At 61.3% G+C, this 57,671-nt stretch carries 45 protein-coding genes (1 of these 45 running past the window's edge); 12 read left to right on the forward strand and 33 right to left on the reverse strand.

The features are described 5' to 3' along the window. Positions 1-138: 138 nt before the first annotated feature. From fusA to Q9295_RS07370, 4 genes are all read right to left on the reverse strand, one after another. Positions 139-2,262 (reverse strand): elongation factor G, encoded by a 2,124-nt coding sequence (gene fusA, locus Q9295_RS07355; RefSeq protein WP_306679886.1) that lies wholly within the window; start codon positions 2,260-2,262, stop codon positions 139-141. A gap of 9 nt (positions 2,263-2,271) precedes the next feature. Next, entirely contained in the window at positions 2,272-2,742 is a 471-nt protein-coding gene (gene rpsG / locus Q9295_RS07360) for a 30S ribosomal protein S7 (RefSeq protein WP_306679887.1), read from the reverse strand. Between the two features lie 20 nt (positions 2,743-2,762). Further along, positions 2,763-3,134 carry a 30S ribosomal protein S12 gene (gene rpsL, locus Q9295_RS07365; RefSeq protein ID WP_165014620.1) on the reverse strand — a complete coding sequence of 124 codons (372 nt, stop codon included), beginning with the start codon at positions 3,132-3,134 and terminating at the stop codon, positions 2,763-2,765. Positions 3,135-3,463: 329 nt separating this feature from the next. Next, positions 3,464-4,357: a DMT family transporter gene (locus Q9295_RS07370; RefSeq protein WP_306679889.1), complete on the reverse strand. Its 894-nt coding sequence runs from the start codon at positions 4,355-4,357 to the stop codon at positions 3,464-3,466. A 152-nt stretch (positions 4,358-4,509) separates the two neighbouring features. Between Q9295_RS07370 and Q9295_RS07375 the strand changes: the two genes are divergently transcribed. Continuing rightward, positions 4,510-5,733 (forward strand): flavin-containing monooxygenase, encoded by a 1,224-nt coding sequence (locus tag Q9295_RS07375; RefSeq protein ID WP_306679890.1) that lies wholly within the window; start codon positions 4,510-4,512, stop codon positions 5,731-5,733. A gap of 169 nt (positions 5,734-5,902) precedes the next feature. Then, positions 5,903-7,288 (forward strand): Mur ligase family protein, encoded by a 1,386-nt coding sequence (locus Q9295_RS07380; protein ID WP_306679891.1) that lies wholly within the window; start codon positions 5,903-5,905, stop codon positions 7,286-7,288. A 119-nt stretch (positions 7,289-7,407) separates the two neighbouring features. Here Q9295_RS07380 and rpoC read toward each other — a convergent pair whose 3' ends face one another. From rpoC to Q9295_RS07470, 18 genes are all read right to left on the reverse strand, one after another. Continuing rightward, entirely contained in the window at positions 7,408-11,652 is a 4,245-nt protein-coding gene (gene rpoC / locus Q9295_RS07385; RefSeq protein WP_306679892.1) for a DNA-directed RNA polymerase subunit beta', read from the reverse strand. Positions 11,653-11,737: 85 nt separating this feature from the next. Then, positions 11,738-15,871 carry a DNA-directed RNA polymerase subunit beta gene (rpoB, locus tag Q9295_RS07390; RefSeq protein WP_306679893.1) on the reverse strand — a complete coding sequence of 1,378 codons (4,134 nt, stop codon included), beginning with the start codon at positions 15,869-15,871 and terminating at the stop codon, positions 11,738-11,740. A gap of 243 nt (positions 15,872-16,114) precedes the next feature. Beyond that, positions 16,115-16,489: a 50S ribosomal protein L7/L12 gene (gene rplL / locus Q9295_RS07395; protein ID WP_306679894.1), complete on the reverse strand. Its 375-nt coding sequence runs from the start codon at positions 16,487-16,489 to the stop codon at positions 16,115-16,117. A gap of 69 nt (positions 16,490-16,558) precedes the next feature. After that, positions 16,559-17,074 (reverse strand): 50S ribosomal protein L10, encoded by a 516-nt coding sequence (gene rplJ, locus Q9295_RS07400; RefSeq protein WP_306679895.1) that lies wholly within the window; start codon positions 17,072-17,074, stop codon positions 16,559-16,561. 267 nt (positions 17,075-17,341) lie between these two features. Next, a complete protein-coding gene (rplA, locus tag Q9295_RS07405) occupies positions 17,342-18,040 on the reverse strand; it encodes a 50S ribosomal protein L1 (RefSeq protein ID WP_306679896.1) in 699 nt (232 codons plus the stop codon). A 5-nt stretch (positions 18,041-18,045) separates the two neighbouring features. Then, a complete protein-coding gene (rplK, locus tag Q9295_RS07410) occupies positions 18,046-18,498 on the reverse strand; it encodes a 50S ribosomal protein L11 (protein ID WP_306679897.1) in 453 nt (150 codons plus the stop codon). Positions 18,499-18,603: 105 nt separating this feature from the next. Continuing rightward, positions 18,604-19,137 carry a transcription termination/antitermination protein NusG gene (gene nusG, locus Q9295_RS07415; RefSeq protein WP_306679898.1) on the reverse strand — a complete coding sequence of 178 codons (534 nt, stop codon included), beginning with the start codon at positions 19,135-19,137 and terminating at the stop codon, positions 18,604-18,606. A gap of 179 nt (positions 19,138-19,316) precedes the next feature. Next, entirely contained in the window at positions 19,317-19,508 is a 192-nt protein-coding gene (secE, locus tag Q9295_RS07420; RefSeq protein ID WP_306679899.1) for a preprotein translocase subunit SecE, read from the reverse strand. Between the two features lie 126 nt (positions 19,509-19,634). Then, positions 19,635-22,010 (reverse strand): trimethylamine N-oxide demethylase, encoded by a 2,376-nt coding sequence (locus Q9295_RS07425; RefSeq protein WP_306679900.1) that lies wholly within the window; start codon positions 22,008-22,010, stop codon positions 19,635-19,637. A gap of 155 nt (positions 22,011-22,165) precedes the next feature. Further along, positions 22,166-23,143, reverse strand: a complete 978-nt coding sequence (locus tag Q9295_RS07430) for a GlxA family transcriptional regulator (protein ID WP_306679901.1) — start codon at positions 23,141-23,143, stop codon at positions 22,166-22,168. A gap of 52 nt (positions 23,144-23,195) precedes the next feature. Next, positions 23,196-24,269, reverse strand: coding sequence for a heme-dependent oxidative N-demethylase family protein (locus Q9295_RS07435; protein ID WP_306679902.1), 1,074 nt, complete (start codon positions 24,267-24,269; stop codon positions 23,196-23,198). A 9-nt stretch (positions 24,270-24,278) separates the two neighbouring features. Further along, a complete protein-coding gene (locus Q9295_RS07440; protein ID WP_306679903.1) occupies positions 24,279-25,238 on the reverse strand; it encodes a PDR/VanB family oxidoreductase in 960 nt (319 codons plus the stop codon). Continuing rightward, positions 25,235-25,852, reverse strand: a complete 618-nt coding sequence (locus Q9295_RS07445) for a dimethylamine monooxygenase subunit DmmA family protein (protein ID WP_306679904.1) — start codon at positions 25,850-25,852, stop codon at positions 25,235-25,237. Before Q9295_RS07445 ends, Q9295_RS07440 begins: the two co-directional genes overlap by 4 nt. Before the next feature lie 70 nt (positions 25,853-25,922). Next, positions 25,923-27,062: an aminomethyl transferase family protein gene (locus tag Q9295_RS07450; protein ID WP_306679905.1), complete on the reverse strand. Its 1,140-nt coding sequence runs from the start codon at positions 27,060-27,062 to the stop codon at positions 25,923-25,925. 169 nt (positions 27,063-27,231) lie between these two features. Further along, the gene (locus tag Q9295_RS07455) at positions 27,232-28,995 is read right to left on the reverse strand and encodes a trimethylamine N-oxide permease (RefSeq protein WP_306679906.1); all 1,764 of its coding nucleotides are present in this window, start codon (positions 28,993-28,995) and stop codon (positions 27,232-27,234) included. A 205-nt stretch (positions 28,996-29,200) separates the two neighbouring features. Next, on the reverse strand, positions 29,201-30,523 hold the full coding sequence (locus Q9295_RS07460) for an ammonium transporter (protein ID WP_306679907.1): 1,323 nt from the start codon (positions 30,521-30,523) through the stop codon (positions 29,201-29,203). Positions 30,524-30,889: 366 nt separating this feature from the next. Then, a complete protein-coding gene (locus Q9295_RS07465; RefSeq protein ID WP_306679908.1) occupies positions 30,890-32,233 on the reverse strand; it encodes a trimethylamine monooxygenase in 1,344 nt (447 codons plus the stop codon). A gap of 261 nt (positions 32,234-32,494) precedes the next feature. Next, on the reverse strand, positions 32,495-32,695 hold the full coding sequence (locus Q9295_RS07470; RefSeq protein ID WP_306679909.1) for a SlyX family protein: 201 nt from the start codon (positions 32,693-32,695) through the stop codon (positions 32,495-32,497). 74 nt (positions 32,696-32,769) lie between these two features. Here Q9295_RS07470 and hisS point away from each other — a divergent pair, with 74 nt between their 5' ends. The 3 genes from hisS to hisG are packed head-to-tail and all read left to right on the forward strand — an operon-like array spanning position 32,770 to position 36,034. Next, complete coding sequence (gene hisS, locus Q9295_RS07475) at positions 32,770-34,239, forward strand: histidine--tRNA ligase (protein WP_306679910.1); 1,470 nt, start codon at positions 32,770-32,772, stop codon at positions 34,237-34,239. Further along, on the forward strand, positions 34,236-35,330 hold the full coding sequence (locus tag Q9295_RS07480; protein ID WP_306679911.1) for an ATP phosphoribosyltransferase regulatory subunit: 1,095 nt from the start codon (positions 34,236-34,238) through the stop codon (positions 35,328-35,330). The genes hisS and Q9295_RS07480 overlap by 4 nt, the downstream gene beginning before the upstream one ends. Continuing rightward, on the forward strand, positions 35,327-36,034 hold the full coding sequence (hisG, locus tag Q9295_RS07485) for an ATP phosphoribosyltransferase (RefSeq protein ID WP_306679912.1): 708 nt from the start codon (positions 35,327-35,329) through the stop codon (positions 36,032-36,034). Before Q9295_RS07480 ends, hisG begins: the two co-directional genes overlap by 4 nt. Before the next feature lie 46 nt (positions 36,035-36,080). Here hisG and Q9295_RS07490 read toward each other — a convergent pair whose 3' ends face one another. From Q9295_RS07490 to Q9295_RS07520, 7 genes are all read right to left on the reverse strand, one after another. Continuing rightward, positions 36,081-36,521 carry a molybdenum cofactor biosynthesis protein MoaE gene (locus Q9295_RS07490; protein WP_306679913.1) on the reverse strand — a complete coding sequence of 147 codons (441 nt, stop codon included), beginning with the start codon at positions 36,519-36,521 and terminating at the stop codon, positions 36,081-36,083. 1 nt (position 36,522) lies between these two features. Beyond that, on the reverse strand, positions 36,523-36,768 hold the full coding sequence (gene moaD / locus Q9295_RS07495) for a molybdopterin converting factor subunit 1 (RefSeq protein WP_306680091.1): 246 nt from the start codon (positions 36,766-36,768) through the stop codon (positions 36,523-36,525). Next, a complete protein-coding gene (gene pgsA, locus Q9295_RS07500; RefSeq protein WP_306679914.1) occupies positions 36,768-37,436 on the reverse strand; it encodes a CDP-diacylglycerol--glycerol-3-phosphate 3-phosphatidyltransferase in 669 nt (222 codons plus the stop codon). Before pgsA ends, moaD begins: the two co-directional genes overlap by 1 nt. A gap of 120 nt (positions 37,437-37,556) precedes the next feature. Then, complete coding sequence (locus tag Q9295_RS07505; protein WP_306679915.1) at positions 37,557-38,810, reverse strand: PAS domain-containing protein; 1,254 nt, start codon at positions 38,808-38,810, stop codon at positions 37,557-37,559. 113 nt (positions 38,811-38,923) lie between these two features. Then, positions 38,924-40,777: an excinuclease ABC subunit UvrC gene (gene uvrC, locus Q9295_RS07510; protein WP_306679916.1), complete on the reverse strand. Its 1,854-nt coding sequence runs from the start codon at positions 40,775-40,777 to the stop codon at positions 38,924-38,926. A 375-nt stretch (positions 40,778-41,152) separates the two neighbouring features. Then, entirely contained in the window at positions 41,153-41,926 is a 774-nt protein-coding gene (locus tag Q9295_RS07515; RefSeq protein WP_306679917.1) for an SDR family oxidoreductase, read from the reverse strand. Positions 41,927-42,097: 171 nt separating this feature from the next. Then, complete coding sequence (locus tag Q9295_RS07520) at positions 42,098-42,889, reverse strand: S49 family peptidase (protein ID WP_306679918.1); 792 nt, start codon at positions 42,887-42,889, stop codon at positions 42,098-42,100. Positions 42,890-43,056: 167 nt separating this feature from the next. Here Q9295_RS07520 and Q9295_RS07525 point away from each other — a divergent pair, with 167 nt between their 5' ends. From Q9295_RS07525 to Q9295_RS07555, 7 genes are all read left to right on the forward strand, one after another. Next, positions 43,057-43,947 carry a LysR family transcriptional regulator gene (locus tag Q9295_RS07525; RefSeq protein ID WP_306679919.1) on the forward strand — a complete coding sequence of 297 codons (891 nt, stop codon included), beginning with the start codon at positions 43,057-43,059 and terminating at the stop codon, positions 43,945-43,947. Between the two features lie 101 nt (positions 43,948-44,048). Continuing rightward, positions 44,049-44,510 (forward strand): formate dehydrogenase subunit gamma, encoded by a 462-nt coding sequence (locus Q9295_RS07530; protein ID WP_306679920.1) that lies wholly within the window; start codon positions 44,049-44,051, stop codon positions 44,508-44,510. Further along, a complete protein-coding gene (locus Q9295_RS07535; RefSeq protein ID WP_306679921.1) occupies positions 44,507-46,012 on the forward strand; it encodes a formate dehydrogenase beta subunit in 1,506 nt (501 codons plus the stop codon). The genes Q9295_RS07530 and Q9295_RS07535 overlap by 4 nt, the downstream gene beginning before the upstream one ends. Then, positions 46,009-46,143, forward strand: coding sequence for a hypothetical protein (locus Q9295_RS07540; RefSeq protein WP_306679922.1), 135 nt, complete (start codon positions 46,009-46,011; stop codon positions 46,141-46,143). The genes Q9295_RS07535 and Q9295_RS07540 overlap by 4 nt, the downstream gene beginning before the upstream one ends. Further along, positions 46,140-49,031 carry a formate dehydrogenase subunit alpha gene (fdhF, locus tag Q9295_RS07545; RefSeq protein WP_306679923.1) on the forward strand — a complete coding sequence of 964 codons (2,892 nt, stop codon included), beginning with the start codon at positions 46,140-46,142 and terminating at the stop codon, positions 49,029-49,031. The genes Q9295_RS07540 and fdhF overlap by 4 nt, the downstream gene beginning before the upstream one ends. 3 nt (positions 49,032-49,034) lie before the next feature. Beyond that, a complete protein-coding gene (gene fdhD / locus Q9295_RS07550) occupies positions 49,035-49,850 on the forward strand; it encodes a formate dehydrogenase accessory sulfurtransferase FdhD (RefSeq protein WP_306679924.1) in 816 nt (271 codons plus the stop codon). Beyond that, complete coding sequence (locus tag Q9295_RS07555) at positions 49,831-50,061, forward strand: formate dehydrogenase subunit delta (RefSeq protein ID WP_306679925.1); 231 nt, start codon at positions 49,831-49,833, stop codon at positions 50,059-50,061. The genes fdhD and Q9295_RS07555 overlap by 20 nt, the downstream gene beginning before the upstream one ends. Here the strand turns inward: Q9295_RS07555 and Q9295_RS07560 are convergent, their stop codons facing one another. The 4 genes in view from Q9295_RS07560 to Q9295_RS07575 are tightly spaced (at most 1 nt apart) and all read right to left on the reverse strand, a layout consistent with a single transcriptional unit that may run on beyond the window. Then, a complete protein-coding gene (locus Q9295_RS07560; RefSeq protein WP_306679926.1) occupies positions 50,062-50,700 on the reverse strand; it encodes a 4'-phosphopantetheinyl transferase family protein in 639 nt (212 codons plus the stop codon). Then, a complete protein-coding gene (locus Q9295_RS07565; RefSeq protein ID WP_306679927.1) occupies positions 50,693-55,204 on the reverse strand; it encodes a MupA/Atu3671 family FMN-dependent luciferase-like monooxygenase in 4,512 nt (1,503 codons plus the stop codon). The genes Q9295_RS07560 and Q9295_RS07565 overlap by 8 nt, the downstream gene beginning before the upstream one ends. A 1-nt stretch (position 55,205) precedes the next feature. Further along, on the reverse strand, positions 55,206-56,204 hold the full coding sequence (locus Q9295_RS07570) for a glycosyltransferase family 2 protein (RefSeq protein ID WP_306679928.1): 999 nt from the start codon (positions 56,202-56,204) through the stop codon (positions 55,206-55,208). Continuing rightward, positions 56,205-57,671: the 3' end of a type I polyketide synthase gene (locus tag Q9295_RS07575; RefSeq protein ID WP_306679929.1), read on the reverse strand. 4,869 nt of this gene lie beyond the right edge of the window; 1,467 of the gene's 6,336 nt are visible here — the last part of the coding sequence; its start codon lies beyond the right edge, outside the window — the gene reads right to left on this strand; it ends in the stop codon at positions 56,205-56,207.

Here is a 57,671-nt window from a genome sequence, read left to right on the forward strand (position 1 = left end):
GTGGCCAATCGTGCCGATGTTGACGTGCGGTTTGTTCCGTTCAAACTTTGCCTTTGCCATAGTGGCAACTCCTTAATTCATACGCCGCGACGCGCGCGGCAGCGGTGGGATGGGTGGGCGTCACCGCCCACCGCTCTATCAGGCGTACTTCTTCTGAATCTCTTGCGAGATATTCTCGGGCACAGCGTCGTAATGGTCGAATTCCATCGAGAACACAGCGCGACCCGAAGACATGGAGCGCAGGTTGTTGATGTAGCCGAACATATTTGCGAGCGGCACCATAGCGGCGATGACGTTCGCGTTGCCGCGGCTGTCTTGGCCGGTGACCATACCGCGACGCGAGGTCAAGTCGCCGATCACGTTACCGGTATACTCGTCCGGGGTCACAACTTCGACCTTCATGATCGGCTCGAGCAGTTTTGCGCCAGCCTTTCTCATGCCTTCGCGCATTGCTGCACGGGTCGCGATCTCAAAGGCGAGAACCGAGGAGTCGACGTCGTGGAAGGCGCCGTCGATCAGAGCCACTTTGAAGTCGATCACCGGGAAGCCAGCGAGCGGGCCCGAGTCCATAACGGACTTGATGCCTTTTTCAACGCCGGGGATGTATTCCTTCGGAACCGCACCACCGATGATCTTGCTCTCGAAGGAGTAACCTTCGCCAGGCTCGGTCGGCGAGATAACCAGTTTAACGCGCGCGAATTGGCCCGTACCACCGGTTTGCTTCTTGTGGGTGTAGTCGATCTCGTACTCGGAGCTGATCGTTTCACGATAAGCCACTTGCGGAGCGCCGATATTCGCCTCGACCTTGAACTCGCGACGCATACGGTCGACGAGGATGTCGAGGTGAAGTTCGCCCATGCCCTTCATGATGGTCTGACCGGACTCGAAGTTGGTCTCGACGCGGAAGGACGGGTCCTCGGCAGCCAAGCGCGCCAGGGCCATGCCCATCTTCTCTTGGTCAGCTTTGGTTTTCGGCTCGACGGCGATCTCGATCACCGGCTGCGGGAAGGTCATGGTTTCGAGAACCACCGGCTTCGCCACATCACAGAGCGTGTCACCGGTGGTGGTCTCTTTCAGACCGGCCAGCGCGATGATGTCGCCTGCAAAGGCTTCTTCGATCTCTTCACGCTGGATAGCGTGCATCACCATCATACGGCCCACGCGCTCTTTTTTGCCTTTGGTGGCATTGAGCATCGTGTCGCCTTTTTTCAGCACGCCCGAGTAGATGCGCGTGAAGGTCAGCGAGCCGACGAAGGGGTCGTTCATGATCTTGAAGGCCAGCGCCGAGAAGGGATCCTCGTCGCGAGCGCTCCGCTCGATGTTGCGGGTCTCGGTCTCATCGCCCGGGGCGAAGCCGACATAGGCCGGAACGTCGGTCGGAGCCGGCAGGTAATCCACAACAGCGTTGAGGACCATCTGCACGCCCTTGTTCTTGAAGGCCGAGCCAGCAAGAACCGGGAAGAAGGCCATCGACAAGGTGCCTTTACGGATCAGGCGACGCAGCTCGTCTTGCGACGGCTCATTGCCTTCCAGATAGGCTTCCATAGCTGCATCGTCTTGCTCAACGGCAAGCTCGATCATCTTGCCGCGCCATTCGTCGGCCAGATCTTGCAGCTCTTCACGGATCGGCTGACGCTCCCAGGAAGCGCCGACGTCGTCGCCCTTCCAGACCCACTCTTCCATCGTGACCAGGTCGATCGCGCCTTCAAGCTTGTCCTCGGCACCGATCGGCAGAGCGACCGGGCAGGGGATGCCGCCGGTGCGGTCTTTGATCATGCGCACGCAGTTGAAGAAGTCAGCGCCGATCTTGTCCATTTTGTTGACGAAGACGATCCGCGGAACTTTGTAGCGGTCCGCCTGACGCCAAACGGTCTCGGTCTGCGGTTCAACGCCGGCGTTGCCGTCGAGAAGGCAGATCGCACCATCGAGAACAGCCAGCGAACGCTCAACTTCAATGGTGAAGTCAACGTGGCCGGGGGTGTCGATGATGTTGAAGCGGTGCTTCTTCGAGGGGTCTGCGGTGTAGTTGGTGTCTACATGGCGCTCCCAAGTGGTCGAAGTCGCTGCGGACGAGATGGTGATCCCGCGCTCAGCTTCTTGTTCCATGAAGTCCATGGTGGACGCACCGTCGTGCGTCTCACCCATTTTGTGGTTCTTGCCGGTGTAGAACAAGATGCGCTCAGTCGTCGTGGTTTTACCCGCGTCGATGTGCGCCATAATGCCGAAGTTGCGGTACAGGTTAAGCGGAAACTCGCGTGCCATTTGGCCCCCTTACCAGCGGTAGTGGCTGAACGCTTTGTTCGCGTCGGCCATTTTGTGGGTGTCTTCGCGCTTCTTGACCGCGGTGCCGCGGTTGTTGACAGCGTCGGAGAGTTCGGCAGCCAGACGCTCTTCCATGGTGTTCTCGTTGCGCTTGCGCGCAGCGGTGATCAACCAACGGATCGCAAGCGCTTCGCGGCGCTCGGTGCGGACTTCAACCGGTACTTGGTAGGTTGCACCACCGACGCGGCGCGAACGCACTTCGACGGAGGGCTTCACGTTGTCGAGGGCTTCATGGAAAGCCTCGATCGGAGCGCGCTTCAGCTTGCTCTCAACGCGGGTCAGAGCGCCATAAACGATGCCTTCAGCGATGGACTTTTTGCCATCGAGCATGAGGTTGTTCATGAATTTGGTCAGAACGCGGTCGCCATACTTGGCGTCCGGGAGAATTTCGCGCTTCTCTGCGGCGTGACGACGGGACATGTCTCTCTACCTCTCCAGGATCACTTCGGACGCTTAGCGCCGTATTTCGAACGACGCTGACGACGGTCTTTGACGCCTTGGGTATCCAGCACACCGCGGAGGATGTGGTAACGGACACCCGGCAAGTCTTTGACGCGGCCACCGCGGATCAGAACAACCGAGTGCTCTTGCAGGTTGTGCTTTTCGCCGGGGATGTAGGAGATCACTTCGAAGCCGTTGGTCAGGCGAACCTTCGCAACTTTACGCATAGCCGAGTTCGGCTTCTTCGGAGTGGTGGTGTAAACGCGGGTGCAAACCCCACGTTTTTGCGGGCAGGATTCCAAGTGTTGCGACTTGGATTTCCGCACGTTCGCTTCCCGGGGTTTCCGGATCAGCTGCTGAATCGTTGGCATTAACGTTCCTCGTTTCGATACTCGTCCCGCTGCCTATCGGGACGCTGCTTCTCGACGTGCAATGCGCGAATCGCAAAACACGCAACCACGCCTCATCCCCTTGGCAGGAAATGACGCGGGTTTATTCAGAGGATCGGGGCGGAAAACCCGGATCGTGACCACTTCAAGCGCTCTGACCCTAAAAAGAGAGAGAATCCTCCCGTCATAAGGTAGGCGGGCTATAGGGGGAGTCGGCCATGATGTCAACGGCGCGGGCCGGAGCCGGCGCTTGACCAGCGGGGGATGGCGGAGGGTCTCAAAGACCCGTCCCCAACCCATCGAAGCTGCGGTCACACCCTTTTGGACGCCATCGCCGCCGCGCGCAAGCGCCGCTCGCGCAGCAAGGTGAAAAGCCCCGCTGCAACGACGATTGTAGCGCCAATCAGGGTCCAGCCATCCGGCAAGCTGCCAAAGATCAAATAGCCAAGCACGATCGCCCAAAGCAGCGCCGTATAGCGGAAGGGCGAGACGATCCCGATGTCGCCATGCCGCATTGCGGTGACCGAGCAGATCGTGCCCACAATCAAGAAGGCACTGGCACCAAGGACATGCGCCATTCCAGAGCCGGTGACCGGCACCCAGCCCTGCCCCAAAGTGACCACGCCGCCCATCACCGTCACCGCGACCGCCGCCGCCAGCGCCACCAAGGATGACGACACCTCGGCCGAGATCCTCCGCGCCGCAAGGTCCCGGACCACCACGCTGGCAACCGAGGCGAGGCCGAAAAGGGCATAGCGATCAAAGTTATCTGTGCCGGGCCGGATAATGATCAACACCCCGACCAAACCCACCAAGATCGCCAGCATACGCCGCCAGCCGATCCTGTCACCGAAGACCACGGCCGCCCCCAGTGTCACCGCCAAAGGCAGCACCTGCATGATCGCCGAGAGATTGGCCAAGGGCATATGCATCAGGGCCGTGAGGAAGAAGTACGTCGCAAAGACCTCGGCCAACGAGCGTAGGCCAGTCAGGACGGTATCTTTTCGCGATAGGCTTTGGCGAAAGGCGCCGTTGGCCCGGGCAATCACGATCAAGCCAAGGATCGCAAATCCGCCTCGCAAAGCAATGGCCTGGAAGAGCGGCATTGCACTGGTGACCGACTTCATCAAGGTGTCGTTGATGGTAAAGGCGGCCATCGACAGGCTCATCGCCAGAATGCCACGCAGATTTTCTGAGAGCGCCACGCCGTCTTCCTTCTTTCGCCACAGGCTATCAGGGCAAATGCAGCGGGGGAAGCCGCATCAACTTAGGCAAACCCTAATCCGCAACTAGAGAGATGTTGGTTTTGCCTATCCAGCGCCCGCCTTAATCCTTTTGCAGCCAAAAGGAGCGCGTTATGAGCTTTGAGACCACCCATACGCTGGTGATCGGCGGCGGTCAGGCCGGGATCGCGATGAGCGAACACCTTTCAGATCAAGGCATTGCGCATATCGTGCTGGAGCGCGACCGGCTGGCCGAGAAATGGCGCACCGGGCGGTGGGACAGTCTGGTGGCCAATGGTCCGGCTTGGCATGACCGGTTCCCGAACCAGACCTTTGAGGGGGTGGACCCTTTTGCTTTCGCCCCTAAGGACCGAATTGTCCAATATTTTGAGGACTATGCGCGGCGAATCAAGATGCCCGTGCGCTGCGGAGTGACGGTGGAAAAGGTCACTTTGCTGGCGGATGGGCAGTTCCGGGCGGAAACCTCGGCTGGGGTGATCGAGGCCCAGAATTTGGTCTGCGCGACGGGGCCGTTTCAGAAGCCGATCATCCCGGCGTTGGTGCCAAATACTGCGGGAATTTATCAAATCCATTCGGCGGATTACAAGAACCCGGCGCAGTTGCCAGAGGGGGCTGTGCTCGTGGTGGGGGCGGGCTCTTCCGGGGTTCAGATCGCGGATGAGCTTTTGCGGTCGGGCCGCAAGGTCTTCCTTGCCGTGGGGCCCCATGACCGCCCGCCAATCCGCTACCGAGGACGCGATTTTGTCTGGTGGCTCAGTGTCTTAGGCAAGTGGGACATGCCGGTGAAAGAGCCGGGCACCGAGCATGTGACCATCGCGGTCTCAGGCGCGCGGGGGGGGCGGACGGTGGACTTCCGGGAATTGGCTGCAAGGGGCATGGGGTTGGTCGGCCGCGCCAATGGGTTTTCCGATGGAAAGATCAAATTTGCCAATGACTTGACGAAGAATGTTCGGGATGGGGATGCCAATTACCTCTCTGTGCTGGATCAGGCAGACGCCTATCTGGCGGCCAATGGCATCGAGCTGCCAGAGGACCCGCAAGCGCGGGTGATCCCGCCGCTGCCGGAGGCGATCTTGCACCCGCCGGTGGAGCTCGATCTGGCACAGGAAGGCATCCGCTCGATCATCTGGGCGACGGGATATGGGTTGGATTACAACTGGTTAGACTTGCCCGCCTTCGACGAAAAAGGCCGACCCGAGCATGACAAGGGCGTCGGCAATGTGCCGGGGCTCTACTTCGTGGGCCTCAGCTGGCTCAGTTGCCGCGCCTCGGCCTTTATCTGGGGCGCATGGCGCGACGCGCAAAGACTGGCCGGAGAGATCGCCAAGCGGGGATAATTGTCCGTAAACAACGTCTGCTTTACGTATGGAAAACGTATGGCTGACGTATGTTTAACGTGAGACATATGGCCAAGGTTGTCACCGCCGCCCGTGCCTGCAATTTGCCGCATCTGGGAGGATGGTCTTCAGCCTGCCCAGATCCGGGTGAACTTGCACAGAGGGCTTGATGGCGCGTTTTTCGATCTCTGATATTGTAGAACTCTTGCCGGATGGTCGTTGGATTGTGCCGCCGAGCGAGCCTCTCCTCTTCACCGGTGTTTCGACCTATCTGCCGTCATGGCGTCCCGACGACATCACCTTTCTGCGCCGAGACCGCGAGACCTTCGGTATATCGGCCCGCGCCCTACGCGAGAGCGGCACGGTGCCGAGGCTGCTCATCACCTCGGGGCCAGAATTGGGTCTGCCGGAGACGGCGGTGCTGCAGGTGCCAGACCGGCAACGCGCACTGATGAAGTTGGCCCGGGCGGCGCGTGCGCGGCTTCCGGCGCCGCTGATCGGTGTCACGGGCAGCGCGGGCAAGACCTCGACCACGGCTTTGATCGCCCATGCCTTGGGCCAGCTCGGCCCGGTCTATGCCAGCCGCGTCGGCGCCAATACCGCGCGCGGGGTGGCGTGGAATCTCGCCTCGGCCCGCGAGGAGGACCGGCATATTGTGTTGGAGATGGCGATTGCTGGAATGCGCGACAGCACGGCAGCGGCCCGCCCCGATGTTGCGGTTTTCACCAATATTCACGCCGCCCATCTGGTCCATCACGGCGATCTGCGCACGATTGCGGCGCGCAAATCGCGGATGTTCGAAGGGATGCGGCCCGGCGGTAAAGTCATTCTCAACAGCTCGATGAGCGAGCGCGATTATGTGGCCGAGCTGGCGCACGCCAAAGGGCTGGAGGTGATCTTTTACGGCCGCCGCCCGGAGGATCATGTCCGCCCGACGGGTTATGATCCAGAGCGCGATCTGGTGCGGATCGCGATTGGCGAGGCGTTGATCGATCTGCCCAAGTGCAATCGGCATGGCGTGCATATGCTGCATAATTTTCTGGCCGCTTGCGGGGTGCATCTGGCGCTTGGGTTGTCGCTGGACCATCTGGCGGCGGCTTTCGCGAGCTTTGCCCCCCTGCCCGGCCGTGGCGCGCGCTATGCCGTGCCGCATCCAGGCGGGTTATTTACGCTTTTGGACCATTCCTACAACGCCAACCCCGCGTCGATGCGGGTGGCTTTGGCCGAGCTTTTGGCGGTACCGGTCGAGGGGCGTCGGATCGCGGTGCTGGGCGAGATGGCCGAGTTGGGTGAGACAGCAGCGGCCGAGCACCATCGCTTGATGCAAGACATTGCCAAGGTTGGTCTGGACCGGATCTATACGATTGGGGCGGCCTATCAGAGGCAAGGATCTGTGCCGGGCCATCAAGAGCTACGCGGCCCCGAAGATTTGGCGCAGATCTTCGAGAACGAAATCGCGGCGGGCGATGTGGTGATGGTCAAAGGCTCGAACAGCACTGGGCTGAATGCTTGGGTGTCGAAATACATCAAAGATCGGTCAGCTTCGTTGAACTGACGCCGCGCAGAATGTGGCAGGCAAAAGAAAACCCCCGCCGGTTTGCACCGGCGGGGGTTTTCTTATTCAGCTGACCGAGGGGTCAGGCTGGCCCCGGGACGAAGCCCGAGGCCAATTCCTCATTCCCGGCTTTCCAGCGGATCGGTCACGATCGAGGCATTGTCGAAAATGCTTTCGGCAGTCTCGGTCGGGGCTGCCAGAGCGACGGCCTGATCGGCTTCGCTGCGGCGGGCTTCGATCACCGTGTTGTCACGCTCGGAGGCGATCCCTTTGACCCGACGGGTTGCCCCGCCGGTGCCTGCCGGGATCAGACGGCCCACGATGACGTTCTCTTTGAGACCCACCAGCTTGTCGCGCTTGCCTTGAACCGAAGCCTCGGTCAGCACGCGGGTGGTCTCTTGGAAGGACGCCGCCGAGATGAACGAGCGGGTTTGCAAGGAGGCTTTGGTCAGACCCAAGAGCACCGGCTCGGCTTTCGCCTCACGCAGGCCACGGTTCCGAGCTTTGGCGTTCTCTTCGTCCAGCTCTTGTTTCTCGACCTGCTCACCTTTCAGCAGCGTGGTCTCGCCCGAGTCGATGATCTCGAACTTTTGCAGCATCTGGCGCACGATGACTTCGATGTGCTTGTCGTTGATCTTCACGCCTTGCAGACGGTAAACGTCTTGCACTTCGTCGATCATATAGTTGGCAAGCGCCTCGATCCCCATGATCCGCAGGATGTCATGCGGAGCCGGGTTGCCGTCCATGATGTAATCGCCCTTCTGGACGAAATCACCTTCTTGCACCGGAATATGCTTCCCTTTCGGGATCATATATTCCTGAGCCTGCAGCGTCTCATCCACCGGTTCCACGGTGATGCGGCGCTTGTTCTTATAGTCCTTGCCGAAGCGGACGTAGCCATCGGCTTCCGCGATGATCGCGTGATCCTTCGGACGACGGGCTTCGAACAATTCCGCCACGCGGGGAAGACCCCCGGTGATGTCCTTGGTCTTGGCGCCTTCGCGCGGGATACGGGCCACCACGTCGCCCGGACGCAGTTCTTGTTGGTCTTCGACCGACAGAATGGCGTCCACCGACATCGGGTAGGAGATCGGGTTGCCAGCGTCGTTGCGCACGGGATCGCCGGTGGTCGGATCCATCAGGATGATCTCGGGCTTGAGATCATTGCCTTTCGGAGCCGAACGCCAGTCGTTGACGATCTTCTGCGTCATGCCGGTGGCTTCGTCGGTATCCTCGCGGACCGAGATGCCCGAGATGAGGTCCTTGAACCGTGCCACACCGCCTTTTTCGGCGATGATCGGCAAGGTGAAGGGGTCCCATTCGAAGAGCTTGACGCCGCGCTTGACCTCTTGGCCGTCCTTGACGTGCAGTTTCGCACCATAAGACAGCTTGTGGACAGCACGTTCGCCGCCGGCATCGTCGACGATCGCGATCGACATGTTACGGCCCATCACGATCAGCTCGCCCGCGACGTTCGTCAGAACGGTCGGGTTGCGGAACTCGATCTTACCCTCTTGGCTTGCTTCCAAGAAGGACTGCTGGCCACCCTGTGCCACGCCGCCGATGTGGAAGGTCCGCATCGTCAGCTGGGTACCGGGCTCACCGATCGACTGTGCGGCGATGATGCCGACAGCTTCGCCGATGTTGACCTGAGTACCGCGGGCAAGGTCACGACCATAGCACTGGACGCAAACGCCGCCTTCGGCCTCACAGGTCAGCGGGCTGCGGATGCGCAGCGTCGCGATGCCCGAGGTGTTGATGATGTCGGCGCGACGCTCATCGATCATCTCGCCTTTGGCGACGAGAACTTCGTCGCTGCCCGGCAGGATGATGTCATCTGCAGCCACACGGCCCAGCACGCGCTCGCCCAAGGGCGAGATCACTTCACCGTCGTTGACAGCCGCCATCGCGGTGATCGCGCTGTCGGTGCCGCAGTCATGGATGCGCACGATGCAGTCTTGTGCCACGTCCACCAGACGACGGGTCAGGTAACCCGAGTTCGCGGTCTTCAACGCGGTATCCGACAGACCCTTACGGGCACCGTGGGTCGAGTTGAAGTACTCAAGAACGGTCAGACCTTCTTTAAAGTTCGAGATGATCGGCGTCTCGATGATCTCGCCCGAAGGCTTCGACATCAGGCCGCGCATCCCGCCCAGCTGTTTCATCTGGGTGACCGAACCACGCGCCCCGGAGTGCGCCATCATATAGACCGAGTTCGGCTCTTTCTCAGCGCCGTTCTCTTCGTATTTGGTCGCCGAGATGGTCGACATCATCGACTCGGTGACCTTGTCGTTGCACTTGGACCAAGCATCGACGACTTTGTTGTACTTCTCGCCCTGAGTGATCAGACCGTCGAGATACTGCTGTTCAAAGTCGGCAACCAAGGCTTTCGTCGTGTTGACGATGTCCCATTTGTTGTCGGCGATGACCATGTCGTCTTTGCCGAAGGAGATCCCGGCTTTGAAGGCTTCGCGGAAGCCAAGGCCCATGATCTGGTCACAGAAGATCACCGACTCTTTCTGACCGCAGTAGCGATAGACGGTGTCGATGACGGTCTGCACGTCTTTCTTACGCAGAAGACGGTTCACCAGCTCGAAGGGAGCTTTGGCGTTTTGCGGCAAGAGGTTGCCCAGACGCAGACGGCCGGGGGTGGTCTCGAACCGCTTCCAGACGAGGTTGCCCTCTTCGTCAACTTGCTGCAGGCGCGCCGTGATTTTGGCGTGCAGATGCAGCTCACCCGCGGTCAGCGCATGTTCGACTTCGTCGATATTGGTGAAGGACATGCCCTCACCTTTCATGCCTTTGCGCTCCATGGTCACGTAGTAGAGACCAAGCACCATATCCTGCGACGGAACGATGATAGGCGCGCCGTTGGCGGGCGACAGAACGTTGTTCGTCGACATCATCAGAACGCGCGCTTCCAGCTGGGCCTCAAGGCTCAGCGGAACGTGCACGGCCATTTGGTCGCCGTCGAAGTCAGCGTTAAAGGCCGAGCAAACCAGCGGGTGCAGCTGGATGGCTTTGCCTTCGATCAGCATCGGCTCAAACGCTTGGATGCCCAGACGGTGCAACGTCGGCGCGCGGTTCAGAAGAACCGGGTGCTCGCGGATGACCTCATCCAGGATGTCCCAAACCTCGGGACGCTCTTTTTCAACCAGCTTCTTCGCCTGCTTCACGGTCGAGGAAAGGCCTTTGGCTTCCAGACGCGAGTAGATGAAGGGCTTGAAGAGCTCCAAAGCCATCTTCTTCGGCAGACCGCATTGGTGCAGCTTCAACTCAGGCCCGGTCACGATGACCGAACGACCCGAGAAGTCGACGCGTTTACCCAAAAGGTTCTGACGGAAGCGACCTTGCTTACCCTTCAGCATGTCCGACAGCGACTTCAGCGGGCGCTTGTTGGTGCCCGTGATGACGCGGCCGCGACGGCCGTTGTCGAAGAGTGCATCAACCGCTTCTTGCAGCATCCGCTTTTCGTTGCGCACGATGATATCGGGCGCACGCAGCTCGATCAGGCGCTTCAGGCGGTTGTTGCGGTTGATCACACGACGATAGAGGTCGTTGAGGTCCGAGGTCGCGAAACGGCCACCATCCAGCGGCACCAGCGGACGCAGTTCCGGCGGGATCACCGGAAGAACGGTCAAGACCATCCACTCGGGACGGTTGCCCGACTCGAGGAAGGACTCAACGATCTTCAGACGCTTGATGATCTTCTTCGGCTTCAGCTCGCCCGTGGCTTCTTTCAGCTCTTCGCGCAACTGATCAGCGGTCGACTCGAGGTCGATCGCGGCCAGCATTTCGCGGATGGCTTCAGCACCGATATTGGCGGTGAAAGCGTCGGCGCCATATTGGTCTTGGGCGTCGAGGAATTCCTCTTCGCTCATCAGCTGACCATAGGTCAGGTCGGTCAGACCCGGCTCAATGACGACGTAGTTTTCGAAGTAGAGGATGCGTTCCAGATCCCGCAGGGTCATGTCCAGCATCAGGCCGATCCGGGACGGGAGCGACTTCAAGAACCAGATGTGGGCGACCGGAGCGGCCAGCTCGATATGGCCCATCCGCTCGCGGCGCACCTTTTGCAAGGTGACTTCCACGCCGCATTTCTCGCAGACAACGCCGCGATATTTCATGCGTTTGTATTTGCCGCAGAGGCATTCATAGTCCTTGATCGGCCCGAAGATACGGGCGCAGAACAGGCCATCACGCTCGGGCTTGAAGGTCCGGTAGTTGATGGTTTCCGGCTTTTTGATCTCACCAAAGGACCAAGACAGGATCCGCTCGGGCGATGCGAGCGAGATCTTGATCTCGTCAAAGGTTTTGACCGGAGCAACCGGGCTGAAAGGGTTGTTCGTCAGTTCCTGGTTCATTTGGGCTTCCTAATCAGGAGGTTGCGGTCAGAGGGGTGCGCCGGTTTCTTTGAAGAAACCGGCACGGAATTTTGGAAAATTCCGTTCACTCCTCCTCCGCATCCAGGAGTTCCATGTTCAGGCCGAGGCCGCGGACTTCTTTCACGAGAACGTTGAAGCTCTCAGGCACACCGGCCTCGAAGTTGTCCTCGCCCTTGACGATCGATTCATAGACCTTGGTCCGGCCAGCAACGTCATCCGACTTCACGGTGAGCATCTCTTGCAGGGTATAGGCGGCGCCGTAAGCTTCGAGAGCCCAGACCTCCATCTCCCCAAGACGCTGACCACCGAACTGCGCCTTACCGCCCAACGGCTGTTGGGTGACAAGCGAGTACGGGCCGGTCGAACGGGCGTGCAGTTTGTCGTCAACAAGGTGGTGCAGCTTGAGCATGTATTTCACGCCCACGGTGACCTTACGCTGGAACTTCTCGCCGGTGCGGCCGTCGAAGACATCCGATTGACCGGATTCATCGAAGCCCGCGCGACGCAAAGCATCATTGACGTCAGCCTCTTTCGCCCCGTCGAAGACCGGGGTTGCGATCGGCACACCACGGGTGACGGTCTTGGCCATCTCGATGAATTCTTCCTCGTCGCGACCCGAGAGGGCCTCTTCGTAGGTTTCATCACCGTAAGCCAGACGCATCGCCTCACGCACCGGGGTCAGGTCGCCCGAGCGGCGGTAGTCGCGCAGAGCCTCGTCGATTTTCAGACCCAGACCGCGTGCGGCCCAACCCATGTGGGTTTCAAGGATCTGACCGACGTTCATCCGCGACGGCACGCCCAGCGGGTTCAGAACCATATCGACCGGGGTACCGTCGGCGAGGAAAGGCATATCCTCGACCGGCACCACTTTCGAGATGACGCCTTTGTTGCCGTGACGGCCGGCCATCTTATCGCCCGGCTGCAGCTTGCGCTTCACCGCGACGAAGACTTTGACCATCTTCATCACACCCGGAGGCAGATCGTCGCCGCGGCGGACTTTTTCGACCTTGTCGTCGAACCGCAGGTCCAGAGCGCGCTTTTGCACTTCGTATTGGTCGTGCAGAGCTTCGACTTCTTTGGCTTGGGCTTCTTCAGCGACGGCCAGCTGCCACCATTGGCCACGGCTCAGCGTGCCCAGCAGTTCTTCGTCGATCTTCGAGCCAGCCTTGATGCCTTTGGGACCCTTCACGGCTTCGCGGCCGAGGATCAGGGACTTCAGACGCGCGTAGATGTTGCGGTCAAGGATCGCCTGTTCGTCGTCGCGGTCGCGGGCGAGACGTTCGACTTCTTCACGCTCGATCTGCAGCGCACGTTCGTCTTTGTCGACGCCGTGACGGTTGAAGACCCGCACTTCCACCACGGTGCCATAGGCGCCGGGCGGCAGACGGAGCGAGGTGTCGCGGACGTCGGAAGCTTTCTCACCGAAGATGGCGCGGAGGAGTTTCTCTTCCGGCGTCATCGGGCTTTCGCCCTTCGGCGTGATCTTACCGACGAGGATGTCACCCGGCTGAACTTCAGCGCCGATGTAGACGATGCCCGCTTCGTCGAGGTTGCGCAGGGCTTCCTCACCGACGTTGGGGATGTCGCGGGTGATCTCTTCCGGCCCAAGCTTGGTGTCACGGGCAGCGACTTCATATTCCTCGATGTGGATCGAGGTGAAGACGTCATCCTTGAGGATACGCTCGGAGATCAGGATCGAGTCTTCGTAGTTATACCCGTTCCACGGCATGAAGCCGACGATGATGTTCCGGCCAAGCGCCAGTTCACCCATATCGGTGCAGGGGCCGTCGGCGATCACTTCGTTGCGGGTCACGCGGTCGCCCACTTTCACCAGCGGACGCTGGTTGATGCAGGACGATTGGTTCGAACGCTTGAACTTGCGCAGACGGTAGATGTCGACGCCCGGCTCACCCGGCTCCAGCAGTTCGGTAGCGCGCACAACGATACGGGTTGCGTCGACTTGGTCGATGATACCCGAACGACGTGCCATGATCGCAGCGCCGGAGTCACGCGCCACAACGGCCTCGATCCCGGTGCCGACGAAAGGTGCGTCCGATTGCAAGAGCGGCACGGCCTGACGTTGCATGTTCGAGCCCATGAGAGCGCGGTTGGCGTCGTCATTCTCAAGGAAGGGAATGAGCGAGGCCGCAACGGAGACCAGCTGCTTGGGCGACACGTCGATCAGGTCGACGGCTTCCGGCGGGTTCAGCATGAACTCGCCCGCTTTCCGGCTGGAGATCAGGTCGTCGGTGAAACGGCCTTCTTCGCTTTGGGCAGCGTTTGCCTGAGCGACAGTGTGGCGCATCTCTTCGGTCGCCGACATGTAGATCACCTCATCGGTGACTTTGCCGTCGATGACCTTGCGGTACGGGGTTTCGATGAAGCCGTATTTGTTCACGCGGGCAAAGGTGGCCAGCGAGTTGATCAGACCAATGTTCTGACCTTCCGGCGTTTCAATCGGGCACATCCGGCCATAGTGAGTCGGGTGAACGTCGCGAACCTCGAAGCCTGCACGCTCACGGGTCAGACCGCCCGGCCCGAGAGCCGAGAGACGACGCTTGTGGGTGACTTCCGACAGCGGGTTGGTTTGGTCCATGAACTGCGACAGCTGCGAGGAGCCGAAGAATTCACGCACCGCAGCCGCGGCCGGTTTGGCGTTGATCAGGTCTTGCGGCATGATCGTGTCGATCTCGACCGAGGACATACGTTCCTTGATCGCGCGCTCCATGCGCAACAGGCCGACGCGATACTGATTTTCCATCAGCTCGCCAACCGAGCGCACCCGGCGGTTGCCGAGGTGGTCGATGTCGTCGATCTCGCCTTTACCGTCACGCAGTTCCACCAGTGCTTTGATGCAAGCGGTGATGTCGCTGCGGTCCAGCGTGCGCTGGGTGTCGGGCTTATCAAGGTCAAGGCGCATGTTCATCTTGACCCGGCCAACGGCCGAGAGGTCATAGCGCTCTTTATCGAAGAACAGCGTGTCGAAGAGCGCCGAAGCGGCTTCAACGGTCGGCGGCTCACCCGGACGCATGACGCGATAGATGTCCATGAGCGCGGTGTCGCGACCCATGTTCTTATCGACCGCCATCGTGTTGCGGATGTAGGGGCCAACGGTGACGTTGTCGATGTCGAGAACCGGGATCTCGGTGATGCCTTGGTCCAGAAGGACTTTGAGCGAGCCACCTTTGACATCGCCGTCGCGGTCGTATTCCAGCGTCAGCTCGTCACCGGCTTCTGCCCAGATCTCACCGGTTTCTTCGTTGATGATGTCCTTGGCGACATAGCGGCCGAGGATTTGGTCATAGGGAACCAAAAGCTCGGTGACTTGGCCTTCGTCGATCCAGTTTTTCACCATCCGCGGCGTGGCTTTGTCGCCAGCCTTCAAGATGATTTCGCCGGTGGCAGCATCGACCAGATCGAAGGTCGGACGGGTGCCGCGCACACGCTCGGGGAAGAACTTGGAGACCCAGCCTTTGTTCTTCACATGGGTGTAGTTCACCGTGTCGTAATAGGTCGACATGATGGTCTCTTGATCCATGCCCAAGGCATAGAGCAGCGTCGTCACCGGCAGTTTGCGGCGACGGTCGATACGGGCGAAGACCACATCTTTGGCGTCAAACTCGAAATCGAGCCAGGAGCCACGGTAGGGAATGATCCGGCATGCAAAGAGCAGCTTGCCCGAAGAATGGGTCTTGCCCTTGTCATGGTCGAAGAAGACGCCGGGGCTGCGGTGCATCTGGGAGACGATGACCCGCTCGGTGCCGTTGACGATGAAGGTGCCATTCGGCGTCATCAAGGGCATGTCGCCCATGTAGACGTCTTGTTCTTTGATGTCTTTGACCGAGCGCGCGCCGGTGGTCTCATCAACATCAAAGACGATCAGACGCAGCGTCACCTTCAAAGGTGCCGCATAGGTCAGATCGCGCTGCATGCATTCATCAACGTCGTACTTGGGCTTTTCCAGTTCGTAACGCACGAACTCGAGCACCGAAGTCTCGTTGAAATCTTTGATCGGGAAGACCGATTGGAAGGTGCCTTGGATCCCCTCGTCGTCGAGCGGTTTGTCGGCATCGCCCGACCGCAAGAACAGATCGTAGGAAGATTTCTGAACCTCGATGAGGTTCGGCATCTCGAGGACTTCGCGGATCTTGCCGAAATAGCGGCGGATACGTTTCTGGCCAACGTAAGCTTGCGCCATGTTGTTCGTAACCTTTCATTTTCCCGCGGCGGGCTTCCGTCGGGCCACGGAAGCGCGCCACTTGGGCGGAGAGGGGATTTGGTTCAATACCTGCCACCTGTCCCGTCAGGCAGCTCCCGAACCGATCATCACACCTGGAAAGTCGCTTTCATCTGAAAGCCCCTATCAAGACGCGATTAAGCTGGAGAGGGATGACCCCTCTCCAGCCAGAAATCAACGCTGCGGAAAAACCCGCAACGGCAATTACTTCAGCTCAACCTTGGCACCAGCCGCTTCGAGCTTTTTCTTCATTTCTTCAGCGTCAGCTTTCGAAACGCCTTCTTTCACCTTGCCGCCAGCTTCGACGAGGTTTTTGGCTTCAACGAGGCCCAGGCCGGTGATGCCGCGGACTTCTTTGATGACGTTGATTTTGTTCGCGCCAGCGTCGGTCAGGACGACGTCGAACTCGGTTTTCTCTTCAGCGGCTTCAGCAGCAGCTGCCGGGCCTGCAGCCATCATGACGGCGCCACCGGCTGCCGGCTCGATGCCATAGGTGTCTTTCAGGATGGTCTTCAGCTCTTGCGCTTGCAGGAGGGTCAGGCCAACGATTTCTTCGGCGAGTTTGTTCAGATCAGCCATTTTATGCTTTCCGTTCTTTTAGATGGGGTTCCAACGACACGGGGGCAAGCCCCGCGCGAGACGCGAAGATTAGGCCGCAGCCTTTTCTTCGATGGTCGACAGGATGCTTGCGATGTTCGAAGCAGGCGCGCCAATGGCACCAGCGATGTTCGAGGCGGGCGCACCGATGCACGAAACGATCTGAGCGAGAAGCTCTTCACGCGACGGCATAGCGGCCACGGCTTTAACACCGGCCAGGTCCAGAACCGTTTCGCCCATGGCACCGCCAAGGATCACGAACTTGTCGTTCCCTTTGGCATATGCCTCGCAGACCCGGGCAGCTGCCACGGGATCTTCGGTGTAGGACATCACGGTCATGCCCGTCAGGAGATCAGCCATCTTAGCGGCCGATTTGCCTTCCAGAGCAATCTTGGCGAGCGTGTTCTTGGCAACGCGAACGGACCCACCCACTTCGCGAAGCTTCGCGCGCAGGTCCTGCATCTGTGCAACCGTCATTCCCTCGTAGCGGGCAACCACTACGACGCCAGAGCTTGCGAAGATTTGGCCGAGTTCCTCGACCAATTGTTCTTTCTGGGCTCTATCCACAGTTTCACTCCAAGTTTGGGGTTTCCCCCGGCTCACTTCTGCCCCTGCGAGAGCAAGGGCGTTTCGGTCCGTTAGGGTCGAAAGCCAAGATCGCCCGAAAGCGAAATTCGTCTCGTTCCCCATCTCAGGCAGGAAATTAAGACACTTGCGCGTCACCCACCGTCTCGGACAGGACGAAGGTTTGTGGCCTCCGTCACTCCCGCCCCCCGAATGGGGATTGGGAATAGCGGGCGGGACAGGCTTAAGCGCCCATCCCGCCGGTGTTCATTAGGCCGAAGCCGTCGATGCGAGGTCGAGCGAAACGCCCGGGCCCATCGTCGAGGAGATCGACACTTTCTTGACGTAAGCGCCTTTGGCACCCGACGGCTTAGCTTTGGTCACGGCGTCCACGAAGGCGCGCACGTTCTCAGCCAGCTTGTCAGCATCGAAGGAGACTTTGCCGATACCAGCGTGGATAACGCCGGCTTTTTCGACTTTGAACTGCACTTCGCCGCCTTTGGCCGCTTCGACAGCGCCTTTGACGTCCATGGTCACGGTACCGACTTTGGGGTTCGGCATCAGGTTGCGCGGGCCGAGGATCTTACCCAGACGGCCGACGAGCGGCATCAGGTCCGGGGTGGCGATGCAGCGATCGAAGTCGATCTTGCCCGACTGGATGGTCTCCAGCAGGTCTTCTGCACCGACGATATCCGCGCCAGCAGCCTTGGCTTCATCAGCCTTCGGACCACGAGCGAACACAGCGACGCGCACGGTTTTACCGGTGCCGTTCGGCAGCAGGCAAACGCCGCGAACCATTTGGTCAGCGTGACGCGGGTCAACGCCAAGGTTCATCGCGATTTCAAGGGTTTCGTCGAATTTTGCCGAAGCAGCCGACTTCACCAGATTGACAGCTTCTTCAACCGAGAGGTTGGCCTTGCCGACAAAAGCTTCTTGCGCCTTTGCGACGCGTTTTGCGATCTTTGCCATGGTGCTCAGCCCTTCACTTCGATGCCGCAGGATTTAGCAGCACCAAGAATGGTGTTCATCGCCGCTTCGATCGTGTTGGCGTTGAGATCCTTCATCTTGGTCTCGGCGATCTTGCGGACTTGTGCCACGGTGATCGTGCCAGCAACTTCGCGGCCCGGCTTGACCGAACCTTTGGCGCGGTTGCGCTTGCCTTGCGGCTTCAGACCAGCGGCCTCTTTCACCAGGTACGATGCCGGCGGAGTTTTCAACTCCATCGTGAACGACTTGTCGACGTAGTAGGTGATCAGCGTCGGAGTCGGCGTACCGGGCGGAAGCTCTGCGGTGCGCGCGTTGAACTCTTTCACGAAAGCCATGATGTTCAGGCCGCGTTGACCCAGTGCAGGGCCGACCGGCGGGGACGGGTTGGCTTGACCCGCTTTAATTTGCAGCTTGAGGCTGCCAGCTACTTTCTTGGCCATCTGGGCCGCTCCTTCTCACTGCGCCGATCCGTGATTGGATCAGGGGCGCGGTTTAGTGGTCGGGTCCACCAGCCCTAGGGCCAGCTCGCCTCCCACGGCATCACCTTAGAGTTCTTTCGAAACCTGGGTGAATTCCAACTCGACCGGGGTGGCCCGGCCAAAGATCGAGACCGAGACTTTGAGACGGCTGTGCTGCTCATCCACTTCCTCGACCATACCATCGAAGCCCTCGAAGGGGCCGTCGGTGACTTTGACTTTCTCGCCGATCTCGAAGCGGATCAGGTTGCGCGGCTGCGCCTCACCCTCCTCGACGCGGTTCAAGATCGCATTCACTTCAGCGTCGCGCATCGGCATCGGCTTGCCCTGCGGACCAAGGAAACCGGTGACGCGGTTGATCGAGGAGATCAGATGATAGCCACGGCTGGTCATTTCCATGTGAACGAGCACATAGCCCGGCATGAAGCGACGCTCAGAGGTGACTTTCTTACCGCGACGAACCTCGATCACCTCTTCGGTGGGCACGAGCACTTCGTCGATTTCATCCTGCAGACTGGCGTCTTCCACGGCAGTCTTGATCTGTTCGGCGATCTTTTTCTCGAAATTCGAGAGAACGCTCACCGAATACCAGCGCTTTGCCATGGGTCTACTACACCTTCTGCCTTAGCGAGGCCGTTGCGCCCCGTCGTCTTTCTCCGGAACAAAAAACAGCGCGCACCCCGAATCGATGCGCGCCGGTTGTCCTCTGGTTGCTCGGGAATTATCCGTTGGCGACCAATTGATCAAGAGGCAAGCAAAGAGATGCGGTGTTTTTAAGCGATTTACGCGCCGAAAATCAGCCGAAGCCCTGTGCGGATGCCCAGATCGACCAGACTAAAGAAGGTCGCGGCCAGGGCAGCCATGATGAAGACCATGATCGTGGTCAGAACAACTTCACGCCGGGCCGGCCAGTGGATCTTGCCCACCTCGGACCGGACCTGTTGCATGAACTGAAGAGGAGTGGTGCGGGCCATGACAGGGGCTTTCAGAAATCCGGATCGCTGCGGACATACGGAATGCTGGCGCAGAATTCAAGCGCTCTGCGCAAGCAAGGGGATCGGGCGGGCGTTGTGCCAGCCCGATCGGTGAGCTGAGGCGGTTTAGCTTTGCGGCCGGGTCTTCTTCGGATCATAGGCCGAAAGCGTGGTGATCACCGCCGGCAGGCGCTTTTGCTGGCCGTCGAGCTTGCCCACTTCCACCGCGGTGCCGGGCTCGGCATGGGCAAGGTCCACACGCGCCAAGGCGATCTGTTTGCCAAGGAGCGGTGAGCGCATGGCGGAGGTCACCACCCCCACCTGCGCGCGGCCGATGCGGATGCAATCGCCGTGACCGACATCGACATTGGCATCGATCTCAAGCCCAACGAACTTGCGGCTAGGGTGCTCTTTGCGGCGGATGAGCGCGTCGCGGCCGATGAAGTCATCGGGCTTCGACTTCAAGGGCACGGTGAAGCCGATGCCAGCCTCGAAGGGGTCGGTCTCATCGCTGAAGTCATAGCCGGCGAAGATCAGCCCGGCCTCGATGCGCACCATATCCAAGGCGGCAAGGCCCATCGGCTTCAGCCCCAGATCGCCGCCATTGGCCCAGACCGCGTCATAGACCGCCGCGCCGTCTTTGGGGTGACAGAAGATCTCATAGCCCAACTCGCCGGTATAGCCGGTGCGCGAGACCACCACCGGCGCGCCGGTGGGTCCGCCAAGCCGCCCCACGGTCAGACGGAACCAGCCCAGCTCTTCGATGGTCGGTTGATGCGGCGCGGTCCAGATCATCCGGCGCATGATCTCGCGGCTGTTCGGGCCTTGCACGGCAAGGTTATGCAACTGGTCGGTGGAGGACCGCACCATCGCGTTCAAGCCCAGCTTCTGGCCCTGCTCGCGCAGCCATTCGCCGGAATAGTCATCGCCGCCGATCCAGCGGAATTGGTCGCGGCCGAGCCGGAAGACGGTGCCATCGTCGATCATGCCGCCGTGCTCATAGCACATGGCGGTATAGACCACTTGGCCCTGCGAGAGCTTTTTCATGTCGCGGGTGACGCACCATTGCATCAAAGCCTCGGCATCGGGGCCGGTGACTTCGAACTTGCGCAGGGGCGACAGGTCCATCACCACCGCCGCCTCACGGCAGGCCCAATATTCGTCGATCGGGCCGACGTTATAGGCCTGCGGCAGCCAATACCCTTTGTATTCCACGACATTCCGCGTGCGTTCCGAGATGGGGGAATGGAACGCGGTTTCCTTGGTCATCTTCGGCTCCGACTCTGGGGTGGTGCGATGGGCGATGGCGCGCGAGAATTTCTCTTGGCCGGAATAGGTGCGGACATGGATGTCCGACAGATACCAGCCATTGGCGGGTGAGGTGTCATCGGGGCAGGCCGAGTTCACGCAGACGATATCGGTTAGCGCGCGGAAGAGCACGTAATCGCCGGGGCGGCTCCACGGCTCATCCGCGATCAAGACGCCATGCGCGTCGATCTGGGTGTTGAAGAAGAGGTTAACGGCCATCCAGCCCGGCCGCGCGGTGACGCCGTAGGGCGAGAGGGCGGCGTTGAAATTGTCCGAGCAGTTGACATGGCCGGGGTAGCCGATCTCGTCATAATATTTCGAGGCACAAGCCATGGCGAAGGCGTCATGGCGGCCAACGGTGTCTTGTACCACCTCGACCAAAGGCACCCAGTCTTGGTCGAAATATTTCGAATGCAGGCCCGGCATCGAATAGGCATGGCCCATCAGCGTGCGGCTGGTGGTGACGTCCAGCGCGTGCTGCAGGCCCTTTTCCAACTTGCGGGCGTCAAAGCATTGGAAATCGGTGCATTGGCGACCATCGACATCGAGGATCTGAATGTAGTCACCGGCTTTGACGAAATAGCTTTCTGCCGTTGCCGATTTCACCCGCAAATCAAGGATCGGATCGGCAAGCGGATCGGGCAGATCGAAATGCCCGACCATCCGCGGCGTGGCGCGCTGGATGTGCAGGGTGATCGGCGTGGCCGTGTCTTGGTTTTCGGGCACCATCGGCAGGCCGGGAGCGGCGAGGATCAGCCAGCCCGCCTCAAGCACAGTGAGTTCAGCCCGCGCCCCGGCGGCAGTGTCGGGGGCGAAAAGCCGCAAGGCACCGGCGCGGGCAAGGTCGATCTGCCGCGCCTCAAGCCCGCGACGCAGGCGCGAGAGCCCCTGCCCTGCCGCATCGCCCAAAGCCAGCATCGCTTTCAGCCCATCGGCTTGCGAATTGGACGCCTGCCCAAGCAAAGCGGCATCGATCCGGCCGTCGGGGCGGGTGGCGATCAACTCGGCCGGTTGGCCGCCCTCGTCATTGATCACCGTCAGCCGGTCGCCGGCGGCGATTTGCACCATAAGCGCGCCGCCTCCGGGGATCACATGCCGCTCAAACCCGTGATGCGGCGAGACCGTCTGCGGGGTCAGGATGCGGCTCGGGCGCGGCGGGCCGGGGGGAACTTGGCGGTAAGGCAGATCAAGCATGCGGTGCCTTTGAGGTTTGGGGCGCGACGTCTTTGGATCTGACCGGCGCGGGATTTAGTGCAGGTAAACTTTGTTCATTAAAGAGAATATCAACTCTCTTTGACGATACAAGCTCTGTTGCGGCCGCTCCGCGCGCAATCCCGCGTGAGCAAGCTTCACTCTGCCGCCTCAACCCGGGGCGGCGACATGCGAGCCTGCCGCATTGATAGGGTCAGGCGACGTTCGTCCTTGGGCGATACGCCGAAAAGCTCGGTGTAATGCCGGATCATCGGGCTGGAGGTGAGATAGCCGACCGAGGCCGCGATGTCGCGCAAAGAATCATTGGTATAAAGCACCCTTTGCCGCGCCTTGGAGAGCCGCAGGTGATGGTAATAGCGCAAAGGGCTTTGGCCGGTTTCACGCTTGAAAAGCCGCTCAAAATGCCGCCCGGAGAGGCCGACCGCCGCCGCGACATCGGGAATGCGCAGCGGGTCTTCGACATGGGTCTCAAAAAGGCGAATCGCGTCGCGGATCTGCGGCGGCAGGTTGTCGGCGGTATTGGCCGCCCGCGCGACCGGCACCTTTTGCGAGGCATCGGCGTCGCGCAGGAAGGGGTGTTGGAACCAACAGGCCACTTCCGTCATGCAATCGCGGCCCAAACGCTCTTCCACCAGTCGCAGCATCAGATCAAAAACCGCGCCGGAGCCTGCCACGGTGTTGCGCCGCCGCTCGGTATGGATGGCGGTTTCAAGCGCGGTCACATCGGGGAATTCGGCTTTGAAAGCGGCCTCATAGCACCAATGGACGGCGCAGCCCCGGCCTTCCATCAACCCGGCACGGGCCAGCGGGAAGATGCCACCCGAAAAGGCGCCCAAGGTCACGCCGGTGCGGTCGAGCCACCGCAACCGCGCCGGACTGCGGCGCGGATCGGCAAATTCGGCATCGGGTGGGGCCAGAAGGTAAAGTTGGTCCAAGCCCGCCACATCTTGCAGCGTCACGTCGGGGTCAAAGCCGATCTCAGCCGATGAGCGCACCGGCTGCGCCGTCTCGGCCACGAGTTGCCAGACAAACTCACGCCGGCCGACGATTTCATTCGCGGCGCGCAAAGGCTCAATCGCTTGGGTGAGGCAAGCCATTGGAAAGCCGGGGAACATCAAGAACCCCAAACGCAGAGGCGTCGGGGTTCCCGATTGTCCGCTGGCGCCCTCAGGCCTCTTCAGGCCACCAGCCGGGGGATGTTGGTTTGCCGTCGTCATACTTGGAAAGCCACTCCACCATCGCGGGCTGGTTGCGGATAAAGCCCTTATAGGTTGCCAAGTCCGGATGGATATCGCGGACCACGCGGTGCAGGCGACGGGCCCATTTCGGCACCGTCATCAGCTCATCGAAAGAGGCCAAATAGCAGCGGATGTCAAAGGCGATCGCGTTGGAGCGCGGCAGGCGGTAAAGCGTCTGCAGCTCGACCCGCAGATGCTGTTTCTGGCCAAGGTTCTCTTGCGTGAGGCTGGTCTTGGTCGGGCCCCATTTCGGATAGGTCTCGGGCGCGGTATCGAGGAGCGGGTTGACCGTCATCGTCCAGTTGAACCGCCGCACCGGGGCCCCGTGTTGCAGCTTCAACAGAAACTTCAACGCACGGTCGAAGATGCCCATCTCATGCGCCAAAGGCACCGGGGCGTGCCACTCATGCCAGCTCATCCCAATGTCGAAATCAACCGACCAATCGGCCTGAGAGGTGGCGATCCCGGCATCCATCCAAAGCGTGCCCTCCCGCTCATCTTGCAAGGTGAAATCGCCTTGGGTCTGACGGGTGATATATTCCATCGGGCCGTAAGGCAGGGTCGCTTCATCAAGGAAGGTAAAGCTGTGATCGATGCCGAGCGGGCGGTTGATCCAGCGCCAGCGGTTGCCGTTCTTCTCAAGGCTGAACCATTCGGGGTAGTCGCGGGCCTTGGACTCCATGATGAGTTCCAAAAGATCCCAGCCCGCCAGCGTCATATGCGGCAAGGATTGGCAGCGCAAAGGATCATCGGCCAGCACTTTGGCGCGGTCGATCATCTCGGCGACGTAATGCTCATCCACATCGAAGGTCTTCTCAAAGACCGAGCCGATCCGCCCCGGCACATGCGGCTCCATATTGACCGCATACATGTAATCGTCGCGGTCAAAGGGGAAGGGGAAGCGGCGGATGTTATGCGGCGAGTTTCGATAGGTGAAATCGCCGCGGAAGGTTTCCTCCCGGAAGAAGTCATTGAAAGCGCCGGGTTTAAAATCAAGGCTCATTCGTGGCTCCTAGCGGTCAAGGACAAGGGTTTTGCCCGCAAAGCGGCTGACGCAGGGCATGATCTTGCAGTTGGAGGCTTTCTCTTCATCGGTGAGCCAATGGTCGGCATGTAGGATCTCGCCCTCATGGCGCAGGACATTGGTCTCACATTGGCCGCAAGCACCACCCCGGCAAAGGTAGGGAGCATCGACGCCCGCCGCCTCGATCGCCTCCAAGAGCGATTGCGCGGGGCCGACGGTGATGGTCTTGCCCGAGGCGGCAAGCTGCACCTCGAAGGGCGCGCCGGTGGGGGGCGCGATGAACTCTTCGGAATGCAGCGCTTGCGGCGGCCAGCCCATAGCGGCGGCGGTCTTCAGCACCCAAGCGATCATGCCCTTGGGGCCGCATACATAAAGATGCGTGCCGATCGGCTGGGTGGCCAAAAGGCGCGCAAGATCGATCTTGTCGCCCTCTTCGTCAAAGTAGCAATGCACCCTGTCGCCGTAAGCCCCGGTCAGCCGGTCCATATAGGCGCCCAAGGCGCGGTTGCGGGCGGCGTAATGCATCTCCCACTGGCCGCCTTGGCGGGCAAGCTGGGCTGTTTGCGACAGGAAGGGCGTGATGCCGATGCCGCCGACGATCATCAGGTGCTTCTTGGCGCGGGTATCAAGGCCGAAGAGGTTGACCGGGTTCGAGATCACCATCTCCATCCCCGGCCTCACATGCCGGTGCATGAAGAGCGAGCCGCCCCGGCCCTGATCATCGCGGCGGACCGAGATTTCATAGCCGCGGGTGTCGGAAGGGTCCGACATCAGCGAATAGGGGTTCATCCGGCGGGTGCCGTGATCCTCCATCTCGACCACGGTATGCGCCCCGCCCGAGAAGGCGGGCAAAGGCGCGCCGTTGCGGCTGACGAAACGGAAGCGGGTGATCAGCTCATTGACGGGGACGACCTCTTCGACCCGGACCTGGAGTTTGGCGACGCTCATTTGAACCTCACCACGCTGGGCGGCACATCGCCGGGGTCTTCTGCATCGATATTCACCCCTTGGAAGGCGGCAAGGCGGCGCGAGTAATGATCGCGCACGAAAAGGCTGAGGCCGCAATGGCTGCATTGGAAGGGATCGGTGGCGACATTCTCGGTGATGCCCTTGCAATGCACGCATTGCACGCGGCGCACGGTGGAGCCGCGATGTTCTTTCTGGATGGCAGAAGCCGGGAAGCCGGTCTGCATGATCGCGGTTTCCGCTTGGCCGCAAAGCCCTTCGGTCCCGGCAAGGTAGAATTGCGAGCCCATATGGGCATCGACCAGCACCCGCTTCAGACGCGGCAAAAGCGCTGGGATCGTGGGGGCGCGGAAGAATTGCAAAGCGCCCAGCGCGCGGAGCCTCTCGGTCAGATCGGTGCCATTCGGGCCGGGGCAATACATCAGATGGGCGCTGGCAAGCAGCTGCCCGGCATCAGAGGTTTTGGCCAGCATATCGGTCACGGCATCAGCACCCTCACCATCGGCGATGATGAGATGCAGATGGCCGGGACGCGGCTCAAGCGGCGCATAGACCGGCCGGCTTTTGATGGTCGGCTCAACAGGAGTTAGGGTCATAGGGGCTTCCGGTGGGCTGAGGCGTGAACCGCGGGGCCCGGTCAGAAGCCCCGCGGCTTGATCGGTCAGATCAGTCCTTGGCGGTGCGGCGCTTTTTCTCGATGTCGTAGAAGGGCATCGAATGGCTGGTGGCCGCGATCGGGCCATGGGTGCCGCAACGCACCTCAAGCTTGGTGCCGTTATTGGCGCAATCGACCGGCAGGCGGGCAATGGCGACGGTCCAATCGTTCAGCGGCGAATACATCGCTTGCGTCACAACGCCGACCTGCTTGCCGTCTTTGAAGACCGGCGCGCCATTGCCGGGGGCATTCTTGCCCTCAAGCTTCAGACCCCAGATCTTGAAGCGCTCTTTGCCCTTGCGGCGGTAATGCTCTTCCGCGCCGCGGAAGCCGACCTTGTCCTTCGAGACGGTGAAATCGAGGCCCAGCTCCCAAAGCGTATCGCCGGGGCCTTCGTTGTCGTAGGGGTACATCTCGGAGTTGTCGTAGGGGAAGAAGAGCAAGTAGCTCTCGGCCCGCAGCATATCGAGCGTGGTGAAGCGGCAGGGGATGATGCCCATGTCTTTGCCGTCTTCCAAGATACGGTCCCAAACCTCGCCCGCATCTTGGCCGCGCACGAAAATCTCATAGCCGCGCTCGCCGGTATAGCCGGTGCGCGAGATCATCACCGGCTTGCCAAAGAGGCTGGTTTGCATATGGGCAAAATAGGGCAGCTGGCGGATGCCGGGGACGTGTTTTTCAAGGAAGTCGACCGAGGCCGGGCCTTGCAGCGACAGATCATGGGTGTTGTCGTCAAAGCGGATCGAGACATCGCGGCCTTCGGCGGCCATGGTCAGCGATTCATAGCCCGAACCTGCGCCATGCACCAACATGAAGCTGTTGGGCGCCAAGCGGTAGATCACGCAGTCATCGATGAATTTGCCCTGCTCGTTCAACATGGTGGCATAGACCGAGCGACCCGGCATCAGCTTTTCCATGTTGCGGGTGGTGGCGCGCTCGATCACATGGCTGGCCCCTGCCCCGGTGATATGCACCTTCTTCAGGCCCGAGACATCCATCAGCCCGGCTTTGGTGCGGATCGCCATATATTCGGCATCGGGATCGCCGGAGGTATAGGACCAGGCCGTGCCCATGCCGCTCCAGTCTTCCAGATCAGAGCCAAGCGCGCGGTGGCGGTCACCAAGGGCGGAAAAACGCCAGGAGTTGGTCATGATAGTCTCCCTGTAGACTTATTGTTTGGCAGGAAGTCTGGGTCGATTCCGATGCGAAATCAACATTTATAAGCAACTTTTTTTCTTCGCAGGGAAATAGCCAGCGGATGCGGGCCGAAATGCGAAAGGGCCGCGAAAGCGGCCCTTTGCAGGTTGATTTGGGGATTTTTTACGAGGGCAGGACGAAGAACCAATTCGCCCAAAGCACCACGCAGACCCCCAAAACCAGCACCAGATAGGGCTTGATGCCCGCCTTGCGCGGCCCCAGCTCACCATAAGGCATGCCAAGGTCGTCATAGGCCTGTTTGGGGAATTTGCCGCCATCGGTGATGTAATGGCGATACCAGAACACCGGGAAGATCATCGCGGCGAAGATCGAGCCGTGCCAGAGCGCGTTCTCATAGCCCCAGACCTTGGCCCCGGCGCCAAGGAACATCGCGTTCACGAAGGCAAGGCAGGTGTTGAAGCCGATGAGCCAAGTGGGGGCGCGGAATGGGCGCTCCATATGGGCGGAATCGACGCGGTGGATCCAACCGGCGTTGAGGTTGAGGAAGTTGAAGATGATGTAGCCAACGTTCGAGATCGCCAGCACGTAGAAATAGCCCGTCGCATCCGAGGCCAAGGCCAGCAAGAAGATGTTGAAGACTACATCGGTCCACATCGCCTTGGACGGCGCGCCGTTCTTGTTCACATCGCCCAAGAACTTCGGCAGCCAGCCATCCCGCGAGCCTTGGTAGAGCGTGCGCGAAGAGCCGGCCATTGCGGTCATGATGGCAAGGAAAAGCGCCATGATCATCAAGATCACGAAGATCTGGGTGATCACCGGGCCACCGCCGATCATCGCGCCCAAAGCCTCGCCAATGCCGGTGCCATCAACGATGCCCGGCTCAAGCATACCATGGGCGCCGTAGACGCCTTGGAAGGCGAAGGGGATCAGGAAGTAAAAGACCGCGCAGAGAAGGCCCGTGTAGAAGATGGCGCGGAAGGTGTCGGTCTTGGGGTCTTTCAGCTCGCGGGTGTAGCAAACCGCAGTCTCAAAGGCATAGGTCGACCAAGCGGCGATATAGAGACCGCCCAAGAAGAGCGTCCAGCCGCCGATGTTCCATTCGCCATCGACGCCGGAATAGGCGGCGGTGGGTGGCAAGAGGTTGGTGACGTTCATCCAATTGATCGAACCGGTCAGAAGCGGCACGAGGCCGACCAGCAACAGCGGGATCAGCACGATGATCGCCAGCCATTTCTGCGCGGCGGCGGTTTGCGCCACGCCACGCTCTTGGATCAGCAGAATGGCGAGCATGAGCGCCACGCCGATCAGGAAGGTCGAGTTGAAATGCAAGGTGCCGAGGCCGGGAATAACGATGGTAAAGGCCTCAAAGGTGCGGAACCACGGGGTCAGCGCCGAGATCGCATCGGCCGAAGCCACGGCTTGGATCGCCTGATCGGCGGTCGAACCGGCATTGGCGGCAAGGTATTCGACCACCGCAGGGGTCTCGGCCGTGTAGCTGGCTAGGTTGGCCGCGATCCAATCAAGCACCGGCTGGCTTTCCGCCATCGGGATCGGGAAGAGCGCGTTGAGGATATAGCCCGCCGCAATCGCACAGCCCAAAGACAGCACCGGCGACCAAGCGAACCAGTTGCACCAGACCGAGAGGGGCGCGATCATCTTGCCATAGCGCAGCCAAGCCGTGGCGCCGTAAACCGAGGTGCCGCCCGACTTGTTGCCGAACATCCCCGCCATCTCGGCATAGGTGAAGCTTTGGATAAAGCCCATGCACATCGAGATGATCCAGACCAAGAAGGCCAATTTGCCCGTGGTCCCGGCGATGCCGCCGATCGAGAACAGCACCAGAGGCGGCACACCGGCCGCAACCCAAAAGGCGCCCTTCCAACTTAACGCGCGGACCATCTGGCCCGAACTGGTTTCCGTCGTCATTCCCTCACTCCTGTCGAGAGCGCTGCAGGTTCGGGGCGACCTTTGGGGTCATTGCGCCGTCCGGCAGCATCGTTGATCTGTCGCATGACTGCGCATTTCCTCCGGCGGGGCGACCCGCTGGCCACTCGTCAATGGTGGTGAACCCTTCTTTTGAAGGCGGCCCGCCGGATGTCTCCGACGGGCCTATTCAAACGTTGCTAAGAGATCATGCCCGGCGCTCGGGGTAGTCATCCTCAAGGCCCCAAAGCGCTTTGTCGAAGCCCTCGACCAGCTCTTCTTCGCTGACCCGCAGGCCGATGACGGCATTCAGGATCAAAGCGGTGACTTTGCCGACCACGAAGCCTGCACCAATACAGGTGACGACCCCGGCGATTTGCATCAGCAAGCTGATCTCACCATGCTGGAAGGCATATTGGCCTTCGGTGATGCCGACATAGCCGCCGCGCGGCGTACCCGCTTTGAAGATGCCCAAGAGCAGCATCCCATAGACCCCGGCACCGACGAAAAGCGGCGTCAGCTTATGCTCGTCAAACTTCCGCTTCAGGGTTAATTCATAGACGAGGTAGCTGACGACCGGAGCGGACAAGGCCAAGAGGAACATCTGCCACGGCAGATAGACATCGAAGCCCGAAGCCCCGGCGACATAACCCGCCAGCGGACCGAGCAGGAGATAGGCGTATTTCTTGGTGGTATAAGAGATGATCCCGCCGCCAATCGCGCCCCCGGCCCAAGCCAAAGCGTAGTTGTTCAGCGTGATGCCGACCGAAGTGTCCGCCATCGTCACCGACACGGCCATCGCCTCGGGGTCGATGAAGAACAGACAAGACATGATAACCATCGGCAGGCCTGCGAAGATGGTCAGCAGCCCCCCCGCCGCAAGGCCGATGCTGGGCGCATAATAGCCCGGCACTTTGGGATGCGGCTCAAACATGCCCGGACGCCGTGCCAGCATCGGCGTCACCGCCAAGGCCATGCCCGCCGGGAACATATAAACAAAGCCCACGCCGAAGAAGTCGTGGAAGCCCGCATTGGTGAGCGGCCCAACCGAGCCCCAAGTCACAAGGCTTAGCGCCGAAGAGGCCACCGTGGCGACCACGGCGAAGATGTAATAGGCCGAGGCCTTCATCCGCTCGGCCACCGCGAAGTGGAAGAGGATGTTCAAGATCCCGGCAAAGCAGGCCAAGAAGAAGACGAAGATCTGGAAGGTGTTAAGGCCCGGGAAGATCGCGGGATCAACCTGATGCGCCTTGGCATTGACCAGATTGCCGCCAATCCACCAATCCTTGATGCTGTCCATCAAAGTTGCGTCGGCGATGAAGTAATATTGCGCGGCCCAGAAGCCAAAGCCGATGCAATAATAGGTGGTGAAGCCGATGAAGAAGCCCAAGGTCTTCTCGATCGTCGAATTATAGTGATTTTTGCGCCGCGTGGTGGCGGCGTCAATCAGCAGCAGGCCAACCGCAACCATGATCGCCCCGACCGTGCCTGAGGCATAGACGAGGTTTTGGACCAGTTGGTTGAGTGTCACCTGTTCTGCAAAAAAAGGTGCGGCAGTTTCCAAAGTACTCTCCCTGTTCGGTATCGCCGCCCGGTCAGTGCCGACGGCTGATTTGGAGGAGCGCCCGGAATAAGAAAGAGAGTGTGGTCGCCCATCATGCGACAGACTGACGCAGTTCAGACCCGCTACAAAGGAGAAATTCACCCCAGAAGAAAGAAAATTTCCCCTTAGTCGTCAGAATCCGCCATCAATGTGCTGAAATGCGCCTTCCGGCAGCTGCGGGCGCATGCAGCACAAGATCACCTGCGCGCATGCAAAAGGCCCCGGTTTACACCGGGGCCCCTTTGATATCTGGCGCTGGGTGCCGCCCGAAGCCTAGGCCTCGGGTCGCGGCGATTAATTCTTCAGATAGCTTTCCATCGTATCTTCCAGCGCATCCTTCCACGGCGTGTGATGCACTGGCGCCATCGTCCCGGTGATGACCGAGCGGTAAGCATTGTCGCGGAAGGTCATGATATTGGCCTTCTTATGGTCCTTCCATTCGAAGAAGGCCTCGCAAGCGCCATCGACGTCGAAGGACGGGTAGTCGGTCTCGGCGATCAGCTCTTTGACGTATTCGCCTTGGTAGTGGATCGCATCATGGGCATCGGCCCCGGCATCCTCGGCGGCGACGCGGTCGACCACGTCTTTCTCAAGCACCGCCTTATCGGCGGGAATGCTCAGCCGGCCCATGATCGCATCGCGCACCCACCACGCTTGGGCGTCGAACATGTTGAAGGTGAACCACTGGTCTTGCATGCCAAGGAAGAAGATCTTGGGGTTATGCACATAGGCGACACCCTTATAGAGGTCTGCCGTCGCCAGCCGGTTCTTGGTCTTCAGCCGCAAGTCATCGGGCAGGAAGGGGAAGTGGTGCTTGTAGCCGGTGCACAGAATGATCGCATCGACCTTCTTAGAAGAGCCATCCGCAAAATAGGCGGTGTTCTCATCCACCCGCACAAGCTGTTGAACCTCTTGCCAATTGTCCGGCCATTTGAAGCCCATCGGCGCCGAGCGGTAGCAAGTGGTGATCGATTTGGCGCCGTATTTCCAGCATTGCGAGCCGATATCCTCGGCCGAGTAGGACGCGCCCAGGAGCAAGAGATCCTTGCCGGCAAATTCGCGCGCATCGCGGAAGTCATGCGCATGCAGCACGCGGCCGTTGAAGCGGTCAAAACCCGGATATTCCGGCACATTCGGCACCGAGAAATGGCCCGAGGCGACGATGACATTGTCGAAATCCTCGGAATACATCCGGTCATTCTTCAGATCATGCGCCGTGATGGTGAAATTGCCGCGATCTTCGTTATAGGTGACCATGCGGATCGTGGTCGAAAAACGGATCAGATCGCGCACCCCGGCCTTTTTCACCCGGCCTTCGATATAATCAAAAAGCACAGCGCGCGGCGGGTAGCTGGCGATTTGCTTGCCGAAATGCTCTTCAAAGGAATAGTCGGCGAATTCCAAACCCTCTTTCGGGCCGTTCGACCACAGATAGCGATACATCGAGCAATGCACCGGCTCACCATGCTCATCCAAGCCGGTGCGCCATGTGTAGTTCCAAAGCCCGCCCCAGTTCGACTGCTTCTCGAAACAAACGATCTCGGGGATGTCGGCTCCTTTGGCCTTGGCCGATTGGAACGCGCGCAATTGCGCAAGGCCCGAGGGTCCGGCCCCGATGATCGCCACTCGCTTGGTCATAAATTCCTCCGCATCCTGTCGTACTGACTGGCAATCCATAACTGTTGCCTTGGGCGAGAGCGTAAGAGACGGCTTGCGCCTCTGTCAAATATTCTTCCTGTAAGGAAACGTCATTCCCCAGACATTCCGCAGCCGCCCCGCAGATGCAGGTGTGGTTGGGCAAAGATCCGCTGAATAGGAAAAAGCTGCGGCCCCGGTTTCAGGGGGCTTTGCTGGAAAAGAACGCGTGGAGCGCTGGCGTGGTGGGTCCAGTTGCGACGTTTACCAATGTGGCGGGCGAACATTGGCGGCAGGAGCTTCGGCGGCGATCGCCTCTTCCTCGGCCGCGCGCTCCATCAAGAGCCGAACCCGGCGCTCCAGCACCTCAATCTCGCGCGCTTGGCGGGCTGCAACGTCAGAAAGATCCTCGACCGCCCGCATCAAATGCGCCATCCGCTCTTCCAGCGCCTCGATCCGTTCCATAGTTTTCGCCTCTGACTTGCCCGCAGGTGGCCCATCCGCTACAGGAAAGGCCGTTCGATGCAAGGCTTCTCCCCATGTCTGATGGTAAAATCCGCCGCCCGCGCGCTGAAACCCCCAAAGGGTTCCGCGACTATTTTGGCCCCGAGGTGACCGAGCGCAAGGCGATGCTCGATCGCATTGCCGAGGTTTACCATCGTTATGGCTTCGATCCGCTGGAGACGAGCGCGGTGGAAACGGTTGAAGCTTTGGGCAAATTCTTGCCCGATGTGGACCGCCCCAACGAAGGCGTTTTCGCTTGGCAAGATGAAGATCAGGATTGGATGGCTTTGCGCTATGACCTGACCGCGCCCTTGGCGCGGGTCGCGGCACAATATCGCAACGACTTGCCCTCGCCCTATCGCCGCTATGCAATGGGCCCCGTGTGGCGCAATGAAAAGCCCGGCCCCGGTCGCTTCCGTCAGTTCTATCAATGCGACGCGGATACGGTCGGTTCGGCTTCGGTTGCGGCAGATGCCGAGATCTGCGCGATGCTGTCGGATGTGTTCGAGACTTTGGGCCTTGGCGGCGACTATGTCGTGAAGATCAACAACCGCAAAGTGCTGAACGGGGTGATGGAAGTCGCCGGTTTGGCGGGTGACGACAAAGCCGAAGAGCGCGGCATCGTTTTGCGGGCGATCGACAAGATTGACCGGCTGGGAGAGACCGGCGTGCGGGCTTTGCTTGGCGCGGGCCGCAAGGACGAGTCGGGCGATTTCACCAAAGGCGCTGGTCTGACCGATGAGCAGGCCGAGGTGGTGATGGGCTTCACCTCCGCCCGCCGCGACACCGGGGCCGAGACCTGCGCACGGTTGCGCGAGTTGGTCGGGTCTTCCGCCGTCGGTGCCGAGGGTGTGGCCGAGTTGGAGACGATGGCGCGGCTTTTGGAAGCGCAGGGCTATGGCTCGGACCGGATCATCTTGGATCCGGGTGTCGTGCGCGGTCTTGGCTATTACACCGGCCCCGTGTTTGAAGCCGAGCTGACCTTTGAAATCTTGGACGAAAAAGGCCGCAAGCGGCAGTTTGGCTCCGTCGCGGGCGGCGGGCGTTATGACGGTTTGGTCAAGCGCTTCACCGGCCAAGACGTGCCAGCGACCGGCGTTTCCATTGGTGTGGACCGGCTCCTGGCGGCTTTGCGCGCCAAGGGCCGCGTCGATGCCGACACCACCGGCCCGGTGGTCGTGACCGTGATGGACCGCGACCGGATGGCCGATTACATGGCGATGGTGGGCGAGCTGCGTCAGGCTGGCATCCGCGCCGAGGCCTATCTTGGCAATCCGAAGAACTTCGGCAACCAATTGAAATACGCCGATAAACGCAACTCTCCCGTGGCGGTGATCCAAGGTGGCAATGAAGCGGAAGCTGGCAAGGTGATCCTCAAAGATCTCATCCTTGGCGCGAAAATCGCCGAGAATGCCACGCTTGAGGAATGGAAAGATCGCCCGGCCCAGATCGAGGTGCCGCGGGCGGATTTGGTTGCGGCTGTACGCAAGATGTTGGGGCAATGACCGCGAAATCCATCATCCGGGCCGAGGCCGAGCAGCTGCATGCCGCCCTTCTGGCCGCTGGCGCCTCGGCGATTGAGGCCGATATCCTGCTGCCTGCCGGCACTTTGCTGGACCTTTACGGCGAGGATATCCGCGCCCGCGCCTATGTCACTGCCGACCCGTTGAACGGCGAGATGATGCTGCGCCCGGATTTCACCGTACCGGTGGTGCAAGCGCATATGTCGGGCGGCGCCGACCCCGCGCGCTATGCCTATATGGGCGAGGTTTTCCGTCGCCAAGAGCATCTCGACGGTCGCGCCCGCGAATATATGCAGGTCGGCTATGAGGTCTTTGACCGCGATGCCTCCAAGGCGGATGCCGAGGTTTTTGCCTTGTTTGACAAGCTCTTGGCCGGGTTGAACCTGCGCCCTGAGACCGGCGATATCGGCATTTTGATGGCCGCTGTGCGCGGCCTTAGCACCACCGAGCGGCGCAAAGCCGCCTTGCTGCGCCACATCTGGCGGCCGCAACGCTTCCGCGCCTTGCTTGACCGTTTTGCCGGGCGCGCCCCGATTTCGGCCACCCACTCGGGCCTTTTGCAGCGCCTTGCGGCGGGTGATCCTTTGGATCTGGTGCAAGCCGCTGGCCCGCTGGTCGGTCTGCGCAGTGCCGAGGATATCGCCGCCCGCGCCGAGGCGCTCTTGGAGGATGCCAAAACCCCAGCGATCGCCGCGCCCGAAGCGGCTCTGCTCTACGATCTTCTAAGCTTGGAAGCCCCGGCCCGCGCTGCTTTAGAGCATCTGCGTGGCATCGCCCCAATGCTGCCCGCCATTCTACCCGCGGTCGAGGCCTTCGCGGCCCGGCTCGATGCTTTGGCCAGCCGCGGCATCGACGTGACCCGCCTGCCCTTCGCGGCCAGTCACGGGCGCAGCACCTTGGAATACTACGACGGCTTTGTCTTTACATTCCAAGGCCCTGCAGGGCTGCCCGCCATTGCCAGCGGCGGCCGCTACGACGCGCTGACGGCGGTCTTGGGCGCCGGCAAGTCGATCCCGGCTGTGGGCGGCATCATCCGCCCCGGCCTTGTCGCGCGGTTGCGGGGGGCTTTGTGATGCTGAAGATCGGTGTGCCCTCTAAGGGCCGGTTGATGGAAAAGACCTTCGACTGGTTTGGCCAGCGCGGCGTGACGATGTCGCGCACTGGCAACGAGCGCGAGTATTCCGGTGCCGTCGACGGCGTCGAAGGCGTTGAATTGGTTCTGCTTTCTGCGGGAGAGATCCCGCGAGAGCTGGCCGCAGGGCGGATCCATCTGGGCGTCACCGGCTCGGACCTGGTGCGCGACAAGCTGGCCGATTGGTCGGCGCAGGTCGTCGATTGGGCGGCGATGGGCTTTGGCCATGCCGATCTGATCATCGCGGTGCCCTCGGCTTGGATCGATGTCGAAACCTTGGACGATCTTGACGCAGCCGCGGCGGCTTTCCGGGCACGCCACGGCCACCGGCTGCGGATTGCCACCAAATATCACCGGCTGGTGCGCGAGTTTCTAACCGCGAATGGCGTTGCCGATTACGCGCTGGTCGACAGTCAGGGCGCGACCGAGGGCACGGTGAAGAACCTAACGGCTGAGGCGATCGCCGATATCACCTCGACCGGCGAGACGCTGCGGGCGAACCACCTGAAGATCCTGTCGGACGGGTTGGTGCACCAAAGCCAAGCGACGTTGTTCTTGTCGCAGACAGCTGTTTGGTCGGCAGCCGAGCAGGCGGTCTTGGCGCGTTTGGCGGGACTTATGGGGCTGACGGCGCCCGCGCTTTAAGCGCTGACTTTGCACTTATGCCCGTAAAATCAATACTTTGCAGCGCCTACCAGCGCTGCAAGGCTGCCTCATCACTGTCTTTTGCAGCCACCCATTCCGCGCCGTCCGCGCCGATTTCTTTCTTCCAGAACGGCGCGCGGGATTTCAGGTAATCCATCAAATATTCGGCCGCGGCAAAGGCATCGGCCCGATGCGGCGCGGCGGTGGCGACCATCATGATCATCTCGCCGGGGACAAGCCGGCCATGGCGGTGGATCACCAGCACATCGCTGAGCGACCAGCGCGCCTGCGCCTCGGTGGCGATGGAGGTCAGCGCCTTTTCGGTCATCCCGGGGTAATGTTCGATGTCCATCGCGGCGAGGCGTTGATTGGTGTCGCGCACAATGCCGGTGAAGGTGACGATGGCCCCGGCCCCAGATGCGGCGGATGCGAAGGCTTCGGTCTCGGCGCCCAGTTCGAAGGGCTGAGACTGTACCGCGATGCGCATCTTAGCCGCCGGTCATCGGCGGGAAGAAGGCCACTTCCCGCACCCCGGCCAAAGGTGCATCGAAGCTGGAAAGCTCTTGATCCAGCGCCACGCGCAAGGCCGCAAGGTCCGCAAAGGCCAAAGCGTAACGCTCTTCCCGTGCAACCAGCTCTGCCACAAGCTCGGCCACAGTGGTGGCAGAGCTTTGCAATGTTTCGCGCGGCAATCCGATCCGCTCACGCACCCAAGCGAAGTAAAGCACCGTAATCACTTGGCTTCATCCCGCAGGAAGGGGAGTGATTTGCGGAAGTAATCCCAGCCGGTGATGGCCGTCAGCAAGGCCGCAATCCAAAGAAGCGCGATCCCGCCCAAAGTTGCGAAAGAGGCGCAATCGCGGCTGCCGCAGCCCAAGATCGGACGAGCCGTGCCGGCGGCGACCGCTTCGGCATATTGATCGGGCGTCATATTGTTCATCGCCGCGACGTTCATCACCTCAAGCCCCGTGCCGAGGAAAAGTACCGCGATTGCAACCATTTGCGCGGTGGTTTTCCATTTTGCCAGCTTGGTCACTTTCAGCAAGCTGGCTTTAGCGCCGAGAAACTCTCTGAGGCCCGAAACGAAGACTTCGCGGAAAAAGATCACCGTGGCGGGCAGGATGAGCCAAGGATTCATCCCGCTGTAGCCGGTGATCACCATGATCGCGATCAGCACCATTGCCTTATCGGCAATCGGGTCGAGCATGGCGCCGAACTTGGATTCTTGCTTCCACAAACGGGCGAGGTAGCCGTCAAACCAATCGGTGATTGCCGCACCGACAAAAAGCGCCAAGGCGAACCAATCAGCCATCGGCCGGTGGAAATAGAGGAACATGATGGCGACGCCCGGGGCGGCCAACAATCGCAAAATCGTCAGTGTATTCGGGATCGTCCACTTCATAGGGCATTGGTAGCCCAGCCCCCCGAGCTTTGGAAGGGCCAAAGCTGAACAGGCGAAGGCGCGACGACAGCGCTGATGCTGCGGGCCTCAAAGCTATGTGAGCACAGCCTAAACCCCGCATTATTCAGCAGCGACTGCGACCAAAGGGCGCTGCAACATCGACAGTTGAGCGTGGATCGCCGAGGTGAGGTCATTCAGCTCTTTCAGACTGACCGAGATCTGGCCCTGGACCTTATCGATCTGGTCGATCGTCGCCGACATCGAGGATTCAGACATAAGGTCGCGTCGGCTTTCGACGCGGCCCAGAATGCGAATCGTATCGAGGCCCAGCACCATGCGGCGCACATCATTGGCGGCATCGGTGAGATCAAGCGCGATCCGGCCCGCTTGTATCAAAGCGTCCTGCGCCTGCCGCCCACAGCTTTGCGCCACATCATGCAAGATCCGCGATTCGTTGCGGCGCTCGGCCTCATTCAGCGCTTCATCCTCATTATTGCCGCGGGCAACAACCTCGGCCTGCAAGCGGGCGCAATGGGTGAGCACCAGGCTGCGACGCACCCCCGCCGCCATCCGCAACGAGAGATTCGCCTCACCCGAGACGAAGCTGGAAAGCCGGCCTGCAATTTCATCCGATGCGGTTTTGTAATTCATCGAAATCTGGCTGATCGGACCGCCTTGCGGTTCAAGCCGGGCGGCGATGAGCCGCATGTTCACCGGCAAAAGCATCAACGCTTGGAACTGTGCGACCAGCCGCGTTTGCACTTTTTGCGCGTCGACCAAAAGCGAGACCAACTTGGAAAGATAATCCCCATCTGCATCGTCCAGCCGTCCAAGCGCTTGATTGCGCGCGCGAATCTCGTCGGCAATCGCTTGCGCCATGAAGCTGTGGTAGCTGTCGAAGCCCAATTCGGCCAAGCGGGCCAGAAGGATTTCGGCCGATTGGGCAGGCGTCAACTCTTCCGCAAGCTCGCGCCGGCGCAGGGCGGCGTATTCGTCGCGCACGGCCGAGAACAAAGGCGAAGAGGCGCGGATGCGGATTGAGAAATAGCCGCCATCACAGACAATCGCGCAGGCCAAAATCCAATAGTAACTGCCGTCTTTGCTACGGTTTTTCACATAGCCCACCGCAGGTTCGCCGGATTTCAACAGCGACCAGAACTGGTGGAAGAAGCCCCGCGGCATATCAGGGTGGCGGATGATATTATGCGGCGCGCCGCGCAGTTCGGGCAGGTCATAGCCCGCCAACTGGCGAAACAAGGTATTGGCCGAGAGCATCAGGCTGCTCGGGTCCGTGCGGGAGTAAATCAGCCCATCCGCAGGCACGGTCAATTCGCGCCCCGAACCGGGGCTGATCTCTGTGGCGGCTCTTTGCATGGTTCCCCTCTGGCCAAACTGCCACCAGTAAGAACCCCAGAAGTTCACAAAGCGTTAGCGCCGCCCGGTTCTGCGCAAAATTTTGCACCTCCTCGCGCGCGCGGGCGGGTGCCTTAATCGCGGTGGAAGAAATTATAGACGGTCTCGGCCATCGCCGCCGAAATCCCGTCCACCGCCAACAGATCCGGCAAAGCCGCGCGGCTGACCGCCTTGGCCGAGCCGAAATGCGCCAAAAGCGCGCGTTTGCGGGTGGCGCCGACGCCGGGGATCTCATCCAGCGGGGTCACGCCCACGGCTTTGGCGCGTTTGGCGCGGTGGGCGCCGTTGGCCCAGCGGTGCGCCTCATCGCGCAGGCGCTGGATGAAATAGAGAACGGGATCATTGCGTTGCAAGGCGAAGGGCCGCATGCCGGGACGGTGGAATTCCTCCTTGCCGGCATCGCGATCGATACCCTTGGCCACACCGATCACCGGGATATCCTCAAGCCCCGCCTCGGCCATGATGCTGGCCACAGCCGAGACCTGCCCGGCGCCACCGTCGATCAACAGAAGGTCCGGCCAGCTGTCAGTTTTGCGGTCCGGATCTTCCTTTTGCAGCCGATCAAAGCGACGGCCCAGCACCTCTTTCATCATGCCGAAATCGTCGGAATTGGCCCCCGCAGCCGAGCGGATGTTAAACTTGCGGTATTGCGATTTGATGAAGCCTTCAGGGCCCGCAACCACCATACCACCCACGGCATCCGCGCCTTGGATATGGGCGTTATCATAGATTTCAATGCGTTGCGGCGGGCCGTCGAGGTCGAAAGCCTCGGCCAATCCGTTCAGAAGTTTGTTCTGCGTGGCACTTTCCGCCATGCGACGGGCAAGGCTTTCGCGGGCGTTGCGGGCGGCGTTCTCCACCAGTTCAGCCTTTTCACCGCGTTGCGGCACGTTCAGTTCGACCTTACGACCCGCCCGATCTGACAGCGCCTGCGCCACCAGATCGGGGTTCTCGACCGCATGTGACAGCAGGATCAGCTTCGGCGGATCCTTATCGTCGTAGAACTGCGTCAGGAAAGCTTCAAGGATTTCAGGCTCTTCCGCGCCCGAGCCCGTGCGGGGGTAGAAATCCCGATTGCCCCAAGATTGGTTGGCACGGATGAAGAAAACCTGAACGCAGGCCTGACCATGCTCAAGATGCAAGGCGACAACATCCGCCTCGGCCACGCCGCGTGGGTTGATGCCTTGCGCGGTCTGCACCGCCGTCAGCGCCTTGATCCGGTCGCGCAAAGCGGCGGCGCGCTCGAATTCCATCGCTTCCGAGGCTTCGGCCATAGATTTCGCCAAATCGGCCTGCACAGAAGTGGTTTTGCCCGACAAGAACCGCTCGGCATCGGCCACCAGCTCGGCATAGCCAACTTCCGAGATCTTGCCGACGCAAGGGGCCGCACAGCGCTTGATTTGATATTGCAGGCAGGGGCGCGTCCGCCCCTCAAACATGGAATCGCTGCAATTGCGCAGCAAGAATACCTTTTGCAACTGGTTGAGCGTGCGGTTCACCGCGCCTGCGCTGGCGAAGGGACCGAAATAACTGCCCTTTTCGGTCTTGGCACCACGGTGCTTTTTCAGCTGCGGGAAGCTGTGGCTTTTGCCGATCAGGATGTTCGGAAAGGACTTATCGTCCCGCATCAAGACGTTATAGCGCGGCTTCAGCTGCTTGATCAGGTTCTGCTCCAAGAGCAGCGCCTCGACCTCGGTCCGGGTGGTCAGGAACATCATGCTGGCCGTCTCGGAGATCATCCGGGCGATCCGCGCCGAATGCCCCATCGGGCGAGCGTAATTCGACACACGCGCGCGTAGGTTGCGCGCCTTGCCGACATAGAGCACCTCGGAGGCGGCGTTCAGCATCCGGTAAACGCCGGGCGAGGCGTCCAACGTACGCAGGTGATCCTGGATCACCTCATATCCGGTGCGAGGCTTGTCGGTCATGGTCAATTATCTATTTCACATACCGCGATTCTGCCGGGGTGCCTGCAATGAACCACGCGTTAGGGCAAGAGGAAAGCTTTCCACCGTTTCTGTGGATAAGCTTGCGGAGAAGTTTTGCCAGATGCCGAAATCTCGTTGTTTTCAGCGGCGTTCACCCACCTGCTTAATTTTTAGGCAGATGTATAAACTGCTGAAAACGAACATAAGATTCTTTCGGGCCGCGCAAAGCTCTGAGAAATCAGGCCTTTTGTAACGAAAGGGTGAAGCGAAGGTTAAAAGTGGACAAGTCAGCGGCGAGACAGCGCGAAGGGCCGTGTTTGCGCGCCAAAACCGGCCCTTCGCGCGGGTTTCGGCGCGCTTTCACGCAGCAGCGTCTTATTCAACCCCCAGCACGTCCGGCGTCTTCCAACCCAAGTGCTGACCGCCATCCACAGCCACCATCTGGCCAGTGACCGAGGGGCTGTCGAGGAAAAAGCCAAGCGCCGCAACGATCTCATCGGGGTTGGCGCCGCGTTGCAGCACCGTATGCGCGCGCTGGCGGGTGAAATGGCTGTCGCTTTGCCGCGCGCCTTGCAGCGTGGGGCCGGGGCCGATGCCGTTAACCCTGATATCGGGGGCGAGCCCTTGCGCTGCGGTTTGGGTCAGCGCCCAAAGCCCCATCTTTGCAATGCTATAGGTGGAAAACTCGGGCGTGAGCTTCCAGACCCTTTGGTCGAGCATATTCACCACAAGCCCCGAGGCGACCGGCTGGCCGTCAGCCCCGGTCTTCGCCTTAGGACATTGTTTAGCAAATTGTTGGATCAACACATAAGGCGCGCGGAGGTTGGATTCGATATGCCGGTCCCAATTGCGCCGGGTCGAGGTGTCGATCCGGTCATATTCGAAGATCGAGGCGTTGTTGATCAGCACGGTCAGCGGGCCAAGCGCCTCATGCGCGCGCGGGATCAGGGTCTCGACCTGCGCCTCATCCAGAAGGTCGGCTTGCAGGGTGACGGCGCGGCGGCCAAGGGCGCGGATTTCCTCGGCCAAGCTTTCCGCCTCATCGGCAGAACTGGCATAATGGATCGCGACATCATGGCCGCGCTGCGCGAGATAAAAGGCCATGGCCCGGCCAAGGCGGCGACCAGCGCCGGTGACAAGCGCGCTCATGCTTTCCCCTTGCAATTACAGGTTTTTCCGATCTGCGGACGCCCGCAATCCGGGCAATATTTGCCCCTGCGCCGGGTCAGTTTGGCGGCGGCATTTGGGAACAACAGCTTGCCCACCATGCCCAGCAAGACCATGGCGAGCAGGAAGAGAAGGATGACTTTGACCAGCATCTTAAAGCCCGTATTGCGCCCAAAGCGCGCGATCCTCGACCGCGCCAAGGGTGCTGTCCATCAGCGAGACGCCAAAGCGTTGCAGGAATCCGCGTTTGGGACCAAAGGTTTGCAGACGAATTTTCGCGCCGTAAAGCTCGGTCAGTTTTGGCTTCAGATGGCCGATGCCATCGGTCACGCCCAAGAAGGCCGCCTCATCCCCCAGCCAGATATCGGCGTTGTAGAAGTCATGCCCCGGAGCAAGCTTACTGGCGCGGCGGGACTGCACATGATCGATGAAAATCTGGTGCATCGGCGTCAAAAGCGCATGGATCCGGGCGCGGTCTTCCTCGGTTTGCGGGCGGAAGGGATCTGCGAAACTCTTTGATCTTCCAGCCGTTTCCACCCGCCGCTCGATGCCGTGGCGGGCAAGGAAATCGGGGAAACCAAAGCCTGCGTGGATGACACCGATGGAGCCGAGGATCGAGGCGCGGTCGGACCAGATGTCGTCGGCGGCGGTGGCGAGCCAATAGCCCCCGGAGGCGGCGATGTCTTCGACGAAGGCGTGGACGGGGATCTTGGTCTCATCGGCCAAACGCCGGATGCGGCTGGCGATCAGGCTGGATTGCACCGGCGAGCCGCCGGGCGAGTTGATCGCAAGCGCCACTGCTACAGGCTTAGAACGAAAGGCTTTTTCGATCTGCGGTGCCAAAGCTGCATCGTTAAGACTGCGGGCAGAAGTGCCGATCGTGCCAGACAACCGGATCACGGCGATGCGGGGCGGGCGTTTGAGAAAGCGGCGGAGTGTTTTCATGCCTCCAGAGGTAGGCGCTGCGCCCCCAAAGGACAAGCGAAACGGCGGCAAAAGCGGGTCTGTTTCACATATGGCTTAGGTATGGCCGACGTATGGTTTGCGTCTGGCACCCCGTCAGCCCCTACGGCCCCTTGCTCCCCCTGCCCGCTCAGGGCAGTTTGGGCCCTATGATCGACAAATTGGAAATGTTCATCGCCCTCGCCCGCGAGCGCCATTTTGGCCGGGCTGCGGAAAGCTGCGGCGTCACGCAACCCTCGCTCTCCAGCGCCATCCGGCAGCTGGAGGATCAGCTGGGCGTGCAGCTGGTGTTCCGTGGCAGCCGCTTTCAAGGCCTGACGCCGGAGGGCCAGCGGGTGCTGGACCGCAGCCAGAAGATCGTCGCCGACACACGGGCCTTGCGCGATGAGATGCGCTCGGTTCGGGCCGGACTTTCGGGCAATCTGCGGTTGGGCGTGATCCCGACCGCGCTGCCGATGGTGGCCGAACTGACCGCGCCTTTCACCGCGCGGCATCCGAATGTGAAGGTCACGGTGCTCTCGCGCACCAGTGCCGAGATCTTGGCACAGATTGAATCGCTCGAGCTCGACGCCGGGATCACCTATCTCGACAATGAACCCTTGGGCCGGGTGTTTCAGGTGCCGCTTTACCCCGAATTCTATCGCTACCTTTGCGCCCCCGGCACCGCCTTGGCCGACCGCGCCCATGTGACTTGGGCCGAGGCGGCCGAGCAGCCCTTGTGCCTTTTGACCGCCGATATGCAAAACCGGCGGATCATGAACCAGCATCTGGGCGAGGCGGGCGCGCAGGCGGCTCCGCAGATTGAATCAAATTCATCAATCGCGCTGATTTCGCATGTGATGACCGGGCATTGGGCCTCGATCGTGCCGATGCGTCTGGCGCGGCTTTTTGCCGAAACCGGCCGCTTGGTGGCGGTGCCGATTGTCGATCCTGAGGCGGAGCATGTCGTGGGGCTGATTGCAGCACGGCGCGAGCCGCAAACCCCCGTTCTTGCAGCCCTAATCGAGCAAGCACAGCGCGGGGCGAGAAACTTCACCTGAACAGGGTTGATAGCCAACGCCTATCGTTTAACGGCATATTGGAATTGAATTGGCTATCAAAGGCGCGCATGCTTCGCACCAGCTAGCTGAAGGCCGCCCGCATGCTCGATTCCATCGACCTAGAGACCCGTATTCGTGAGATCCTTGACGCCCATCGCGGGCAAGAAGGCTCACTCCTGCCCATTTTGCATGATGTCCAAGAGGCTTACGGCTATGTGCCGGAAGCGGCCTTGCCGATCATCGCTGCCGATTTGCAGATCACCAAGGCCGAAGCGCATGGTGTGATGACCTTCTACCACGATTTCCGTGAGAAGCCGGCGGGCCGTAAGGTCTTGAAATTGTGCCGTGCTGAATCCTGCAAATCGATGGGCGCCGATGCTTTGGCGGCCGAGGTTCAGGCCAAGCTGGGTCTGGATTGGCATGAGACCTCTGCCGATGGCGCGGTCACTTTGGAGCCGATTTTCTGCCTTGGCCTTTGCGCCTGCGGTCCTGCGGCCATGGTCGATGGCAAGCTGGTCGGTCGGGCGACGGCTGAAGCTCTGGTTGCGAAGGTGAAGGCATGAAGATCTGGCTCCCTCTTGATTCCGCCGCTGTTGCGCTGGGTGCTGACGAGATTGCGACCGCGCTGGTGGCTGAAGCTGCGCGCCGTGGTGTGACGCTGGATCTGGTGCGCAATGGCAGCCGGGGCATGATCTGGCTGGAACCTTTGGCCGAGGTTGAAGTGAATGGCGTGCGCCATGGCTTTGGCGCGATGACTTTGGACGATGTGGCGGGGCTGTTCGGCGATCTGGCCGCGCATCCCAAAGCGCTGGGTCCGGTGGATGAGCTGCCTTGGATGAAGGCGCAGACCCGTCTGACCTTTGCGCGTTGCGGCGTGATCGATCCCTTGTCGATTGCCGATTACCGCGCACATGGCGGTTTTGAAGGGCTTGAGCGCGCCAAGACCATGTCGAAGCCCGAGTTGGTGGCGGAAGTCACCGACTCCGGTCTGCGCGGTCGTGGTGGTGCGGGCTTCCCGACCGGGATCAAATGGAAGACCGTCTCGGAAGCGCCGGGCGAGAAGAAATACATCGTCTGCAATGCGGACGAGGGCGACTCGGCGACTTTTGCTGACCGGATGATCATGGAAGGCGACCCCTTCGTGCTGATCGAAGGCATGGCGATTGCAGGCCTCGCCTGTGGTGCGACCCAAGGCTACGTCTATATCCGCAGCGAATATCCCATTGCGATCAAGGTGATGCGCAAGGCGGTTGAGATTGCGCGCTCGGTCGGCGTTTTGGGTTCGCAGTTCGACATGGAGATCCGGGTCGGTGCCGGGGCCTATGTTTGCGGCGAGGAAACCTCGCTTCTGAACTCGCTTGAGGGCAAGCGCGGCGTGGTGCGGGCGAAACCGCCTTTGCCCGCGTTGCAGGGCTTCATGGGCCGCCCGACCGTGGTCAATAACGTGATCTCGCTGGCCTCGGTGCCGGTGATTTTGGCCAAGGGTGCGGCCTTCTACAAAGGCTTTGGCCTTGGCCGGTCGCGCGGCACGATCCCGTTGCAGATTGCGGGCAACGTGAAGCATGGCGGTTTGTATGAGATCGCTTTCGGTCTGACCCTGGGCGAGATCGTTGACGGGATCGCGGGTGGCACGGCCTCGGGGCGGCCCGTCAAAGCGGTGCAGGTGGGCGGGCCTTTGGGCGCTTACTTCCCGCGCGCGCTGTTCGACACGCCCTTTGGCTATGAAGAATTCGCGGGCAAGGATGGTCTGATCGGCCACGCCGGTCTGACGATCTTTGACGACACCGCCGACATGCTGGGCATGGCGCGCTTCGCGATGGAATTCTGCGCCATCGAATCCTGCGGCAAATGCACGCCTTGCCGGATCGGCTCGACCCGTGGGGTGGAGACTTTGGACCGGCTGGCGCAGGGCGATGCCTCGGCGATGCCGGTGCTGACCGATCTGTGCAACACGATGAAACTGGGCTCGCTTTGCGCTTTGGGTGGCTTCACGCCCTATCCGGTGATGTCGGCCGTGACGCATTTCCCCGATGATTTCGCCCGGGCCAAGGAGGCGGCGGAATGATCTTGTCGCTGCATTTGAGCAAGACCGCGACTATGCGTGAGGCCCTGCGGGGCCTGCGCTTGACTGATGAAGCCAAGGGGCAAGCCGTGCTTGCCCACCAGCCCGCCGCGCAGAAAGGTGCCCAGAGATGAAAGATTTTATCATCCCCGACCGCGATTTCGGCACCCCTGCCGCGAAATCGAAGGCCATGGTCACCCTGACCATCGACGGCTTTGACGTGACGGTGCCGGAAGGCACCTCGATCATGCGGGCAGCGGCAGAGCTGGGGATCTCGGTCCCGAAGCTTTGCGCAACGGATTCGGTTGATGCTTTCGGCTCTTGCCGGTTGTGCTTGGTCGAGATTGAGGGCCGCAATGGCACTCCGGCCTCCTGCACCACGCCGGTGGCACCGGGGATCAAGGTCCAGACCCAGACCGGCAAGCTGAAGACGCTCCGTAAGGGCGTGATGGAGCTTTACATCTCGGACCACCCGCTGGACTGCCTGACCTGCGGCGCCAATGGCGATTGCGAGTTGCAGGATATGGCCGGGGCCGTGGGCCTGCGCGATGTGCGGTATGAAGCGCCGAAGGGTGGCGAGTTGGCCAACCACTTCCTCGCCCGCAACACCAGCGGCGAGAAGAACCCCGAATGGCTGCCGAAAGACCTGTCGAACCCCTATTTCGCCTATGAGCCGTCGAAATGCATCGTCTGTTCGCGCTGCGTGCGGGCCTGTGAGGAGGTGCAGGGCACTTTCGCGCTGACGATCTCGGGCCGTGGCTTTGAGAGCCGGGTCCATGCCGGCGGCAAGAACGACAGCTTCCTGACCTCGGATTGTGTGTCTTGTGGCGCTTGCGTGCAGGCCTGCCCGACCGGCACTTTGACCGAGAAATCGGTGCTGGATATCGGCACGCCGGACCGCGCTGTGGTCACCACCTGCGCCTATTGCGGCGTGGGTTGCCAGTTCAAGGCCGAGATGCGCGGTGATGAGCTGGTGCGGATGGTGCCTTACAAGCACGGCAAGGCCAACCGGGGTCACTCCTGCGTTAAGGGCCGCTTCGCTTACGGCTATACCACGCACAAAGACCGTATCCTGAAGCCGATGATCCGCGAGTCGATCAACGACCCGTGGCAAGAGGTGGAATGGGCGGAGGCGATGGAATTCGCCGCCAACCGGATGAAGGGCATCCAAGAGAAATACGGCCGTCAGTCGGTTGGGGTGATCACCTCCTCGCGTTGCACCAACGAGGAAACCTACCTCGTGCAAAAGCTGACGCGCGGTGTGTTCATGAACAACAACACCGACACCTGCGCCCGCGTTTGCCACTCGCCCACCGGTTACGGTCTGGGCCAGACCTTCGGCACCTCGGCTGGCACGCAAGACTTTGACTCGGTGGAAGAAGCCGATGTCATCATGGTGATCGGCGCCAACCCGCATTCGGGCCACCCGGTCTTTGCCAGCCGCATGAAGAAACGTCTGCGTCAGGGTGCCAAGCTGATCGTCGTCGATCCGCGCCGCACCGAGACGGTGGAGGGCCCGCATTACAAGGCCGCGCAGCACCTGAACCTGACCCCCGGCACCAACGTCGCCGTGGTCACGGCTCTGGCGCATGTGATCGTGACCGAGAAGCTCTACAATGAAGAGTTCATCCGCACCCGTTGCGACTGGGATGAATTCCTTGATTACGCAGAGTTCGTCTCGAATGAGAAATACTCGCCCGAGGCCACCATGCTGGTCACCGGCGTGATGCCCGATGCTCTGCGCGACGCGGCCCGGATCTATGCCACCGGCGGCAATGCGGCGATCTACTATGGTCTGGGCGTGACCGAGCACAGCCAAGGCTCGACCACCGTGATCGGGATTGCCAACTTGGCGATGCTGACCGGCAACGTCGGTCGTCGCGGCGTGGGTGTGAACCCGCTGCGCGGTCAGAACAACGTGCAAGGTTCGTGCGACATGGGCTCGTTCCCGCATGAGCTGCCGGGTTATCGCCATGTGAAGAACCCGGAAGTCCGCGCGATCTATGAAAACCTCTGGGGCGTGAAGATCGACCCAGAGCCCGGCCTGCGCATCCCGAACATGCTGGATGCGGCGGTTGAGGGCACTTTCAAGGGCCTTTACTGCCAAGGCGAAGACATCCTGCAATCGGACCCCGACACCAAGCATGTGGCGGCGGGTCTGGCGGCGATGGAATGCGTGATCGTTCACGACCTTTTCCTGAACGAGACCGCAAACTACGCGCATGTCTTCTTCCCCGGCTCGTCCTTCCTTGAGAAGGACGGCACCTTCACCAACGCCGAGCGCCGCATCAATATGGTGCGCAAGGTGATGGCTCCGAAGCAGGGCTATGCCGATTGGGAAGTCACCCAGATGTTCGCCCAAGCCATGGGTGCCAACTGGAACTACACCCATCCGAGCCAAATCATGGAAGAAATCGCCATGACCACGCCGAGCTTTGCCGGTGTGAGCTATGAGAAGATCGAGACCTTGGGCTCGGTGCAATGGCCGGTGAACGATAAGGCGCCGGAAGGCACGCCTTTGATGCATGTGGACGGTTTCGTGCGCGGCAAAGGCAAGCTGATCCGCACCGAATATGTCGCGACCGATGAGAAGACCGGCCCGCGCTTCCCGCTTTTGCTGACCACAGGCCGCATCCTGTCGCAGTATAACGTGGGCGCGCAGACGCGGCGCACCGAGAACGTGGTTTGGCATGACCAAGACGTGCTGGAAGTGAACCCGCATGACGCCGAAAATCGCGGTATTCGCGATGGCGACTGGGTGCGTCTGGCCAGCCGTGCCGGTGAGACGACCCTGCGGGTCACGATCACCGACAAAGTCTCGCCCGGGGTGGTTTATACGACCTTCCACCACCCGGACACGCAAGCCAACGTTATCACCACCGATTTCAGCGATTGGGCGACCAATTGCCCGGAATATAAGGTGACGGCGGTGCAGGTCTCGCCCTCGAACGGGCCCTCGGAATGGCAAGAAGAGTATAATGCTCAGGCGGCCAATTCGCGGCGGATCTTGGCGGCGGAATAAGCGATGATCGGCGCACGGCCCATTCCTCGGCTGGCATTCGGCCCTGCCCCCTTGGCGGGTGAGCGCATGCTGTCTGAAGAGCGGGCCGTGGCCTTGTCTTTCAACGGCTCAACCCAAGCGGTGATGATGGCGACGCCGGCGGATCTGGTTGATTTCGCTTATGGTTTCGCTTTGACCGAAGGCATTGCGGTGCCGACTGAGGTTGAGTCGGTTGAGGTGGTCGAGACCGAGGGCGGCATTGATGTGCAATGCTGGCTGGTGCCAGAGGCCGAGGCGCGCTTGGCCGCGCGGCGGCGGACGATGGCGGGGCCGGTGGGTTGCGGGCTTTGCGGCATTGATTCCATTGCCGAAGCGGTGCGCGAACCTGAGCCGGTGCCGCATGGCGGTTTGCGGATGACGCCAAGCCAAGTGATGGCCGCGATTGCCGCTTTGCCGCAGTTTCAGCCTTTGCATGATGTCACCCGTTCGGCCCATTGCGCGGGCTTTTGGACCGGCGGCGCTTTGGCGGTGACGCGTGAGGACGTGGGCCGCCACAACGCCTTGGACAAGCTGGCTGGTTGGGCTTTGCGTTCCGGCGCGGATTGCGCCCAAGGCGCGGTGGTGCTGACCTCGCGCGTCTCGATCGACCTTGTGCAAAAGGTCGCAGCTTTGCGCTGCGGCATCGTGATTGCCGTCTCGGCCCCCACGGCGGATGCTGTGGCTTTGGCCGAGCGCGCCGGCATCACCCTGATCGCTTTGGCCCGCCCCGATAGGTTCGAGGCCTTTACCCATACCGATAGAATTGTGACGGAGCCCGCCCATGTCGGCCACCCCCGCTGAGAAAATCATCCGCATGGCGAACCAGATTTCGCAGTTCATGGAGTCAAAGCCGCATCAAGAGGGGCTGACGCTTTTGGCCGCGCATATCAATGACTTCTGGGAGCCGCGCATGCGCACGCATCTCTTTGCGGTGCTGGATAATGGTGGCGCGGGTCTGCGCCCCTTGGTGGTGGAAGCCGCCAGCCTGATCCGCCGCCCGGTTGCGGCCTGATCAAAGCGCAGCGGCGGTCAGGATGTGACCGCTTGCGAGGCCCCAGCGGCCCTTGATCGCATCGCCTTTCCGAAAGGGGGCGATGTTTTCGTTGAAGCTTGCCGTGAAGGCCTCGCCCGTCACGGTGATCTTTAGGCTCTCGAAACCGAAAAGCTGGCCGGAATGGCTGTATTGCGCTTTGTAGGCCGCCTCTTTGGCGCAGAAGATCAGCTTGGCAGCAAGGCCCGGATCGGGTTGGTCATAGGCCCAAAGCTGCTCACTTTCACTAAGGATCGAAGGCCAGAGGTCGCGCTCTAAACCTTCGGCTTCCTCCAGATCCAAGCCGATCCCCGCCCCATGCCGCACCGCAGCAAGACAAGCGCTGCGGCTGTGGGTGATCGTGCCGGAGATCCCCAAAGGCCAAAGCGGCGAGCGGTCTGCATGGGCCGGAATGGCGCGGCCCGGCAGGCCCAAATGCTGCAAAGCTTGCCGCGCAGCATGGCGCCCGGCGGAAAACTCGGCGCGCCTTGCTGGCGTTGCTTGCGGCAATGTCTCGCCCGGCAAGAGCGGGTAATGCTGGCGCGGATCGGCGCAGGCCAGCGCCACACCACCCAGCAAAAGCCTTTGCGCGAGGGATAGAAGCTCAGCGTTTTCAGACATCTACACCACGCCGCGCCAAGCGCATCGCGCGGCGCCGCTCCATCGCATCGGCCAAGGTTTCGCCCTGCGGCTGGGGTGGGGTTGCTGCAAAGACTTGCGGCTGCACAGTCGTAATTGGTGCGGCTTTCGGTCCTTCGATATGCGCCGCCAGCTGTTCGAGCACCGGGAAGCGGAAGATGTCGGTGATCGAAACCTTCGCCCCTGCAAGGCTTTCACGGATTTCACGATGCGCCTGCACGGCCAAAAGCGAATGGCCGCCAAGGGCAAAGAAATTATCTTTGGCCCCGACCTTCGCCACCCCCAAAACCCGCGCCCAGATCGCGGCCAAATCCTCGGCCACCGAGGATTTCGGCGCCTCAAAGCCTTGCGCCGCCGGGGCCCGGGCGGCATGCGGCGCGGGCAAGGCTTTGCGGTCCACCTTGCGGTTCGGCGTCAGCGGCATCGCGGCAAGGGTGACGAAATGCTGCGGAATCATATGCTCAGGCAGCGCGGATTTCAGCGCTTGGCGTAGTGCAGGATCTGCCGCATGACCGGTCAGATAGGCCACCAAGCGCAGATCACCCGGCGTGTCTTCCCTAGCGATAACAATGGCTTGGGTCACACCCGGCTGCTGTTCCAGCACGGCCTCGATCTCACCCAACTCGATCCGATAGCCGCGCAGCTTGACCTGATGATCGGCGCGGCCAAGGAAATCAAGCTTGCCATCCGCCCGCCGCCGCACGAGATCACCCGTGCCGTAAATCCGGCCCTCGGCGAAGGGATTGGGGCGGTAACGGTCGGCGGTCAGCTCCGGCCGCTGCCAATAGCCGCGCGTCACGCCCTCACCGCCAATCCAAAGCTCTCCCTCGGCGCCCGAAGGCACCGGCGCGCCCTGCGGGTCGAGCACATAGAGCTGCTGATTGGCGAGAGGGAGGCCGATATTGGTCACCGGCTCGGTCTCGGTCACCTCTTCGACCGAGGACCAAATCGTGGTTTCAGTGGGCCCATACATGTTGAAAAGCTTTTTCACACCTGCCCGGCGCAGGTCTTCCACCAGCCCACCCGAAAGCGCCTCACCGCCCACCAACATGGCCTGAAGATTGGACAAAGCGCTGCGGCTGTCGGCATTCATCGCCAGCATCCGCGCCATGGAAGGCGTGCATTGCAGATGGCTGACGGAGTGGCGCGTGATCTGCGCGGCGATCGAGAAATCGTCGGCGGCGAGCCCACCCTGATTGGCGCGGCGCACCACCTCGGCCAAGGCGGGCAGGCTTTGCATCACCGCTTCGGGCGCGATGCCGAAATCGATCAGGCAGGCGACTTCAGCCACACCAATGCGCTTCAGCTCTTCCACCCGCGCCAGCGCCTCTTCGACCGTGCCGAAGAGGCCCGAATCGTCGAAATAGCGCTGGAAGGCGAAGTCGAGAATCGCCGCATTCTCTTCATCCGAGAGCGCCGCAAGGTCGATATCCATCGGATTTGATGCATTTTGCGGCTTTTTGAACGCCGGGAAGGCCCAAGCGTATTGCTTGACCAAAGCGGCGGCGCTGGCGAGATAGGCTTTCATCGGCGCTTCCGCCAATTGCCGCACCGCAGCGCGGCTTTCACCAATGCAGCTGTGCAGCATCAAAGTGACCTTGTGGCGCGCCGGATCATGCCCGGCGGCGCGCAAAGCCTCATGGTAAAGCGTGACCTTTTGTCCAACCTCTTCAACGCTTTGACCCAAAAGATGCGTCAGCACATTGGCGCCCAAAGCGCCCGCTTCCTTCCAAGTCTCGGGGTTGCCAGCGGTGGTGACCCAAATATCCAACTCGGCGGAAACCGGGCGCGGCTGGGTCTTTACGGTGAAAAGGCTGCCATCGGCTTTGGGGAAATCCACCCCCTCCCCGCGCCAGAGACGCCGGACCTGATCGGCGGCGGCATACATCGCGGATTTGTTCTGCGGCGGGGCATTTTCGGGCCGCAACACAAAGTCATCGGGGTGCCAGCCCGAGGCGATGGCGATGCCGGACCGGCCATTCGTTAAGTTATCAATGACCGCCCATTCCTCGGCAATCCGCGCCGGATGGTGCAGCGGCACGACGCAAGATCCGGCCCGAATGGCAAGGTTTTTGGTCACTGCCGCCACCGCAGCCCCGGTCACGGAAGGGTTGGGATAGGGGCCACCAAAGGCGTGGAAATGCCGCTCGGGCGTCCAAAGCGCGGTGAAGCCATTGCGGTCGGCGAACTTGGCGCCTTCGAGCAAAAGCTCATATTTCTTGGGGCCTTGGCCATCGTCATTGCCCCAGTAATAGAGGGAGAACTCCATGCCTTGGGCGGAGGTGATCGGGCCAGAGGAGACTAGGCTTCGGGTCTCATCCGAGGCGATGACGACCTTGAACCCCCGCGCAAGAGTCCAGAACAACTCAAGCACCGAGATGTCGAAGGAGAGCGAGGTGACGGCGAGCCAAGTGCCGGGTTCCGTGCCGACGCGATCGTCGATTCCGGTGAAGAAATTAACCACGTTGCGGTGTTCGATCTGCACGCCTTTGGGCCGCCCGGTCGAACCGCTGGTGTAGATCATATAGGCGAGGTCTTGCGGCTGCACCGTGGTTTGCGGGTTGGTCTCGGGCAGCGCGGAGAGGTCATCATCCAGCGCCAAAAGCTGGACATTGCGGGGCAGTTGTGGGGCGAGGTCGCTTTGGGTGACAATCACCGGGCAGGCGGAATCCTCGGCAAAAAGCGCAATGCGATCAGAGGGATAGGCGGGATCCATCGGGACATAGGCGCCGCCTGCCTTCAGGATCGCCAAGGCGCCTGCCACCAGATCAAAGCCGCGCCGGGCGCAAAGGCCGACCAAAGTGCCGGGCGTCACGCCCATCGCGACCAGCCGATGCGCGGCGCGGTTGGCACGGGCGTTGAGCGCGGCATAGCTGAGGCTTTGGTCCTCAAACACCAGCGCCGGGGCGTCGGGGGTGCGGGCGACCTGCGCCTCAAAGGCTGTGTGCAGCATCAGGCTGCGGTCATGGTCGCGCGGGGTTGGGTTCCAGCGGGTCACGGCCTCGTTCAGCTCGGCCTCGGTCAGGGGCGAGAGGGTTGAGAGCTGGGTTTCAGGCGTGGCGGCGGCGATCTGGCTGGCGATGTGGTCGAGGCGGGCGGCAAGAGCGCGGGCCTCGGCCTCAGGCAGGCGGGTCGCGTCGAAATGCAGCTTGCCGGGGGCAAGGGTCAGCGCGGTTCCGGGGATAAAGCCTTGATCGGAAAGGCCGATTGGCGGGGTTTGCAGTCCCTGCAGGGCGGGGTCGCGGGTGAGGAGGTCCAAGGCCCAGCCTCGAGGTTTCGTCGCAAGGGCGGCGGTGAGCGTTGCAAGCGCGGGGCCGATCGCCTCGGCCCGCAAGGTCAGCGGCGTCCAATCCGCAAGATAGCCCGGCAGCGGCTGTGCGGCGCGGGCGATGTCTCCAGAGACCTGCCGCGAGACCCGCAGCATCGCCAAGGCGAGATGCGGCAGAGCGCCCGTGAGCGGCAGGCTTTGCCAATCGGCGGGCTGCGTCGGGCTGGTCGCCGCGAACGGCAGCGGGTCAAGCGTGGCAAGGGCGTGGCGCTGCGCGCCGTCTTGCGGGGCTTGGGCGCGGTGGGCGGCGGTGAGGGCGGCCCGCGTTTCGGCATCCAAAGCTGAAAGTTGGCGGGTGGTGACAGTAGTGGGGCAGATCGCGCCGCCAAGGCTTTGGCAGCTGAGGCCGCTCAGCCGCACCGCACCGCTGCCGCAGGCCACCTCAAGGCCTTCCGCACTGGCGGAAAGCACGGCCCCCGGCGCGCCCTGCCCCAGTGCCTCGGTGGCGCTGCCAACGTTCAGGACACGGGTGCCGGTGTCGATCTTTGCCGTGGTCAAAGGGTTCCAATAGCGGCCGTGATCCAGCGCGCGCACCAGCCGGACGACCGAGGCTGAACTTTGGGTAAAGTCAATCTGGCCAAAGGCTTCTGGGCGGTCGGCCCTGCGGTGCAACTGGCGCAGGCCGGGGGATTGTGCGCGTGGCGTCAGCCCGTTTTCCAGCTGTGTGAGCACCGCCGGAAAGCTCTCCAACCCCGCCTCGAAGCAGCGGGTGTTGAGGGTCAGCGCCGTCTCGCCCTCGGCGATGGCGAAGCGGCGCTCCTCAAGAATGCGGCCCTGATCGACGCCGTCTTCGATCAGATGCCAGGTGATGCCATGCTCCGCCTCAGCCGCCAGAAGCGCCCAGACCGGGGCGTTAAGGCCAGCGTGGCGCGGCAGCGGGCCGTCGTGGAAATTGACCGCGCCTTTGCTCGCGCGGGCCAAAACCGCAGGCGGCAGAACGGTGAGATTGGCGATTGAGAGCAGCCAATCGGCCTGCGGCAGGCGGCTGGCGAGATCGGGGCCGGGGGCCTCAACCGCCACGCCCTGCGCCGCAGCCCAAGCGCGGATATCGGGGGCATCGCTGACGACAGCCGCGATGCGGTGGCCGCGCGCCAAAAGCTGCGCGCCGCATGCGCGGGTCAGGGTTTCATTGCCGATCAGCAGGGCCGAAAAGCTCATCTCAATGGTCCTTACCCATAGCTTTCGCGCTGCCACTCCGCCCCACATTCCGGCGCAGATGCCGCAGATGATGCGCTGTAAGGTCTCGCAAATAGCGCGGCGGATCGCCCCTGTCCTTGGCTTGGATCAAAAGCCGCAGCCGCCACAAAGCGCCGCCCGCAAGCGTTGCAAGGCTAGCCCCCGCCGCATAGGCGCGCCCGTGGTTCTTGGTGAAATAATGCAGTCGCGAGTCGAGCCAAAAGCGCGGAATGCGCGGCCAGCTTTTCATCCCCGTCGAGACCGAACCGATGTGCATCACCCGACTTTCCACAACGTAATCTGTGGGATAGCCAGCCAAGGCCGCACGGCGGCAAAGGTCGGTTTCCTCGAAATAGAGAAAGAAGCGCTCGTCAAAAAGGCCGATCTGATCCAGCACGGATTGGCGCATCATCAGGCTGGCCCCGGCAAGCCAATCGACACGGGTCGTCTCGGTTGGGATCGGGCGTGCCACGATATGGCGGGCCAGCAGCTTTGAGACCGGGCCGAAGCGAATTTGGCCTTCGAACTCGGAGAGGATCGAGGGGAAGCGGAAGGCAGTGCGATGCGGATCGCCCTCCGGCCCGTGGATATAACTCCCGGCAAAACCCGTGGCGGGGTGGGTTTGCAGATGGGTCAGCAGCGCGCGGATCGCATCCGGCGCGGGGAAGGCGTCGGAGTTCAAAAGGTAGACATAGTCGGGCCTGCTGCCATCGGGCATCCCGGCGCGGATGCCGTGATTGTTGCCCGCCCCAAAGCCGCCGTTGCGGCCCGATTGCAGCACCCGCACCGCCTGCGGCCCCTTGTCCCAACCGCGCGCCACAACCTCGGCGCTGAGCCGCTCGAACGAGCCATCGCCGCTGTCATTATCAACGATGGTGAGCGCGCCTTCCACGCCTTGCAGGGCGGTCAGCGCCGCCTCGGCCGCGCGCAGGGTCATCTCGGCGGTGCGCCAATTGAGGATGATCGTCAGAAGGCCCGCCATCTATTCCGCCGCCTGCGCCATGGGGGCCGGGGTCTCGGCCCGCTCGATCACGCCGCGCATCTTGGTGGCAAGGACGCGGACATTGGGTTCCAGCACCATGGAATCGTGATCTCCGGGCACTTCAAAGACCTGCAAAGCGGGGGCAAAGCGGGTGAGGTCATTGTCTTCAAAGACATATTCCTTGGCCGAAGAGACCCATGCCCCGCCCGAGACCTTCCAACGCAGGTCCAGCGGCGGGCGGAAGAGCACGGTGGCGCCTTGGCGCAGGCGCAGATCATAGCGCGGCAAGGCACGGCGGAAGGCGGCCTCAATCGCGGCATCGTGGAAGGCAACCTCGGCTTGCGCCTGCGGGGCTTCAGCCTGTTGACGCTTCCATGCGGCGCGGGCACGGGCCCATTCCAGCAGATACCCCGGCCCCTTGGCGCGCAGCTCTGCCAGTTTAATCAAGGCCTTATCCTTGCGGCTGAGACTGGGCCGCAGCGGCAAAGGCGTGTCGAGCAAGATGACCAAAGGCACCTCTTCGCCTGCGGCTTCCAACTGCCGCGCGATCTCCCATGCGATCAGCCCGCCCCCCGAGAAGCCACCCAAGAGATAGGGGCCTTGCGGCTGCACCTGCCGCATCTCGGCGATATAATCGCGGGCGGCGGCGGTGAAATCGTCATGCGGGGTGTCGTCGCCCAAAAGCCCGCGCGCTTGCAGCCCGTAGAAGGGCCGATCGCCGCCCAAAAGCTGGGCGAGATGGCGCAGGTTCAGCACATTGCCGAACATGCCCGCGACCAAGAAGAAGGGCGCTTTCGCCCCGCCCTCGCCCCGGTGCATCGGCACCAGATGGGTGAAGCGGCGCGCCGGGGTCGTGGGACGCTCGGCCTCATCCTCGGGCGTGCCGATCTGATCGGCGATCAGCTTGGCACAGGCGGCAATGGTCGGCGCCTCGAACAGGATCGAGATCGGGAATTCGACGCGGAAGGCCTTTTTCACCATCGAGAAAAGGCGCACCGCGATCAGCGAATGACCGCCAAGGTCGAAGAAACTGTCCTCAACCCCGACGCGGGAAACGCCGAGGAGCTCTTGCCAGAAGCCAACCAACCGGCGCTCAATCTCAGTCTTCGGCTCGACATAGGCGCTGTCGAGATCGGGGCGCTCGAAGCTTTGGCTTTCCGCGCGCGGGGCTTCCGCCCCAGCGGTTTGGCGCACCAAAGCGGGCAGGTCGAGCGAAGAGAGGATGACTTGCGGGTTGCTGAGGCCAAGCGCGCGGGCAAAGGCGCGGGCGCCCTCATCAGGCCGGATGCCTTGGCTGAAACTGTGCATCAGCCGCTCTTCCGCTGGGGAAAGCGGGCGGGCGGTCTCATCAAATTCCAAAGCGCGGGCGTCCGGCGCGGGGAAGGAAAGCGCACCCTCCAAGCGGCGGATGGTGAAGCCTTTGATCTCAACGCAGACCTCGCCCTCTGGCGTGGCAAGGGTGATGTC

Origin of the sequence: Pseudogemmobacter lacusdianii, from assembly GCF_030848395.1 — a bacterium.
Classification (GTDB): domain Bacteria; phylum Pseudomonadota; class Alphaproteobacteria; order Rhodobacterales; family Rhodobacteraceae; genus Pseudogemmobacter; species Pseudogemmobacter lacusdianii.

Excerpts from the sequence above, each read along its gene's own strand:
- fusA (WP_306679886.1), bottom strand. The coding sequence starts at position 2,262 with ATGGCACGCGAGTTTCCGCTTAACCTGTACCGCAACTTCGGCATTATG.
- rpsG (WP_306679887.1), bottom strand. The coding sequence starts at position 2,742 with ATGTCCCGTCGTCACGCCGCAGAGAAGCGCGAAATTCTCCCGGACGCC.
- rpsL (WP_165014620.1), bottom strand. The coding sequence starts at position 3,134 with ATGCCAACGATTCAGCAGCTGATCCGGAAACCCCGGGAAGCGAACGTG.
- Q9295_RS07375 (WP_306679890.1), top strand. The coding sequence starts at position 4,510 with ATGAGCTTTGAGACCACCCATACGCTGGTGATCGGCGGCGGTCAGGCC.
- Q9295_RS07380 (WP_306679891.1), top strand. The coding sequence starts at position 5,903 with ATGGCGCGTTTTTCGATCTCTGATATTGTAGAACTCTTGCCGGATGGT.
- rpoC (WP_306679892.1), bottom strand. The coding sequence starts at position 11,652 with ATGAACCAGGAACTGACGAACAACCCTTTCAGCCCGGTTGCTCCGGTC.
- rpoB (WP_306679893.1), bottom strand. The coding sequence starts at position 15,871 with ATGGCGCAAGCTTACGTTGGCCAGAAACGTATCCGCCGCTATTTCGGC.
- rplL (WP_306679894.1), bottom strand. The coding sequence starts at position 16,489 with ATGGCTGATCTGAACAAACTCGCCGAAGAAATCGTTGGCCTGACCCTC.
- rplA (WP_306679896.1), bottom strand. The coding sequence starts at position 18,040 with ATGGCAAAGATCGCAAAACGCGTCGCAAAGGCGCAAGAAGCTTTTGTC.
- rplK (WP_306679897.1), bottom strand. The coding sequence starts at position 18,498 with ATGGCCAAGAAAGTAGCTGGCAGCCTCAAGCTGCAAATTAAAGCGGGT.
- nusG (WP_306679898.1), bottom strand. The coding sequence starts at position 19,137 with ATGGCAAAGCGCTGGTATTCGGTGAGCGTTCTCTCGAATTTCGAGAAA.
- secE (WP_306679899.1), bottom strand. The coding sequence starts at position 19,508 with ATGGCCCGCACCACTCCTCTTCAGTTCATGCAACAGGTCCGGTCCGAG.
- Q9295_RS07425 (WP_306679900.1), bottom strand. The coding sequence starts at position 22,010 with ATGCTTGATCTGCCTTACCGCCAAGTTCCCCCCGGCCCGCCGCGCCCG.
- Q9295_RS07430 (WP_306679901.1), bottom strand. The coding sequence starts at position 23,143 with ATGTTCCCCGGCTTTCCAATGGCTTGCCTCACCCAAGCGATTGAGCCT.
- Q9295_RS07435 (WP_306679902.1), bottom strand. The coding sequence starts at position 24,269 with ATGAGCCTTGATTTTAAACCCGGCGCTTTCAATGACTTCTTCCGGGAG.
- Q9295_RS07440 (WP_306679903.1), bottom strand. The coding sequence starts at position 25,238 with ATGAGCGTCGCCAAACTCCAGGTCCGGGTCGAAGAGGTCGTCCCCGTC.
- Q9295_RS07445 (WP_306679904.1), bottom strand. The coding sequence starts at position 25,852 with ATGACCCTAACTCCTGTTGAGCCGACCATCAAAAGCCGGCCGGTCTAT.
- Q9295_RS07450 (WP_306679905.1), bottom strand. The coding sequence starts at position 27,062 with ATGACCAACTCCTGGCGTTTTTCCGCCCTTGGTGACCGCCACCGCGCG.
- Q9295_RS07455 (WP_306679906.1), bottom strand. The coding sequence starts at position 28,995 with ATGACGACGGAAACCAGTTCGGGCCAGATGGTCCGCGCGTTAAGTTGG.
- Q9295_RS07465 (WP_306679908.1), bottom strand. The coding sequence starts at position 32,233 with ATGACCAAGCGAGTGGCGATCATCGGGGCCGGACCCTCGGGCCTTGCG.
- Q9295_RS07470 (WP_306679909.1), bottom strand. The coding sequence starts at position 32,695 with ATGGAACGGATCGAGGCGCTGGAAGAGCGGATGGCGCATTTGATGCGG.
- hisS (WP_306679910.1), top strand. The coding sequence starts at position 32,770 with ATGTCTGATGGTAAAATCCGCCGCCCGCGCGCTGAAACCCCCAAAGGG.
- Q9295_RS07480 (WP_306679911.1), top strand. The coding sequence starts at position 34,236 with ATGACCGCGAAATCCATCATCCGGGCCGAGGCCGAGCAGCTGCATGCC.
- Q9295_RS07490 (WP_306679913.1), bottom strand. The coding sequence starts at position 36,521 with ATGCGCATCGCGGTACAGTCTCAGCCCTTCGAACTGGGCGCCGAGACC.
- pgsA (WP_306679914.1), bottom strand. The coding sequence starts at position 37,436 with ATGAAGTGGACGATCCCGAATACACTGACGATTTTGCGATTGTTGGCC.
- Q9295_RS07505 (WP_306679915.1), bottom strand. The coding sequence starts at position 38,810 with ATGCAAAGAGCCGCCACAGAGATCAGCCCCGGTTCGGGGCGCGAATTG.
- uvrC (WP_306679916.1), bottom strand. The coding sequence starts at position 40,777 with ATGACCGACAAGCCTCGCACCGGATATGAGGTGATCCAGGATCACCTG.
- Q9295_RS07515 (WP_306679917.1), bottom strand. The coding sequence starts at position 41,926 with ATGAGCGCGCTTGTCACCGGCGCTGGTCGCCGCCTTGGCCGGGCCATG.
- Q9295_RS07520 (WP_306679918.1), bottom strand. The coding sequence starts at position 42,889 with ATGAAAACACTCCGCCGCTTTCTCAAACGCCCGCCCCGCATCGCCGTG.
- Q9295_RS07525 (WP_306679919.1), top strand. The coding sequence starts at position 43,057 with ATGATCGACAAATTGGAAATGTTCATCGCCCTCGCCCGCGAGCGCCAT.
- Q9295_RS07530 (WP_306679920.1), top strand. The coding sequence starts at position 44,049 with ATGCTCGATTCCATCGACCTAGAGACCCGTATTCGTGAGATCCTTGAC.
- Q9295_RS07535 (WP_306679921.1), top strand. The coding sequence starts at position 44,507 with ATGAAGATCTGGCTCCCTCTTGATTCCGCCGCTGTTGCGCTGGGTGCT.
- Q9295_RS07540 (WP_306679922.1), top strand. The coding sequence starts at position 46,009 with ATGATCTTGTCGCTGCATTTGAGCAAGACCGCGACTATGCGTGAGGCC.
- fdhF (WP_306679923.1), top strand. The coding sequence starts at position 46,140 with ATGAAAGATTTTATCATCCCCGACCGCGATTTCGGCACCCCTGCCGCG.
- fdhD (WP_306679924.1), top strand. The coding sequence starts at position 49,035 with ATGATCGGCGCACGGCCCATTCCTCGGCTGGCATTCGGCCCTGCCCCC.
- Q9295_RS07555 (WP_306679925.1), top strand. The coding sequence starts at position 49,831 with ATGTCGGCCACCCCCGCTGAGAAAATCATCCGCATGGCGAACCAGATT.
- Q9295_RS07560 (WP_306679926.1), bottom strand. The coding sequence starts at position 50,700 with ATGTCTGAAAACGCTGAGCTTCTATCCCTCGCGCAAAGGCTTTTGCTG.
- Q9295_RS07565 (WP_306679927.1), bottom strand. The coding sequence starts at position 55,204 with ATGAGCTTTTCGGCCCTGCTGATCGGCAATGAAACCCTGACCCGCGCA.
- Q9295_RS07570 (WP_306679928.1), bottom strand. The coding sequence starts at position 56,204 with ATGGCGGGCCTTCTGACGATCATCCTCAATTGGCGCACCGCCGAGATG.